Source organism: Pseudomonas sp. 2835 (genome assembly GCF_050435905.1).
In the GTDB taxonomy this organism is placed as follows: Bacteria; Pseudomonadota; Gammaproteobacteria; order Pseudomonadales; family Pseudomonadaceae; genus Aquipseudomonas.
On the sequence record NZ_JBNDLE010000018.1, the window covers coordinates 57288 to 112686 of the forward strand.

Consider the following 55399-nt stretch of genomic DNA (forward strand, 5'->3'; position numbering starts at 1 on the left):
AGTTCTCGCTGAGCCTGCGCTGCGACCTGCAGGGCACTGGCGTACGAGTGAGCAATATCGAGCCGGGCCTGTGCGAGAGCGAGTTCTCGCTGGTACGTTTCGGTGGTGACCAGGCGCGTTACGACGCCACTTATGCCGGGGCTGAGCCGATCCAGCCGCAGGATATCGCCGAGACCATCTTCTGGATCATGAACCAGCCGGCGCACATCAACATCAACAGCCTCGAGCTGATGCCGGTGAGCCAGGCGTGGGCAGGGTTCTCGATCGATCGTTCAGGCAAGGCTTGACCCACGACAGCGTCAAACCTGACGCTGCAGTCCTTCCAGGCAAGTCGCCAGATGGTAAGGCGTAGTCGACGGCATATCGAAGCGGCTGACCTTGCCATTGGCATCCCGGCACTCATGCCAGCCACCGGCATGCAGGAAGTTCTGTTGCAGCGCCTTGAGCTGGGCCAGCACCGTGGCGGCGCTGGCCGGGCGCAAGGTCAGGGCGCGCAGGTATTCGGCCTGGGCCCAGATGCGCTGGGTGGCGTCGCGCACCTGGCCATCGGTGCTGAGCATGGCCAGCACTGCGCTGTCCTTCACACCGCACTGTTCGGCATAGGCAAATGCGCGGCTGAGCGAGGCATGCAGCTCGCTACCGCGTAGCAGCGGCGAAGACTCCAGCAAGTAGAACCATTCGAACTGGTGGCCCGGTTCGAACCAGTTATCCACAGCCCCGCGCGGTTTTTCCAGCATCACCCCGTGTTCGGGGTCGATGAAGTGTGTCTGCATGGCCGCTGCGAGGGTTTGCAGCGCTTGCTCGACGGCTTCGTCGTCACGCACCGAGAGGGTGGCGAGGAAGGCTTCGGCCAGATGCATCAGCGGGTTCTGCAGCGGGCCGCTGGCCAGGTCCGACCAGTCTTCGCCAAGGCTCGCCTCGTACAGGCCGTCATCACGGGCGAACTGCTTGGCTACCACTTCCAGCGCGGCATTGAGGGTCGATTCGACTAGTTGCTCGCGAACCTTGCCCCAGTAATGTGCGCAGGCAAAGACGATGAAGGCATGGGTGTAGAGGTCTTTGCGCCGGTCCAGCGGCTTGCCCTGGGCGTCGATGCTGTAGAACCAGCCGCCGTACTCGGCATCGTGGAAGTGCCGCTGCAAGGAACGGAACAGGGCAGCGGCACGTTCGCTGGCGCCGGGTTGCTCGATACGGCTGCTGAACAGGTACAGCTGGCGCGCGCAGGCCATGGCCCGGTAGCGTTGCACCGGCATGGGTTGCTGCTGCGGGTCGAGGGCTTCGAAGGGCAGGGCCATGTCTTTATTCCAGCCCGGGCCTTGCCACAGCGGCATGATGCGCTGGTCAAAGTGCGCCTGGACCTCGGCGAGCAGGGCGGGCAGATCAGGCTGGGCAGTATCAAAGTCGGGCATGGAAAAAGTTCGTCGCGGTCGGTGCGTTTGCGCGCAATGGTAGCAGGAAACGGCGCTGACTTTGCCGGCCTCATCGCTGGCAAGGCCAGGACTTCGGTAGGATCAGATCTCTCTGTGGGAGCCGGCCTTGCCGGCGATGGGCTGCGACGCAGCCCCAGAACAGACTGCCTACAGCGTACTGAGCCCCTGCCAGTGCTTGGCACCAACAAAGATGAAGCGCAGCTGCTGGGTGATCTTCTCCTGGGCGCTGATCGGTTCCCCGGCAGGCTCGCTCGGCTCGTCGATCAGCTCCGGCAAGGTGGCAAACACGGTTTTCACCACCAGGTCGGCCATCACCGCCAGGGCGGCGGCGTCCAGGTGTTGCCAGCGCGGCATGCGCGCAAGGTCGGTGGCCAGGTCCGAGCTGATGCCCTGGCGCAGGGTGCCGATGGCCTGGCGCACCGGCTGCGAACCGCCGTATTGCTCGCGGGCGAGGAACAGGAACTGGGCGCGGTTGGCCGCCACCACGTCGAGAAAGATCCGCACCGAGGCATCGGTGATGCCGCCCAGCTCGAACTCGTTCTGGCGCACCAGGCGGATGGTCTGGCGAAAGGTTTCGCCCACTTCATTGACCAGGGCCAGGCCCAGTTGGTCCATGTCGGAAAAGTGCCGGTAAAAGCCGGTAGGGACGATGCCTGCGGTTTTTGCCACTTCGCGCAGGCTGATGCTGCCGAAGCCTCGACCGCTTTCCATCAGGTGGCGGGCAGCATCCAGCAGGGCGTGGCGGGTCTGTTGCTTTTGTTCGGCGCGCGGCAGCATGGCAAGTATCGGCAGGCAGTGAAACAGCCCTGCACTCTAATAGCCTGGCGCCGGAAAAACAAAGCCCGGTCAATGGACCGGGCTGGGAGGGGAGCTGCTACAGCGCTGGTGTGTCTTGTTGTCTGGCATAGGCTTCAGCTCGCGCGTTGGTTTTCGATCAGGCGATCAGAGCCACCTTCTGCGACCTCGAAGCGTGCTTTCAAACGGTCAGAACCACCTTCGGCTACTTTGTAATACTGCTTCAGGCGATCAGCACCGCCTTCGGCAACGCGGTTGTTGCGTTCCAGCAGGCGATCGGAGCCACCTTCGGCAACGCGGTTGTTACGGTCGATCAGGCGATCCGAGCCACCTTCGGCCAGCGGGTTCAGCGGCTGCGAGATGACCGTCGAGCTCGAACGCGATTCGGCGGTCAGGGCCTGGTCGGCGGCAGGAACGGCAAAGGCGTTGGCGGCCAGGATGGACAGGGACAGGCTTAGCAGTAATTGGCGTTTCATGATTCGGTGCTCCTCGACGGGGCTGGAAAGTGGGTACGGAGCCAATGCTACGCCGGGAAACGCCAGATAAAAGTTCATAAAGATAATGGTAACAATCAACGCAATTGATGCTTTGCAGCAGCCGCTCTAGACCGTAGCTTACGGCGCGGTCAACTACGGCGTCGAGAGCGTTACCGCAGCCTTTGGGTAAGGTAACGATCGACAAAAGTTGAGAAAAAGGTCAGAAAAAACCTGGTTATCATGGCCAATCGATTAAACCCCTCGGCGTTTCATCAGTCCGAACAGATAAGTGCCATCAACGCGCCCGCTTTTTGCCATGCAGTCATCAGGAGAATCGTGCAATGACGCGCCCCGCCAAAATCATCACCTGGACCCTCGCCAGCCTGCTGCTGGTGCTGGCGATCCTGGTGATCGTCATCGCTACCTTCGACTGGAACCGGGTCAAGCCCACCCTTAATGCCAAGGTCTCCGAAGCGCTGCACCGGCCCTTCGCCATCAACGGCAACCTGGCGGTGCGCTGGCAGCGCGAGCCTGAGCAGGGCGGCTGGCGCGCCTGGCTGCCGTGGCCGCACTTCATCGCCGAAGACCTGACCCTGGGCAACCCGGACTGGCTCAAGGAGCCGCAGATGGTCGGCCTCAAGCGCGTCGAGTTCCGCCTGGCGCCGCTGCCGTTGCTGCTGCAGCAAATTGTCATTCCGCGCATCGACCTCAACCAGCCGACCGCCAGCCTCAAGCGCCTGGCCGATGGCCGCGCCAACTGGACTTTCGACTTCGGCCCCAAGGACGAGCAGGCAGAACCGTCGAAGTGGGTGTTGGACATCGGCGCCATCGGCTTCGACAAGGGCCAGGTCAGTCTTGATGACCAGACCCTGAAAACCCGTCTGGACGTGCTCATCGACCCGCTGGGCAAGCCGATCCCGTTCAGCGACATCGTCGGCAAGGCTTCAGCGCAGAAGGCCGGTGCCGCCCAGGACTACGCCTTCGGCCTCAAGGTCAAGGGCCGCTACAAAGGCCAGGCGCTGACCGGTACCGGCAAGATCGGCGGTTTGCTGGCCTTGCAGGATGCTTCGCAACCGTTCCCGCTACAGGCAGACATGGTCATTGGCGATACCCGCATCGCCGTGGCCGGCACCCTCACCGACCCACGCAACCTCGGTGCCCTCGACCTGCGCCTGCGCCTGTCGGGCGCGAGCCTCGCTAACCTGTATCCGCTGACCGACGTGACCCTGCCTGATTCGCCGCCCTACGCCACCGACGGTCATCTGACCGCCAAGCTGCATGAACCCGGCGGCGCGGTGTTTCGCTACGAAGGCTTCAACGGCAAGATCGGCGACAGCGATATCCACGGTGACCTGGCGTTCGTCGCCAGCCAGCCACGGCCGAAGCTGACCGGCAAGCTGGTTTCCAACCAGTTGCTGTTCAAGGACCTGGCGCCGCTGATCGGCGCCGACTCCAATGCCCAGCAGAAAGCCCGCGGCGGTGCCAGCAAGCAACCGGCAGGCAAGGTGCTGCCGGTCGAGGAGTTTCGCACCGAACGCTGGCGGACCATGGACGCCGACGTGACCTTCAGCGGCAAGCGCATCGTGCACAGTGCCGAGCTGCCGTTCACTGACCTGTCCAGCCACTTTGTCCTTGATGACGGTGTGCTACGCCTGGAGCCGCTGCGCTTTGGCATCGCCGGCGGCAAGCTCGACGCCCAGGTACGCCTCGATGGCCGTAGCGTGCCGCTGCAGGGACGGGCGCAACTGAGTGCGCGCAACTTCAAGCTCAAGCAACTGTTCCCGACCTTCGAGCCGATGAAAACCAGCTTCGGCGAGCTCAATGGCGACGCCGACCTCAGCGGGCGCGGCAACTCGGTCGCAGCCCTGCTGGCCACCGCCAATGGCGACCTGAAGATGCTCATCAATGACGGGGCTATCAGCCGTGGCTTGATGGAAATCGCCGGGCTCAACGTCGGCAACTATGTGGTCGGCAAGCTGTTTGGCGACAAGGAAGTGAAGATCAACTGCGCGGCCGCCGATTTCGGCATCAAGGACGGTTTGGCCACGACCCGGGTGTTCGTCTTCGATACCGAGAACGCGATCATCTACATCGATGGCACAGCCAACTTTGCCAGCGAGCAGTTGGACCTGAAGATCAATCCGGAGTCCAAAGGCGTGCGTCTGTTCTCGCTGCGTTCGCCGCTGTATGTGCGCGGACCGTTTGCCAAACCCAGTGCCGGCGTGCAGGCGCTGCCGCTGGCGCTACGGGGCGCGGGGATGGTGGCGTTGGGCGTGGTTGCCGGCCCGGCAGCCGGCTTGCTGGCGTTGATTGCACCGAGTGGCGATGTGCCCAATCAATGCACACCGTTGCTGGAGCAGATGAAGGCTGGCAAGGCACCGCGGGCGGTGAAGGCGGGGTAAATGTGTGGGGCGGGGCCGCTTTGCGGCCCATCGCTGGCAAGGCCAGCTCCCACAGGTCAGCGATGGGCCGCGGCGCGGCCCTTTGGCAGGAGGGGATCAGAGGCCTTGGAGCAAATCCGCCATGTCGTCGGCGTGCTCTTCTTCCTGGGCCAGGATATCTTCGAAAATGCGCCGGGTGGTCGGGTCGCTTTCGCCGATGTACTGGATGATCTCGCGATAGCTGTCGATGGCGATCCGCTCGGCGATCAGGTCTTCCAGGACCATTTCCTTGAGGTTGTTGCCGGCGACGTACTGGGCATGGGAGTTCTTGCTCAGGTTATCCGGGTTCAGGTCCGGCTCGCCGCCCAGCTGGACAATGCGCTCGGCCAGTTTGTCGGCATGCTCCAGCTCCTGGGTGGCGTGCTCGAGGAACTCGTCAGCGGCGACACTGGCCTTGATCCCGCTGGCCATGTAGTAGTGGCGCTTGTAGCGCAGGGCGCAGACCCACTCGGTGGCCAGCGACTCGTTGAGCAGGCGCAGGATTTTCTCCCGGTCGGCGCTGTAGCCTTCGGTCACCGCACCCTGCTCGACATGCTGGCGGGCGCGTTCGCGCAAGGTTTTAACATCGGTCAGTTCAACGTTGCTCATCATCATCTCCAGGCTGAAAACGGATAGATCTTCACGCTCTGTCGGCGCGCTGGTTACTTAAGCTGTGAGTCCCAGGCACGCGGAAAAGTTTTATAGCTTGGCCTTGGCCTTCTCGACGGCATCGTCATCGACCTGGCGTTGTTCGCAGGTCTTGAAACCCTTGGCGTCGACATGGCCGGTGGCGTCGAAGCGCACGTAGTAGGCCTGCTGCTTGCCGTCACGGTTGAGGATGTAGTTGTTGCAGGTTCCGCCATGCGGCAGGTCGATCACTGTCGATGGGCTGCCGCCAATGGCAATCACCCGCTGCATGGTCATGCCGTTCTCGACCTGCTTGACCAGCGGTTCTTCGTGGTAAGTGACGTAGTCCACCGGGTTCTCCGGACGGCTGCCGCAGGCGGCCAGGGTGGCGGTGGTCAGCAGAATGGCCAGGGTCTGTTTGTACATGGTTGAGCTCCTTGCTGAGGGTCTATTGGCTTGGAACCCCAGCGAGCGGCGGGAGTTCGATTGCGATTGCCATCGAATTGCCTGTAGGGTTGGCCGACTGTCCACGGAACGGGGAATGCAGCCATGGCCCAAGGGCTCGCCACGCGTTATCCACTGGTGCTGGTGCCGGGTATGCTCGGGTTTGTCCGCTTGCTGCTGTATCCCTACTGGTTCGGGATCGTTTCGGCGTTGCGCCGGGGCGGGGCCCAGGTGTTTGCCGTGCAGGTGTCGCCGCTGAACTCCTGCGAGGTGCGCGGCGAGCAGTTGCTGCTGATCATTGCCGATATCCGCCAGCGTACCGGCGCCGACAAGGTCAACCTGCTCGGCCACAGCCAGGGCGCTCTGACCGCGCGTTATGCGGCGGCCAAACGACCGGAATGGGTGGCGTCGGTCACCTCGATTGCCGGGCCCAATCACGGCTCGGAGCTGGCCGATCACCTGCATGACTATTACCCCGCTCACTCCGCTCGTGGCCGTGTGCTCAAAGCCATGCTGCATGGGTTGGCGGTGTTGATGGGCTGGCTGGAAACCGGCTGGCGCGGGCCGAAACTGCCGATCGACGTGCACGCCTCGCACCAGTCGCTCACCAGTGCCGGTGTGGCGCGCTTCAACCAGGCTTATCCACAGGGCCTGCCGACGACCTGGGGCGGGGAGGGGCCGGCCCAGGTCAATGGTGTGCGTTACTACTCCTGGTCCGGCACCTTGCAGCCGGGCGTTACCGATCGAGGCCTCAACCGCCTGGATGGCAGCAACCGCTTTTGCCGCCTGTTCGCCCGCACCTTTGTGCGGGAAAAGGGCCAGTGCGACGGCATGGTCGGGCGCTTCAGTTCGCACTTGGGCCAGGTGATCGGCGATGACTATCCGCTCGATCACCTGGACATCGTCAATCAGTCGCTAGGGGCGGTGGGCAAGGGCGCGGAGCCGGTGCGGCTGTTCACCGAGCACGCTGCCAGGCTCAAGGCTGCGGGGCTGTAACGCGGCGGCGCAGGGGTGTTTTCCAGCGTTCGGCGAGGATCACCCCGACCAGGGTCAGCACCCCGCCGACCAGGTGATAGAGGGCCAGTTGCTCGCCCAGCACCATGGCGGCAATCACCGCCGTGACTGCCGGCAGCAGGTTGAAGAACAGCGTCGTGCGGCTCGGGCCGAGGCGGCTGACCGCCTGCATCCAGGCCAGCGGCGCAATCATCGAGGCCAGAACGCAGGCATAGATCACCAGGCCGATATTGCCTGCGCCCAGGCCGGTCTTGGGCGAGAGCACGAACAGTGGAAACAGCACGATGATCGCCACCAGCACCTGCAGGTACAGCAGTTGCAGCGGCGGGATGCGCAGCTGCCACTTTTTCAGCAGGGTGCTGTACACCGCATAGGCCAGGGTGGCGATCAGCATCAGTGCATCGCCGCCATTCACCCCGTGTTGGACCAGCACCGCCAGATCACCGGCCGAGACCACCACCAGCACACCCACGAACGACACCACGGCGCCAATCAGGGCGCCGATGGTCAGGCGCTGGCCGAGGCTGATGATCGCCAGGGCCAGGGACATCAACGGCATCAGCGAAAGGATGATGCCCATGTTGGTGGCGCTGGTGATGGCGGCGGCGAAGTAGGCCAGGCTCTGGTACACGGCCATGCCGAGCACGCCAAGGATGAAGATCTTGCCCAGGTTCGGGCTGATGGCCGCCCAGTTACGTAGCACCGGCCGCAGCAGGAAAGGTGTAAACAGCAGGCCGGCCAGCAACCAGCGATAGAAACCGATCTCGGCCGGGAAGATTGCCCCGGCGGACATCTTGGTGACCACGGTATTGCCGGCCCAGATGAAGATTGCCAGCAACGGAAACGCATAATTCATGAAACGGGAACTCTTGAGGATACAGGCGGCTATTATCCACCTGTCTGTCCCGTTGCTTATACTTGTATCCAGACAACCTGCGCATAGATCCAGACAGCATGGCGATAAAGTACCTGAACATCCCGCAATTGGAGGCCTTGCCGGCCCCGGTGTACTTTCGCTACGACGAATTCGGCGCCGACACCCACAGCGCCGCCCACCGGCATGCCTGGGGCCAGCTCAACTATGCGGCCCACGGCATCATGCACCTGGAGATCGACGACCAGCGCTTCATCTCGCCGCCGCACTATGCGGTGTGGGTGCCGCCCGACACCGAGCACAGTTGCTACAACCCCCAGGCCATCGTCTATCGCTCGGTGTATCTGGATCGCGAGGTGTGCGAAGGGCTGCCAGGCGAGCCTTGCACCTTGGTGATCAGCGACATACTCAAAGCCATACTCGGAGATTTTGCCGCCCGTGACGTCAAGGTGCCGCAAGACCCAGCCGACCAGCGCCTGGCCCAGGTGCTGGTCGACCAACTGCGCCGAGCCCCGGCCCAGACCTGTTACCTGCCGTACGCGCGCAGCGCCGGTTTGAGTGAGGTGTTGCAGGCGCTGCACGCCGAGCCTGGCGACAATCGCCCGCTCGGCTATTGGGCTGCCAGTGTGCATGTCAGCGAACGCACCCTGGCCCGGCAGTTCATTCGCGAGCTGGGCATGAGCTTTGGCGAATGGCGCCTGCGTTTGCGCTTTCTGCGTGCTATCGAAGCACTGGAGCAAAATCTGCCGACCCAACAGATTGCCTTCGACCTGGGCTACAGCAGCGCCTCGGCGTTCATCGCCATGTTCCAGCGCCAGGCCCATTGCACCCCGGAGCAATACCGGCGGCAGGCTCGCGCTGGAGGTTTGTAAGAATATTTGTCTACACTTCGGCCAAGGCTGCGCGTGGTGCGCAGCGACCAGGAGAAAACGCCATGAAGATGGTGCGTGTGCCGTTGCTGTTGCTCGGTTTGCTGATGTGTTCCCAAGGATTTGCCGCCACGGCGCAACAGGAGAAAATGAAAACCTGTAACGCCGATGCCACCACCAAGGCGCTCAAGGGCGACGAGCGCAAGGCGTTCATGAGCACCTGCCTGAAAGCCAAGCCTGCGACCCAGCAGGACAAAATGAAAACCTGCAACGCCGACGCCACCACCAAGGCGCTCAAGGGTGATGAGCGCAAGGCGTACATGAGCGACTGCCTGAAGAAAAAGTAACCTGCGTCAGTTGGCGTAAGTCACCGACTCGAGCCGGTCCAGGCCCTGGCCGATAAACAGCGAGAACGGCCGGCCGGGGTGGTCGGCCAGCTCCCGGCAGTCGCTCTGGAGCATGCTGATGCGCTGGTCGGTGCCTGAGTAAAGGTTAACGCTCTGCTTGCCCAGTGAGCCGATTTCGAAGGCCATCTCGAACGGGCCGTACGGATTGCGCTGCAGCGTCCGTTCGGCTTGCCAGGCCTTGATCTGACCGTTGCGGATTCGCTCCTTCAGGACCGGGTCCTTGAAATCGAACTGTGCAGGCACCGTGGCGTAACGCATCTGACCGTACTCGATGACCACCTGCGCACGTTCCGACGGGCCTTCCTCGAGCTGCACGATCGACCTGAGCTTGAATGGCCCGCGCGAGACTTCGGCCAGCACGTGGCAGGTGATGATGCTCGACACTTCGCTCTTGTTCTCGGCGGCCTGGATGCTGTCCATGAGGGTGGCGGTGGAAAGCGCTTCGATACGGCTGCCAAGCTTGATCTCGAGGGTGACCGGACCCTTGATCTTTTCCAGCGCCTCGCGCCAGACCTGGTACTGGGGCTCCAGTGACTGCGGTTCAAGGGTGACGTCGACTTCCCAGGACGTGGCCGCTCGGGCCCGGGGGATTTCGTCGAACAACTCGCGCAGGGCCTGACGCTTACCGGCATCGAGCGAGCGCGAGACGCTGATGAGCAAGTCCTGGTGGTGGTCATTGTCGAGTTCGACCTCGATGTCCTTCGGGTCGATACCAAGCCTCAGAATGGCCTGGTACAGGTCATCGCCGTATTGCTGTCTGAGGTCGCCATAGTAGGCGCTGACCGGCTGCGCGAAATGCAGGGTGGCGAAGTCTTCCGAACAGCCGCCAAGCAGCAACAGGGGAAGCAGGACAAGCAGTTTGCGCATGGTTTTGAACTCTGTGCCTGGAAGATGGGAAGGCACAGAGGGATTCCTGTTTCGCCTGCCTGCGAATGCGCCAGCGCGGCGCCGCCATTCCATTGGGGGCGGCAATCATAGAAACATCAGGGCGGCATTACCAGCCGCAACGCCGCTGCGTGCCACTATGCCTGCCGGGCGAAGGCTGGCAGACTGCCGGTTTTCCATGCCGTCGCCTTTCGAGGTTGTATGACCTTTACTCAGCGCCAGATCACCCTGGCCAGTTGGATCATCGTCTTCACCGGCCTGTTGCTGGTGTTGCCGCTCAAGTTGTTGCCGAGCCTGCTGGCCGGGCTGCTGGTGTTCGAACTGGTCAACATGCTCACGCCCAAGCTGCAGCACCTGATATCCGGCCAACGGGCACGCTGGCTGGCGGTGGCGTTGCTGGGTACCCTGGTGGTCAGCACCTTGACCCTGCTGTTTGCCGGCGCCATCAGTTTCCTTCTGCACGAAGCGGAGAACCCCGGGGCATCGCTGGACAAGTTCATGCTCCTGGTCGACCAGGCGCGCGGGCAACTGCCGCCGTTCATCGACGCCTACCTGCCGGCCAGTGCCTCGGAGTTCAAGGTGGCCATCGGCGAATGGCTCAAGACCCACCTGGGCGAATTGCAACTGGTGGGCAAGGGCGCGGCGCACATGTTCGTCACCTTGCTGATCGGCATGATCCTCGGTGCCATCGTCGCCCTGCAGCGCATCCCCGATATCTCCAAGCGCAAGCCCCTGGCGGCGGCGCTGTTTAACCGCCTGGCGCTGCTGGTACAGGCGTTTCGCAACATCGTCTTTGCGCAGATCAAGATTTCCCTGCTCAACACCTTCTTCACCGGCATCTTTCTCGCCGTGGTGCTGCCACTGTTCGGCGTGCACCTGCCGCTGACCAAGACCCTGATCGTGCTGACCTTCCTGCTTGGCCTGCTGCCGGTGATCGGCAACCTGATGTCCAACACCCTGATCACCATCGTCGGCTTGTCGTTATCGATCTGGGTGGCGATGGCGGCGTTGGGTTACCTGATCGTTATCCACAAGGTCGAGTACTTCCTCAACGCGCGGATCGTTGGCGGGCAGATCAGTGCCAAGTCGTGGGAATTGCTGCTGGCGATGCTGGTGTGCGAGGCGGCGTTCGGGCTGCCGGGGGTGGTGGCCGGGCCGATCTATTACGCCTATTTGAAGAGTGAGTTGCGCCAGCAAGAGCTGGTGTGATCTGAAGGCTATCGCCGGCAACGCCGGCTCCCACAGGGATAGTGTGCAGCAATACTTTGTGGGAGCCGGCGTTGCCGGCGAAAGGGCCGCAACGCGGCCCCGGCTATCTCAACCGTAACGCTTGCGCGCCTCGATCGCCAAGCCGCTGCCAATGCTGCCAAAGATGTTGCCTTCGACATGCCGGGCATTGGGCAGCATCGCCGCCACGCTCTGGCGCAACGCCGGGATGCCGCTGGAGCCGCCGGTGAAGAACACTGTATCGACCTGTGCCACACCCACGCCAGCCTTGGCCAGCAACTCGCTGACGCTGCCGCGCACGCGCTCGAGCAGGTTGTCGATCGACTCTTCGAACAGCGCCCGGGTCAGTTCGACGCTGAGCCCCGGCTGGACCCGCTTGAGGTCGACCAGGCGGCGGTCGTTGTGGGTCAGTTCGATCTTGGTTTCTTCCACTTCCATTGCCAGCCAGTGCCCGGCGCGCTGTTCGATCAGCTTGAACAGGCGGTCGATGCCGTCGGTGTCTTCGATGTCGTAGCGCATGCTGCCCAGGGCCAGCTGGGATTTTTGCGAGTACACCGAGTTGATGGTGTGCCAGGTGGCCAGGTTCATGTGGTGGCTGGTGGGCATGAAGGCACCGCTTTTCATCCGGCTGCCGTAGCCGAACAGCGGCATCACGCCCTGCAGGCTCAGTTGCTTGTCGAAGTCGGTACCGCCGATGTGCACGCCGCCGGTGGCGAGGATGTCCTGCTGGCGGTCATCGAGCATGTGCCGTTCAGGGGCCAGGCGCACCAGGGAGAAGTCCGAGGTACCACCGCCGATGTCGACGATCAGCACCAGTTCTTCGCCCTGGATGTTCGACTCGTAGTCGAACGCGGCGGCAATCGGTTCGTACTGGAACGAGACTTCCTTGAAGCCGATCTTCTTCGCGACTTCGGCCAGGGTGTCCTCGGCTTCCTGGTCGGCGGCCTGGTCGTCATCGACGAAATGCACCGGGCGGCCCAGCACCACTTCGTCGAAGGCGCGGCCGGCATTGGCCTCGGCGCGCTTTTTCAGCTCGCCGATGAACATCCCCAGCAGGTCCTTGAACGGCAGTGCGGTGCCCAGCACGCTGGTGTCGTGCTTGATCAGCTTGGAACCCAGCAGGCTCTTGAGCGAGCGCATCAGGCGGCCTTCATAGCCTTCGAGGTATTCGTGCAGGGCCAGGCGGCCATACACCGGGCGGCGCTCCTCGATGTTGAAGAACACCACCGACGGCAGGGTGATCTTGCCGTCTTCCAGGGCGATCAACGACTCCACGCCCGGGCGGTGCCAGCCGACGGTGGAGTTGGAGGTGCCAAAGTCGATGCCGCAGGCACGGGCCGGGGATGCGTCACTCATGGGTTGTACTTCCGGGGGAAAAACGGCCGCGCAGTTTATGCCAGCCGTCAGCAGAATCAAGACCGATTATCTGCTTTGCGGCAAACCCATGGGCACCTTGAAAGGCTATGCTTGACCCCAATCTACACAAGCATTCGATTAACCCATGGTGATTCCTTAGATGGACTTCAAAGACTATTACAAGATTCTTGGCGTTGAGCCCACTGCGGATGACAAGGCGATCAAGACCGCCTACCGCAAGCTTGCGCGCAAGTATCACCCGGACGTCAGCAAAGAGCGTGACGCCGAGGAGAAATTCAAGGAGGCCAACGAGGCCTATGAAGCCCTGAGCAGCCCGGAAAAACGCGCCGAGTACGACGAGCTGCGCAAGTACGGCCAGCATGGCCGGCCGTTCCAGGGCCCGCCAGGCTGGCAAAGCCGTGGTTCGGCAGGTGCCGAGGGTTTCGGCGACGGTGGCGATTTTTCCGATTTCTTCAGCTCGATCTTCGGTTCGCGCGGTGGCAACGGCAATCCTTTTGGCCGCGGCCAGCAACGCAGTGCCGGACGGCGGGGGCAGGACGTGGAAATGGAACTGGCGATTTTCCTTGAGGAAACCCTGTCCAGCGAGTCCAAGCAGATCAGCTTTCAGGTGCCGCAGCACAACGCCAGCGGCCAGCGCACGGGCTTTACCACCAAGACCCTGAACGTGAAGATCCCGGCCGGCGTCAGCGACGGCGAGAAAATCCGCCTCAAGGGCCAGGGCGCCCCGGGCGTCGGTGGCGGCGCCAATGGCGACCTGTTCCTGACCATTCGCATGGCACCGCACCCGCTGTTCGATGTCGAAGGTCATGACCTGATCATCACCGTGCCCCTGGCACCGTGGGAGGCCGCGCTGGGCACCAAGGTAGAAATGCCGACCCTGACCGGCAAGGTCAACCTGACCATCCGTCCGGACAGCCAGAACGGTCAGCGCCTGCGGATCAAGGGCATGGGCCTGAGCAACAAGCAGGGCCAGCGTGGCGACCTGTATGCGCAATTGAAAGTGGTGATGCCGAGCCAGTCCGATGCCGCTGCCCGTGAGCTGTGGACCAAGCTGTCGGAGAAGGCCGCGTTCAACCCGAGGACACAATGGAGTAGCTGATCATGAGCAGTACCCTGATCGTTCAACTGGACATGCAGACCCTCTGTCAGGAAGCCGATCTGCCGGCGGCCTACGTGATCGAAATCGTCGAACACGGCATTGTCGAGCCTTCCGGGCGAACGCCGGAAGACTGGCTGTTTGACGATCAGGCGCCGGTGCTGGCCAAGCGCGCGGCCAAGCTGCATCACGATCTTGAGCTTGAGTGGGAAGGGGTGGCACTGGCGCTGGAGCTGCTGGAGGAAGTGCAGCAACTGCGCAGCGAGAACAGCATGCTCAGGCAACGCCTGGGGCGGTTTGTGCAGGGCTGATTTCATTGCGTACGCTGCGCGGCCGATCGCCGGCAAGGCCGGCTCCCACACTGGCCCTGTGCATGCAGTACCCTGTGGCCGGCCTTGCCGGCGATTGGCCCTGAAGACCTAGAGCAATTTGTAGTACAACGCCGTCGCCCGATAGACCCTATCCGGGCCACAGGCGTAATCCGGAATCTCGCCCGCCTTGCTGTAGCCCAGCGATCGATAAAAAACCTCGGCCCCCGAGCCGGCCTCGGTATCCAGATAGAGCATGCCGCGCTGCTTTTGCCGCGCCGCCAGTTCCAGGGCCTGCATCAGTTGCTGGCCAAGGCCGCGGCGCCGTGCCGCGCTGTGCACCAGCAGCTTTTGCACTTCGGCGCGGTTCAAACCGTTGGGTTTCAGGCATAGCCCCAACTGCACGCTGCCCAGCACTTCCTTGTCCTTGCCCACCACCCACAGCAACAGCTCACCGCTGACCAGGCGCTGACGCACCTCTTCGAAGTAGCGCTCGGCCTGCTGCACATCGATATCCGCCAGAAACCCCACCGAGGCGCCGTGTTGCACGGCGTCGAGCAGCAACGCCACCAGGCCGTCGTGGTAATAGGCAAAGCTTTCATGGGTCACACGGTTGAGCTGCGCAGCATTCACAGGTGTCACTCCTTTGTCGGGGGCGGGGCATCGGGGTTGAGGATCAACTGCATGAAGGTCAGGTCCAGCCAGCGGCCAAACTTCACCCCGACCTGGGGCATCTGCCCGTTGAGGGTGAAGCCCAGGCGCTGGTGCAGGCGAATAGAGGCGGCGTTGCCGCTTTCGATGGCGGCGACCATCACGTGCTTGTTGCAGGCGCGGGCCCGTTCGATCAACGCTTGCATCAGCCCGGGGCCCAGGCCGTTGCCGCGCTGGTCGCTGCGGATGTACACCGAGTGCTCGACGGTATGGCGAAAGCCTTCGAACGGTCGCCAGTCGCCAAACGAAGCATAGCCCAGTACCTGCTCGCCGGCGTCCACCGCCACCAGGATAGGGTAGCCCTGGGCCTGGCGGGTGTCGAACCAGGCCTGGCGGTTGGCGAGGTCCACCGCTTGCTCGTTCCAGATCGCCGTAGTGTTGAGCACGGCATCGTTGTAAATATCGCGAATGCCTGGCAGGTCGGCAGGCACAGCATCGCGCAGCAGGTAAGTCATGGCAGGATCTCGAACAGGGACACGGTGATCGGCTCAGGTTAAATGGTTACCAGGCCGCGCACACCCTCGGCCTCCATATTTTCGCCACGCCCGGCCTGGACGATTTCGCCGCGCGACATCACCAGGTACTGGTCGGCAAGCTCGGCGGCAAAGTCGTAGAACTGCTCGACCAGCAGGATTGCCATGTCGCCACGGGCAGCCAGCGTGCCGATCACCGCGCCGATTTCCTTGATTACCGAAGGCTGGATGCCCTCGGTGGGCTCGTCGAGGATCAGCAGCCGCGGCTGGCTGGCCAGGGCCCGGCCGATGGCCAGCTGTTGTTGCTGACCACCGGAGAGGTCGCCGCCACGGCGCTGCTTCATCTGCTCCAGCACCGGGAACAGCTCGTAGATGAACGACGGCACGCTCCTGGCCTGGCTGGCGCCGAAACGCGACAGGCCCATCAGCAGGTTCTCCTCGACGGTCAGGCGCGGGAAGATCTCCCGGCCCTGGGGCACGTAGGCGATGCCGGCGTGCACCCGCTGGTGGGGCTTGAGCGCGGTGATCGCCTGGCCTTCCCAGTGCACGCTGCCTTCGCGGATGGGCAGCAGACCCATCAGGCAGCGCAGCAGGGTAGTCTTGCCGACGCCGTTGCGCCCGAGCAGGCAGGTCACCTCGCCGACCTTGGCCTCGAACGACAGGCCGCGCAGGATGTGGCTGCCGCCGTAGTATTGGTGCAGGGAGTCGATTTTCAGCATGTTGTTGTCCTTTGTTGGCCTCATCGCCCCAGATAAACCTCGATCACCCGCTCATCCGTCTGCACCTGCTCCAGTGAGCCCTCGGCCAGCACGCTGCCCTGGTGCAGCACGGTGACGTGGTCGGCGATGCTGCCGACAAAGCCCATGTCGTGCTCGACTACCATCAGCGAATGTTTGCCAGCCAGGCGCTTGAACAACTCGGCAGTGAATTCGGTTTCGGCGTCGGTCATGCCCGCCACCGGTTCATCGAGCAGCAGCAATTGCGGGTCCTGCATCAGCAGCATGCCGATCTCAAGGAACTGCTTCTGGCCATGGGAGAGCAACCCGGCCTGGCGTTGGGCCGAGCCGCTCAGGCGAATGGTCTGCAGAATCTCGTCGATACGGTCGCGCTGCTCGCCGCTCAAGCGTGCAACCAGGCTGGCCAGCACCGACTTGTCGGCCTTTTGCGCCAGTTCCAGGTTCTCGAACACGCTCAGGGCCTCGAACACTGTCGGCTTCTGGAACTTGCGGCCGATTCCGGCCTGGGCAATTTGCACTTCGCTCATGCGCGTCAGGTCCAGGGTGTCGCCGAACCAGGCCTTGCCGCTGGTGGGCCGGGTCTTGCCGGTGATCACGTCCATCAGCGTAGTCTTGCCGGCGCCGTTGGGGCCGATGATGCAGCGCAGTTCACCGACGCCGATGTACAGGTTGAGGCTGTTGAGCGCCTTGAAGCCGTCGAAGCTGACGTTGATGTCTTCCAGGGTCAGCACCGTGCCGTGACGCACGTCCAGGCCCTCACCGCGGCGCTGGCCAAGGCCGATGGCATCGCGGCCGCTGCCGGCGTCGAGGATCGGTTCAAGCATGAATTCCGGGTGCACCGGCGCTAGCGGGATGGCTCTCATTGTTCGCCCCTTTTCTTCAGCAGACCGACCACGCCCCGTGGCAGGTACAGGGTCACCAGGATGAATAGCGCACCGAGGCAGAACAGCCAGTACTCGGGGAAAGCCACGGTGAACCAGCTCTTCATGCCGTTGACCAGCCCGGCGCCCAGCAGCGGCCCGATCAGCGTGCCGCGCCCGCCCAGGGCTACCCAGACCGCGGCTTCGATGGAGTTGGTCGGCGACATCTCGCTGGGGTTGATGATGCCCACTTGCGGCACGTACAAGGCCCCGGCCAGGCCGCACAGCACCGCGCTCAAGACCCAGACGAACAGCTTGAAGCCGCGCGGGTCGTAACCGCAGAACATCAGGCGGTTCTCGGCATCGCGCAGGGCGGTCAGGACCCGGCCGAACTTGCTTCGGGCCAGGCGCCAGCCCAGGTACAGGCTGGCAACCAGCAAGGCGACGGTAAGCAGGAACAACACCGCGCGGGTGCTTTGCGCGGTGATTTCAAAGCCGAGGATGCGGCGAAAATTGGTGAAGCCGTTGTTGCCGCCAAAGCCGGTTTCGTTGCGAAAAAACAACAGCATGCCGGCGAAGGTCAGGGCCTGGGTCATGATCGAGAAGTACACGCCCTTGATCCGCGAGCGGAAGGCGAAGAAGCCGAACACCAGCGCCAGCAACCCCGGCGCCAGCACCACCAGGCACAGGGCCCAGGCGAAGTGCTGGGTGCCGGCCCAGTACCAGGGCAGTTCGCTCCACGACAGGAAGGTCATGAACGCCGGCAAGCCGTCACCGGCCGCTTCGCGCATCAGGTACATGCCCATGGCATAGCCGCCGAGGGCGAAGAACAGGCCGTGGCCCAGCGACAACAGGCCGGCGTAGCCCCAGACCAGGTCCAGGGCCAGGGCGACGATGGCGTAGCAGAGGATCTTGCCGACCAGGGTCAGGGTGTAGGCCGAGACCTGCAGGCTGTGCCCGGCGGGCAGCAGCGACAGCACCGGCAGGGCCAGCAGCACCAGCAGCACAACGGCGCCGATGGCCAGGGTCCAGCGCGGGCCGGCCTTCTGGCTGGCGGTTACAAGCAGAGGCTGGTTCATCAGTCGATTACCCGTCCCTTGAGCGCGAAGAGGCCTTGCGGGCGTTTCTGGATGAACAGAATGATCAGCGCAAGGATGAGGATCTTGCCGAGCACCGCACCAATCTGCGGCTCCAGCAGCTTGTTGGCGATGCCCAGGCCGAAGGCCGCCCAGAGGCTGCCGGCCAGTTGGCCGACACCGCCGAGCACCACCACCAGGAATGAGTCGATGATGTAGCTCTGGCCCAGGTCCGGGCCGACGTTGCCGATCTGGCTCAGGGCCACGCCGCCAAGCCCGGCGATACCCGAGCCGAGGCCAAAGGCGAGCATGTCCACACGTCCGGTCGGCACCCCGCAGCAGGCGGCCATGTTGCGGTTCTGGGTGACCGCGCGCACGTTCAGGCCCAGGCGCGTGCGGTTGAGCAGCAACCAGGTCAGCAGCACCACGAACAGGGCGAAGGCGATGATCACCAGGCGGCTGTAGGGCAGCACCAGGTTGGGCAGCACCTGGAGGCCACCGGAAAGCCAGGCCGGGTTGGCCACTTCGACGTTCTGCGCGCCGAACAGCAGGCGGATGGCCTGGATCAGGATCAGGCTGATGCCCCAGGTCGCCAGCAGGGTTTCCAGCGGCCGCCCGTACAGGTGGCGGATCACCGTGCGCTCCAGAAGCATGCCGACCCCGGCGCTGATGGCGAAGGCCACCGGCAGGGCGATCAGCGGGTAGAACTCGATGGCCCCGGGGGCGTAGCGCTGCACCAGGATCTGCACTACGTACGTGGCATAGGCGCCGAGCATGAGCATCTCGCCGTGGGCCATGTTGATCACCCCGAGCAGGCCGAAGGTGATTGCCAGGCCAAGGGCTGCAAGCAACAGGATCGAGCCCAGCGACAGGCCGCTGAAGGCCTGGCCCAGCAGCTCGCCGAACAGCAGCTTGCGCTTGACCTGGGCCAGGCTGGTTTCAGCGGCGGTGCGCACGCCGCCGTTGCTTTCGACACCGGGTTCGAGCAGGGCCTCCAGGCGCGTGCGGGCCATGGGGTCGCCGGTTTCGCCGAGCAGGCGTACGGCGGCCAGGCGTACCGCCGGGTCGCTGTCGACCAGTTGCAGGTTAGCTAGCGCCAGGCCGAGGGCGGCATGCACGGCGGCATCCGCTTCTGTGGCGAAGCGCCGGTCGAGGAAGGCGACCTGGGCCGGCTGCGCGCTTTTTTGCAGTTGCTGGGCCGCCGGCAGGCGCACGCTGCTGTCGGTGCTGAGCAACTGGTGGCTGGCCAGGGCGTTGTCCACCAGCCCGCGCAGGCGGTTGTTCAGGCGCAGCTTGCGGCTGTCGCCGGCGGCGATGCGGCCCTGTTGCAGGGCGCTCAGCAGCTCAAGGCGGGCCGGGTCCGGTTGCGCCGCCCAGTCCTGCAGCAGGCGCGCCTGCTCATTGGCCTTGGCGGCGATGAAGTAGTCTGCGTCGCTGGCCTGGGCAGTCAGGGGCAACAGCAGGAGGCTGAGGAAAAGGCACAGGAGGGCCTTGGACATGACGGTTTCCTTGTGGTGTGCGGTGCGACGCCTCGACTTGACCCGCGATGGGCTCAGTTGCCCTTCACCGCATAATCCGGCCGCTTGTCGTTACCCGGAATGAACGGGCTCCACGGCTGCGCCCGCAGCGGTTGCTCGGTTTCCCAGACCACGCTGAACTGGCCGTCATCCTGGATCTCGCCGATCATCACCGGCTTGTGCAGGTGGTGGTTGCTCTTGTCCATGGTCAAGGTGTAGCCCGATGGCGCCTTGAAGGTCTGCCCGGCCAGGGCTTCGCGGACTTTGTCGACATCGGTGGACTTGGCTTTTTCCACCGCCTGGGCCCACATGTGGATGCCAACGTAGGTGGCCTCCATCGGGTCGTTGGTCACTGCCTTGTCGGCGCCCGGCAGGTTCTTGGCCTTGGCGTAGGCTTTCCAGTCGGCGACGAACTGGCTGTTGACCGGGTTATCCACCGACTCGAAGTAGTTCCACGCCGCCAGGTGCCCGACCAGCGGCTTGGTGTCAATGCCGCGCAGCTCTTCCTCGCCCACCGAGAAGGCCACCACCGGCACGTCGGTGGCTTTCAGGCCCTGGTTGGCCAGCTCTTTGTAGAACGGTACGTTGGAGTCGCCGTTGACCGTGGAGATGACCGCAGTCTTGCCGCCTGCGGAGAACTTCTTGATGTTGGCGACGATGGTCTGGTAATCGCTGTGGCCGAACGGCGTGTACACCTCTTCGATGTCCTTGTCGGCCACGCCCTTGCTGTGCAGGAAGGCGCGCAAAATCTTGTTGGTGGTGCGCGGGTAGACGTAGTCGGTACCGAGCAGGAAATAGCGCTTGGCCGCGCCGCCGTCTTCGCTCATCAGGTACTCCACTGCCGGGATCGCCTGCTGGTTGGGCGCGGCACCGGTGTAGAAGACGTTCGGCGACATCTCTTCGCCTTCGTACTGCACCGGGTAGAACAGCAGGCCGTTGAGCTCTTCGAACACCGGCAGCACCGACTTGCGCGACACCGAGGTCCAGCAGCCGAACACCACCGCGACCTTGTCCTGGGTCAGCAGCTGGCGGCCCTTCTCGGCGAACAGCGGCCAGTTCGAGGCCGGGTCGACCACCACCGGTTCCAGCAGCTTGCCGTTGACCCCGCCCTTGGCGTTGATCTGTTCGATGGTCATCAGGGCCATGTCCTTGAGCGAAGTCTCGGAAATCGCCATGGTCCCCGACAGCGAATGCAGGATGCCGACCTTGATGGTCTCGGCGGCCTGGATGCTCCAGCTCAGGCCCATTGCCGCGATGGACGCGCTGAGGGTAAAGGCCTTGATCAGACTGCGACGCTTCATAGTGCTCTCTCCATGGAATCGGATGTTCTGTTGGGCAGATGGCGACTTCGCCCAAGAGCGTTAGCAAGGGCTGTGCCGAGTGGTGCGAGGCGCTCTGGGGCGGGGTTTGCACGATGAATCGCGGCTGCTGGCAGGCAGGCTTGCACCGTGATGGCGCTGTGCCCGGTGCGCGGCAAACGAGTCTGCACAGCTTTGGTTCGCGCAGGTATCATCGCCGCCTTTAAATGCAGTTCAGGGACGACGACAGTGAACAGATTCGCTTGTGCAGAGATGGTGATGGCCGGTATGTGGGCCGCGATGGGGCAGGTACAGGCCAGCGAGCCGTCCTCGCTGTATTTTCGTTGCAGCATGACCAAGGCGCAGTACGCCACGGTGATGGCCGCCCGGCCGGGGGAGGCGGCGGCATTCACTGACTGGCAGCAGTGGTTCGACAGCAAGGAAATGTACGGTGGCGGCAAGGTCGATACAGACGACCTGCGGCCGATGCCGGCCGAAACCCTTAGCCAGATCGCCGGCGGCGGCCGTTACGGCTCGCTCTCCGAGTACGACGAAAAAGCCGGCGTATGGCGCTTCGCCCTGCTGCAGTTCAGCGAAAACTACGGGGCGATGATCTCCATGCTGGCGCCACTGCGTAGTGTCGCGCCGTACTGCGCCGCCGACTCCGACAGCTTCATGCTGGTCTACTCGTACATCTGGGGTGACGGCGACAACGCCTACCTGACCCTCAACGGCCGCAGCCAGTTCGCCCAGGCACCGACCCCAGCGCAACGCGCCGAGGCCGATGCCGTGCTGGCCGAACTGCTCAAGGCAGCAGAAGGCTGAGCCTCTCTGAGCTCGGTTTGATCAGTATTCACCCACGGAACAAGGAAAGACCCGATGGAAGCTTCGTCGCTGTACATTCGCTGTAACCTCAACCCCGCTGCCTATCAGGCCGCGATGAGCGCGCCGGTGGCCAACCCGCGGCAGTTCGACGACTGGCAATGCTGGTATGACAGCAAAGACGCGTACGGCCCGGGCGAACTCCCCGCCGAGGACCTGGATCGTACCGCCTCCTGCAGCCTGGGCGATCTGATCGAAGGCTGGGTTGAGTTTTCTGCGGGCAACAGCAGTCATTACGATGAGCAGACCGGGGTGTGGACGTTCGCCGTGCTGGAGTTCACCGACAATTATGGCGAGATGCTGCAACTGCTGGCGCCGCTGCGGCAACTGGCGCACTACGCCGAAGTCGAATCGGACAGTTTTCTAGTTATCCTTCCTTACATCTGGGGGGGTGACATCAATGCCTGCCTGAGCCTTGGCCAGGGCCGCAGTGTGTTCATCGACGGCCCGAGCGAGGCGCAACGAGCCGAAGCCGACGCCGCACTGGAACAGCAGTGGGACCGTGCGGCGTCGGCGTACGAACAAGAAGGCTTGAAGTTCGACTGATCAGTTGTCGGCGTTGGCGGTCAGCAGCGCGCGATTGCGCCGCACGAACTGGTAAGTCACGGTCAGCAGCACGAACCACAACGGCGTGACGATCAGCGCCTGGCGGGTGTCGTGCTCAAGGCTCAGCAGCACCAGGATGAAGGCGAAGAACGCCAGGCACACCCAGCACATCAAGCGCCCGCCAGGCATCTTGTACTTCGAGGCCTGGTGCAGCGCGGCGCGCTGTTTGCGGTAGTTCAGGTACGACAGCAGAATCAGCGACCAGACGAACATGAACAGGATCGCCGACACCGTGGTCACCAGGGTGAAGGCTTCGACCAGGTCCGGAATCACGTACATCAGCAGCGCCCCGGCCAACAGGCAGGTGCACGAGAACAGCAGGCCGCTGGCCGGTACGCTGCGCTTGGACAACTGCTCGAAACGCTTGGGCGCATCCCCCTGCTGGGCCAGGCCGAAGAGCATGCGGCTGGTGGAAAACACGCCGCTGTTGGCCGACGAGGCCGCCGAGGTCAGTACCACGAAGTTGATGATGCTGGCCGCCGCCGGCAAGCCGGCGAGCACGAACAGCTCCACGAACGGGCTCTTGCCCGGCACCACGTCACGCCACGGCGTCACCGCCATGATAGTGATCAGCGCCAGCACGTAGAAGACGATGATGCGGATCGGGATCGAGTTGATTGCCCGTGGCAGGTTGCGCTCCGGATTCTTCGCTTCGGCGGCGGTGGTGCCCACCAGTTCGATGCCGACGAAGGCGAACACGGCAATCTGGAAACCGGCAAAGAAGCCCATCAGGCCATGGGGGAACATGCCCTGGTCGTTCCACAGGTTGGCAAGGTCCGCGGTGCGTCCGGCCGGCGACTGGAAGCCGGCCATGACCATGTACAGGCCGGTGCCGACCAGGGCGACGATGGCGATGATCTTGATCATGGCGAACCAGAATTCGATCTCGCCGAACATCTTCACCGTGATCAGGTTCAGCGACAGCAACAGGCCGACACAGGCAATCGCCGGCGCCCACTGCGGCAGGTCGGGGAACCAGAACTGCGAATAGGCCGAGATTGCGATGACGTCGGCGATGCCGGTGATGATCCAGCAGAACCAGTAGGTCCAGCCGGTGAAGTAGCCGGCCCAGGGCCCGAGCAGGTCGGCGGAAAAATCGATGAACGACTTGTAGTTGAGGTTCGACAGCAGCAACTCGCCCATGGCGCGCATGACGAAGAACAGCATGAAGCCGATGATCATGTAGACGAAGATGATCGACGGGCCGGCCAGGCTGATGGTCTTGCCTGAGCCCATGAACAGCCCGGTACCGATGGCGCCACCGATGGCGATCAGCTGGATATGGCGGTTGGACAGGCTGCGTTGCAGGTGGTCATGGTTTTCCGGCGTGGGGTGTTGCGGGGGCAGGTTCGCGGTCATAGGCAGGCATTCCGTTGAGTTCAGTCTTGTTGTGCGCCGCTAGGCTAACACGCGCCTTCCTGGCGCTAGCGCGACAATACGTCTCAAGGCGCGGGCGGTGTTGACCGTGGTCAACGTCGGCGCATCAGGCCGATAAAGAACAGGCCGCCAATGGCGGCGGTGGCGATGCCGATCGGCAGGTCCTCGGGCGAAATCAGCGTGCGTGCGGCGACGTCGACCCAGATCAGGAACAGGCTGCCCAGCAGCAGGCACACCGGCAGCAAGCGGCTGTGCTCGGCGCCGACCAGGCTCCGGGCAATGTGCGGCACCATCAGGCCGACAAAACCGATCGAGCCGCTGATCGCCACCAGCACGCCGGTCAGCAGTGAGCAGATCAGAAACGCCAGCAGGCGCACCTTGCGCGCGTTCAGGCCGAGGGTCACGGCGGTCTGCTCGCCGGCCATCAGCGCATTCAGCGAGCGGGCCATGCCCAGCAGCAGGGCCAGGCCGAGCAACACGCTGATCGCCGGGATCAGCAGCAGCTCCCAGCGCGCCAGGCCCAGGCCGCCGAGCATCCAGAACATCACCGCCGAGCTTGCCCGGTGGTCACCGAGAAACAGCAGCAGGTTGGCCGCCGCCATCATCACAAAAGCCACGGCCACGCCGCACAGCAGCAGGCGGTCGCTGTCCAGGCGGCCGTGGCGGCTGGCAATGGCCAGCACCAGCAGCATGCTGCACAGCGCGCCGATAAAAGCGGCCAGGGGCAAGGTCAGCACGCCGAGCAATTCGCCGATATGCAGCACCACCAGCACCGCACCCAGGGTTGCCCCGGAAGTGACGCCGAGCAGGTGCGGGTCAGCCAGCGGGTTGCGCGTTACCGCCTGCAGCACTGCGCCGATCATCGCCAGGCCGCCGCCCACCAGCGCCGCCAGGAGCATGCGCGGCACGCGGATCAACCAGACGATATGTTCCTGGCCCGTGGTCCACGCCGGTGCCTCGGGGGTAACGCCGAACAGCTTGTACAACAGCACGCGCCAGACCACCTCGACCGGCACCGGCGCCGAGCCGAAGCCCAGGGACACCACGCAGGACACCAGCAGCAGGGCCAACAGCGCGAGCAGCAACAGCCGCTGCCGGGAGCTTGCCGACCTCATGCGCCGTGCAGGCTCTTGGCGATGGTCTCGATGGCTTCGACGTTCTCAAGGCTCGGCGTGGCTGCCACGTAGGGAATGACCACGAAGCGCTTGTTGCGGATCGCATCCACCGATTGCAGGGCCGGATGCTGTTCGAGGAACGCCTGCTTCTGCGCGGCGCTGACTTCGCCATAGTCGACGATGACGATCACCTCGGGGTTGCGCTCGACCACGCTCTCCCAGTTGACCCGGGTCCAGCTGGCTTCGATGTCATTGAGCACGTTGCGCCCGCCGGCGGCGGTGATCAGCGCCTCGGGCATGCCCAGACGTCCGGAAGTCATGGCCCGGTCTTCGCCGCTGTCATAGAGGAACACCCGAGGACGCTCGCCCGGCAGTTGCTGCTGGACCACGGCAACGCGCGCTTGCATGTCGCCGATCAACTGCTCGGCGCGCGCCTGCACGTCGAAGATCCTGCCCAGGTTGCGCAGGTCGGTGTAGGTGTCGTCGAGGCTGGCAGCCGGGCGCTTCATGACAAAGGCGCAGGATTCGGTCAGCTCGTACACCGGGATGCCCAGCGGCGCCAGGCTTTGCGGGGTGAGGTCGCCGCCGACGCGCATGCCGTAGTCCCAGCCGGCGAACAGGAAGTCGACACTGGCGTTGAGCAGGGTTTCCACCGACGGGTACTTTGCCGCCAGTTCCGGCAGGCCGTCGAGTTGCTTGCGCAGCTGCGGCGTTACTGCCTTCCAGCCGCTGACACCGCTGTAGCCGACCATGCGCGAACGCAGGCCGAGGGCGAGCATCATCTGGGTCATGTTGATGTCGTGGCTCAGGGCATGCTCCGGGGCCTTGGTGAAGGTCACCTGGCGGTTGCAGCTCTGCACGGTCAATGGGTAGTGGGTGGCCTCGGCGAAAGCACCGGGGCTGGCCAGCAGCAAGGCCAGGCCGAGCAGCAGGGTCGATCGAATCATCGCTGGGTTATCCAGGTAAGGCGTGGGTGGTCAGCCAGAGGGTGGCGGTCGATCAGCGCTTGTACGCCGAAAACCTCGTGCAGCAACTCGGTGGTCAGCACCTGATCAGGCGTGCCGCTGGCGACGATGCGGCCGTGGTCGAGCACGTACAGGCGATCGCAAAAGGCCGCCGCCAGGTTCAGGTCATGGATGCTCGCCAGGGTGCCGATGCCCAGGCGCCGCACCTGCTGCAGCAGCTCCAGCTGGTAACGCGGGTCGAGGTGATTGGTCGGCTCGTCGAGGATCAGCACCTGCGGCTGCTGGACCAGGGCCCGGGCGAGGATCACCCGCTGCTTCTCGCCACCGGACAGGCTGGCGAAGGTGTGATCGTCAAAGCCTTGCAGGCCGACTGCCTGCAAGGCCTGTTGCACCAACTGGCGATCCTCGTGGCTGTCGCCGTCGAACAGGCCTTTGTGCGGCGTGCGGCCCATCGCCACGACTTCCTCGACATTCAGGCCGAAGGCATCGGGGAACTCCTGCAGCACCACGGCGATACGCTGGGCGCACCAGCGCGCTGACTGCTGCCACAGGTCATGCTCGCCCAGGCGCACCCGGCCGCGTTCCGGTTTATTGAAACGGTAGGCGCAGCGCAGCAGGCTGGTTTTGCCGCTGCCGTTGGGGCCAATCAGACCGACGAATTCGCCGGCGCCGACCTGCAGCTCAACGTCGCGCAGCTGGAACTGGTGGTGGCAGTGGCCGTGGCCCAGGGGCGACCAGTGCAGGTCGCTGATACTCAGGGTGCTCATCAAGGTCCTGCGGGCCTGCGGGCGATGTCGCCGAAAACAGGCCCGTATCGAAAACGGGCGCTCATGTTAGCGGATTTGTCCGCGCCAGCGGTTGTGCATAACGATCCACCAGCCACACCAGCAGCATCGAGCCGCCCACTAGCGGGAAGGCAGCCCCCAGAATCAGCATGATCACGGTCGCGGTCTTCCAGCGCGGCAGGTCATGGCGCAGCGGCGGTACACCGAGGCCACCTTCGGGGCGGCGTTTCCACCACATCACCAGGCCGCTGACCGAGCCGAGCAGGATCATCAGGCAGATCAGCAGGACAATAAGCTGGTTCAGCGTGCCGAACATCTTGCCTTCGTGGAGCATCACCCCAAGCTCGGTGGCGCGGGCGACGTTGCTGTAATCCTGCCAGCGTACGTCCACCAGCACCTGACCGGTGTACTGGTCGACATGCAAGGTGGCGTCGTTGCGCGGGTCGTCGGCGAACACGGCAATGGTGTACACGCCTTCGGCACTGGTTGGCAGGGTAATGCTGTAGCCAGGTTCGACGCGGCGGGTAGTGGCCAGTTCTTCGATCTGTTGCAGGCTGACCTGCGGCGCTGCCGGGGCGCCGGAGCCCATGCTGTGCCCGGCATGTTCGGCGTGGGCGGCAGATTGCGGCATCGGCGTGTTTTCCATGGCCCAGGGCACGGTCTGGCGGTTGGCGCTGTTGAGCGCCCGGGCTTGCTGGTCGGACTTCGGCACGTCGTTCCACATTGCCGCCGGAAAGCGATTCCACAGGTCGGCGTACTGCTTGCCCCAGAAGCCGGTCCAGGTCATGCCGCTGAGCAGCATCAACAGCAACAGCGCCGCGCCCCAGAAGCCTGTGACCGCATGCAGGTCGCGCCACAGCAGGCGGCCACGGGCGTTCAGGCGCGGCCACAGCACACCGGCGCTGCGCTTGCCGCGCGGCCACCACAGGTACAGGCCCGAGACCACCAGCACCACGCCCCAGCCGGCGGCCAGTTCCACCAGGCGATCGCCAGTGGTGCCGATCATCAGCTCACCGTGCAGGGCGCGGGCAATGGCCTGAAGGTTGTTTTTCGCGTCTTGTTCGCCGAGCAGCTGGCCGCTGTAAGGATCGATGAACACATTCAATTCACGGCCGGCGTTGTGCACCACGAACTGCGCACTGCGGTCGCTGGCAACCGCAGGCAGGTACTGGCTGACCTGGCCCTTGGGGTAAGTCTGCTGCACCTGTTGCAGCAGGCTGTCGGCGTTGTGTCGGTGATGCCCGGCCTCGACCACCATCAAGTCGCGATACAGCAATGGGTCGAGCTGCGGCTTGAACAGGTAGATGATCCCGGTGATCGCCAGCAGGATCATGAACGGCGCGACGAACAACCCGGCGTAAAAGTGCCAGCGCCACGCCAGGTTGTAGAAGGATATGTGCGGTTTGCTCATTGAGCGCTCCCGTGTTGCCTGGGTAAGGCGCGATCAGTGATCGCGCCCGGGTTGGATCAGAAACTCAGGTCGACCTTGGTCCAGAACGTACGCCCCGGCTCGTTGATCGGTTGCGGGTCAGTGGCCGGGTAGCCAAAGCCGGCGTTGCCCGCCAGGTTCAGGTGCTCGGCGTAAGCCTTGTCGAACAGGTTGTCGACCCCGGCACTGAGCTTGAGGTTGTTGCTGACCTTGTAGGCGCCGTTCAGCGAGAACACGCCGAAACCACCGCTTTTTTCGTAGTCTTTGCCCACCACGTTGCCGGAGTTCTCGGCGATGCGGTTCTGCGCCGCGACCAGGCGCCACAAGGCCCCGGCGCTCCACACATCACGGCTGTAGGTCAGGCCCAGGCGGCTTTCCAGCGGTGGCATCTGCGGCAGTGCCTTGCCGTCGCTGCTGTTCTTGCCCCAAGCGTAGGCCAGGGTAGCGTCGGCTTTCCAGTTGCTGGTCAATTTGTGCGCGGCACCCAGTTCGCCGCCCATGATCCGCGCATCGATGTTCTGCGCCTGAGAGCTTGGCATACCCATCATCCCCGGCCGGTAGTCGAAGAGAATGTAGTCGCGGATCTGCCCGACATAGCCCGAGGCCCAGGCGTCAATGGTGTCGGTCTGGTACTGGATACCGAAGTCGAGCTGGGTGGTTTTCTCCGGCTTGATGCTGTCGAAGGCATTGACCGAACCTGCCGGGCCGGACTTGGGCGAGAACAGCTCCCAGTAGTCGGGGAAGCGCTGGGCGTGACCGAGGCCGACGTAAGTGGTGGCGGGGATATCCACCAGGTCATGCTCGTAGCGAATAAAGCCGCTGGGCAAGGTATCGGCGCGAGTGTCGCCATTGGTGGCGCTGGTGGCGCGGTAGTCCTTGGCCGAGGCACGGTCCAGGCGCGCGCCGGTAATCAGCCTGTCCTGTTCGGCGGCGTACCAGGTCAGTTCGCCGAACACCCCGTAGTTGTGGAAGTCGGCGTCCTTGGTCCAGGCCATGTGCTTGTGCGCATCAACGCCCATGCCGCCGCGCTGGCGGTGTTCGTTGGTCTGCGCATCGATGCCGCTGATCAGTTGCAGGTCATCCCAGCGCCAGGTGCCCTTGATGCGCCCGCCGAGGGTGCGGCGATCGACGTTGCTGACCATCGGCATGCCCATCATGCCCATGCCCGAGGGGGTGCGCAGGCTGTAGTTGTCCATCACGTGGTCGGCGTAGTTGTAGTAGACCTGGGCTTCGAGCTTGTCGAAGATCTCGCCGATGTTGGACTTCTCGAAGCGCAGGCCGAGGCTCTCGCGCTTGAACTGCGAGCCGTCCATGCCGCGCCCGGCATAGCGCGCTTCACCGTCGCCCTTGCCGGCGGTCAGTTCCACCAGGGTGTCGGCGTCCGGGGTCCAGCCCAGGGCGACGTCACCATTCCATTTGTCCCAGCGCGACGGCACGGTGTCGCCATTGCCGTCTTCATAATCGTCGGAGCGCGACTGGTTGCCGACGAAGCGGGCATAGCCATAGCGGTTACCGGCGGCGGCATCCAGGACCTTGTCGAAGCGTCCGTTGGAGCCGCCCAGCAGGCTGGCGTTGACGCGGCTGCCAAGCTCGCCGAATTTTTCCGGCTCGCGATCGAAGAGGATGGTCCCGGCCGATGCGCCGGGGCCCCAGATCACACTTTGCGGGCCCTTGATCACGGTCAGGCGGTCGTAGGTTTCCGGCGAGATGTACGAGGTCGGGGCGTCCATGCGGTTGGGGCAGGCGCCGAGCATCACGCCGCCGTTGGTGAGGATGTTCAGGCGCGAGCCGAACATGCCGCGCAGCACCGGGTCACCGTTGGTGCCGCCGGCGCGGATGGCCGAGAAGCCGGGGATGGTTTTCAGGTAATCGGCGCCATCGCTGGCCGGTACTGGCTGGCGTGGGTCCTTGGGGTTGGTGACGATGGTCAGCGGCGAGCTCGGGGCCACGGCGGTGATTACCGTCGGGCTCAGCTCGGCCTGGTCAGAAACGTGCGCGTCCTCGGCCTGGCTTGTGGCCAGGGCCAGAGGGCTGAGCAGGGTGCCGCAGATCACGGCGATGGTCCCTTGCAGGGACAGACGAAAAACAGCGGTGCAGCCAGACATAGTGATTCCAACATCGATCAGTCATAAGGGTGCGCGCAGTCGACGGCAGGTGCCGGACTTCGGGCGCAGGTAGTGGACTCAGACGACGATGGGGGCAGGCGGCGCGCGGCTGCGGGCGCCGGGGAATACCGTCTGCCGGGCGTGGCCCTGGCGCGGGTAGACGATCAGCCGGTTGCTGGCGGGGACGGCTTCGGTGTTGAGCAGGCTCAGGGCCTGGGGCAGTGCCGGGCAATGGAAGAACAGGCTGCAATAGCCGCACTTCTCCCAGATAACCTTCAGCGCCGGGCTGCTGCCGTGATGGCTGTCGGCATGGCAATCGGCGGCGCTGTCCATGGCCATGCTCATGTTCATGCCTGGCGGCATGGCACGGTGATCCATCGGCATCGACTGGGAAACCAGTGGGCCGATAAAGATCATCAACATGGCAAACAGGCTCAGCCAGCTGCCGCGAAGCGTCCTGGAACCAGGACGCGCGGGGCGGGTGAACCTGCTGCAGGCGCTAGTCACGCCGGGCAGCTTTGTTCAGCACTCAGTGGCTGTGAGCGGCTTCCTCGGGTGGATTTTTTTGCACCGCGACTTCGACAGTGATGTCACCGGCATGCTTGAAGTGCAGGGTCAGCGGGAAGCGCTTGCCGTCAGTCAGCAGGCTGCGGTCCTTGGGCTGCATCAGCATCACATGGTAAGCGCCGGGGGCGAATTTCAGCTCGCCGCCCGCAGGCACTTCGACGCTCATTACCTGCTGCATTTTCATCAGGCCATCTTTGTGCACATGCTCGTGCAACTGGGCGTCGTCGCTGATCGGGCTGTCGACGCTCATCAGGGTGTCGGCGGTCTTGCCGTTGTTGTGCACGATGAAATAGGCCGCGACGTTGGGCGCGTTCGGCGGCAGTTCCTGCGACCACGGGTGTGCGATCTGCAGCTCGCCGGCGGTGTATTCATGGGCAGTGGCAAAGGTTGCCGGCAGCATCAGTGCGGCCAGCAGCAGGGCGTTCTTGAACATGGTGATTCTCCAGTCGATTCAGGTTCGCAGCAGGTAGCGTAGTGAACTCAGACCAGAGGGGAGGCGCGGGGGTTGAGGGCCGGCCACTGTTGGCGTGGCGTGGGTTGATAGGCGGTGAGCAGCGGTTCGAGCCCGATCGACAGGGCCAGCGGTTTGCTCAGTTGCGGCGCATGCCCGGGGAGCGCCAGCAACGGCGCAGCGCCAGAGCAGCACCAGCAGTGCTGCATGTTCGAATGGTCATCGCCTTGCTGGCCGAGGTCGATCTTGCCCAGGGCCATGATTTCGGGATTGGCCTTGGCCCCGACACTCGAACAGAAGGCGCCCCACAGTAGTTGTTCGGCCGGCCCCTTGGGGGCTGCGGACGCCAACGGCATGGCCAGCAGATTGAACAGCACTGCGAAGCAGGCGATCCAGGCGATGGCGGGCCGATATGGGGACATGGAAAGATCCGGTCAGGAATCAGAGGTGGCTATTGTAGCGCCCAGTATAGGAAAAATTACCGGGGGTGCGGTGAAGTGCCGCACTCCCGGTTCGCATCAGGCCTGTTTGTTACGGCCCATCAGCCCGCGTACGGTTTCCTGCAGGTCGGCTGGCAGCACCACAACCTTGGCGTTGTCGCTGCTGGCAAGGCTTTCCATGGCGCCGATGTAGCGCTCGCCGAGCAGGTACATGGCCGGGGTGATCTCGGTACCGATCGCGTCCCTGACCAGGGTGATCGAACGCGCCGAAGCTTCGGCGAGGTTGATCTGTGCTTCAGCGTCGAGCTTGGCGGCTTGCTGGCGCGCTTCAGCTTCGAGGATGGCGGCCTGCTTGGCGCCTTCGGCGCGGGTGACGTCGGCTTTGCGCTCGCGCTCGGCGGCGGCCTGGCGCTCCATTGCCGCCTGCATGTTCTGCGACGGCTTGATGTCCTGGATCTCTACCGAGCGCACGGTCACGCCCCAGTCTTCGGTCTGCTCGGACATCGCTTCGCGCAGGCGCGCCTTGATCTGCTCGCGGCTCGACAGCGCTTCGTCGAGGTCCATGGCACCGACGATGGCGCGCAGCGAGGTCATGGTCAGGCTGGTGACTGCGAAGGAAAAGTCCTGCACGCCGTAGGCGGCTTTTTGCGGGTCGACGACCTTGGCGAAGCACAGGGCATTGGCGACGATCACCGCGTTGTCACGGGTGATGATTTCCTGCTGCTGCACGTCGAGGATGATGTCCTTGGTCGGCAGGCGGTAGGCGACCACGTCCATGTACGGGATCAGCAGGTTCAGGCCCGGCTTGAGGGTGCTGTGGTAGCGGCCCAGGCGCTCGACGATCCACTCCTCGCCCTGGGGCACGATGCGCACGCCCTTGAACAAGGTGATGAGGGCGAATGCGGCGATGGTGCCGACGACGATAAGGCTGGTCATGAGTCAATGCTTCCTTTTACTGATCAGGCCCGGGCAACCCGGGCGGTATTGCCTTCGATGGCAGTGAGGCGCACGCGCTCGCCGGCCGGGATCTCGGCATCGGCGACGCACACCCATTCTTCATTGCCGAGGATGGGCTTTTGAAAGCGCACGCGGCCCTTGTGGAACTCCGAGACTGTGGCGGTGAGCAGGCCGACTTCGCCGATCACGCTATCGGCAGTCCAGCGGGTGTCCGGCTGCTTCCTGCGAAACACCTTGAACCACAGCAGCGTGGTGATCGACGAGAACACCACCCACAGCAGCACCTGCATGTCGAGTTGCAGACTTGGCGCCAAAAAGGCAATGAGCGAAACCAGCACGGCACCGATGCCGAACCAGAGGATGAAGAAGGTTGGCAGGACCAGTTCGAGCACTACGAGGCCGAAACCGAATACCAGCCAGATCCACCATTGCATTTCCATATGGGTGAGGTCTTCCGGGGGGAGGAGGGGCGTAGTGTAAGGCAGTGGGGTAAAGTTGGGGCAAATCAAGCCAGTAAGAAACTTCCTAAAAGCTTTTTTGTATGGCTATGACCCTCAGGTCTTGATGCAAGCAAATTTATCTAGGCAGTTCAGCCAGCATCTCTGAAGGGCTGAAGAACTCCCTGTCAACTTCTGGCAGCACTGGTCGCTTGAGGATCAACACCGGCACTCGCCGTTGCCTGGCGATTTCAAGTTTGGGCTCGGTCGCCCCGCTGCCGCTGTTCTTGCTGATCAGCACATCGATCTGCCGGCGCTCGAACAGCGCGCGTTCGTCGTCCAGGTGAAACGGCCCGCGTGCGCCGATCACTTCGCAGCGCTCATTGCCCGGGCAGGCTTCAAGGGCGCGCAAGGTCCAGAACTGATGGGCGGGAATCTCGTGCAGATGCTGCAGCGGCTCACGGCCGAGGGTGAACAGCGGGCGCTGGAACGGGCGCAAGGCGTCGATCAGTTCGGTCCAGTCGCTCACCTCGCGCCAGTCATCGCCGGCCTGGGCTTGCCAGGCCGGGCGGCGCAACGCCCAGCACGGCACGCCGGTGAGCTGCGCAGCGTGGGCGGCGTTGGCGCTGATGCGGGCGGCATAGGGGTGGGTGGCGTCGATCAGCAGGTCGATGCGTTCTGCGCGCAGGTAAGCGGCCAGGCCCTCGGCGCCGCCAAACCCGCCGACCCGTACCTGACAGGTCAGGTCAGTAGGCACCCGGCCAATCCCGGCCAGGCTGTAGACGTGCTGCGGGCCCAGGGTGCGGGCGATGGCCAGCGCCTCGGTGACGCCGCCGAGCAACAGGATGCGCTTCATGCAAAGCCCCCTGCATGGCCAACGATGCCGCCTTGGCGATCGATGGCGAACACCTCCACCTGTACCTGCGCCGGCACCACGCTGCGGGCAAAGGCCAGGGCGTGGGCGCAGACCGCATCACCCAGGGCAATGCCGGCGGCGCTGGCCAGGGCCAGGGCCTGCTGGCTGGTGTTGGCCTGGCGAATCGAGTCTTGCAAGGCGTCATCGGCACCAATGGCCGCGGCCCATTCGGCCAATTGCGGCAGGTCGATGCTCGAATGACGGCTGTGCAGGTCCATGTGTCCGGCGGCCAGCTTGCTGATCTTGCCGAAGCCGCCGCACAGGCTGAGTTTATCCACAGGCACCTTGCGCAGGTGCTTGAGCACCGCGCCGACAAAATCGCCCATTTCGATCAAGGCGATTTCCGGCAGGTTGTAGACCCGGCGCATGGTGTCTTCGCTGGCGTTGCCGGTGCAGGCGGCGATGTGCGGGTAGCCGTTGGTACTGGCCACGTCGATGCCCTGGTGGATCGAGGCGATGTAGGCCGAGCAGGAGAACGGCCGGACAATGCCGCTGGTGCCGAGGATCGACAGGCCGCCAAGAATGCCCAGGCGCGGGTTCATGGTCTTCAGCGCCAGGCTCTCACCGTCCTGCACGTTTACCGTGACCTCGAAGCCGCCGCTGTAGGCGAATTCGGCCGCCAGGCGCAGCAGGTGCTCGGTCATCATCTTGCGGGGTACCGGATTGATCGCAGGCTCACCCACGCCGAGCACCAGGCCCGGGCGGGTCACTGTGCCGACGCCGTGGCCGGCGATAAAGCGCACGCCGGGTTCGGCCTGCAGGCGCACGCGGCTGTAGAGCAGGGCGCCGTGGGTCACATCCGGGTCGTCACCGGCATCCTTGAGGGTACCGGCTTCGGCGCCGTCCTCCAGCAAGCGGCAGAACTCCAGGCGCATTTGCACCACCATGCCCTTGGGCAAGGTGATTTCCACCGCATCGTTGCTCTGGCCGCCCAGCAGCAGGCGCGCCGCCGCCAGGCTAGTGGCGGTGGCGCAGCTACCGGTAGTCAGGCCGCTGCGCAGCGGTGCGGGTTGTTCGCGGGTTTCGTCACGCATCGGCAGGCTTGAGCGCCTCTAGCAGGGTAATCGGCAGGGCCTGGCGCCAGGTGTCGAACTCGCCCAGGGGCTGGGCCTGGGCGATGTGGATGCGGGTCAGTTCGCCGCCATGCTGCTCGCGCCAGCTGACCAGCGCCAGCTCGCTTTGCAGAGTCACGGCGTTGGCTACCAGGCGGCCGCCCGGGCGCAATTGCTGCCAGCAGTGTTGCAGCACGCCTTCGCGGGTCACGCCGCCACCGATGAAGATCGCATCCGGGCGTTCCAGGCCTTCCAGGGCCATCGGTGCACGGCCACGAATCAACTGCAGGCCAGGCACGCCGAGGGCATCGCGGTTGTGTTCGATCAACTGCTGGCGGCCTTCATCGGACTCAATGGCCAGCGCCCGGCAACTGGGGTGCGCGCGCATCCACTCGATGCCGATCGAGCCGCTGCCGGCGCCGACATCCCAGAGCAGTTCGCCCGGCTGCGGCGCCAGGCGCGCCAGGGTGATGGCGCGCACATCGCGCTTGGTCAGTTGGCCGTCGTGCCTGAAGGCGCTGTCGGGCAGCCCGGCAAGCGGCGACAGGCGCGGTGCATCGGGCGCGGCCAGGCATTCGATGGCGACCAGGTTCAGGTCGGCAACTTGCGGGTGCGGCCAGAGCGCGGCGGTGCCCTCGAGGCGACGCTCGGCGCTGCCGCCCAGATGCTCGAAGACCTGCAGGCGGCTCGGCGCGAAACCGCGTTCGCGCAGCAGGGCGGCGATCGCGGCCGGGCTGCTGCCATCGTTGCTCAGCACCAGCAGGCGCACGCCGCTGTACAGGTGGGCGTTGAGTGCAGCGATCGGCCGCGCCACCACCGACAGCGTCAGCACTTCCTGCAGTGGCCAACCCAGGCGGGCGGCGGCCAGGGCGCAAGAGGAGGGCATCGGCAACACGTTCATTTCGCTGACATCGAGCTGGCGCGCAAGGCTTGCGCCTACGCCATAGAACATCGGGTCGCCGCTGGCCAGCACGCACACCGGCTCGCCGCGCAGGGCCAGAACCGGCGCCAGGGAAAACGGGCTGGGCCACAGCAGGCGTTCGCCGCTGATGCAGTGCGGCAACAGATCCAGCTGGCGCTGGCCGCCAAACACCCGTGAAGCGCCCAGCAGCGCGCGCCGGGCTTGCTTGCCCAGGCCACTGAAGCCGTCTTCACCGATACCTACTATTGTCAGCCAGGGCGACATGGATTTCCTCAATTCAACGCAATCCGACCGGCAGGCTTTTCATGCCCTCGGACAAAGCAGGCATAATACCGCGCCTTCTACACTGACGTGCCTTTTCACGATTGCCGGGTGACCTTTTGAACCAGCCTGTATCGGCCCACCAGCCCCAAGCTTCGTTGCGTCCCTCGGCCTGCCCGGGGTTATGGCGCATCGTCCAGGCGCTGGACGGCGGCATCTGCCGGATCAAGCTGGCCGGCGGGGCGCTGACGGCAGACCAGGCCGATGCCGTTGCGGCGGCGGCCGAGCGCTATGCAGGCGGTGAAATTGAAGTCACCAACCGCGGCAACCTGCAGATTCGCGGCATCGGCTGCGACCACGGTGGCCTGATCGAGCTGCTGCTGGCTGCCGGCCTCGGGCCACGCCAGGCCGCCGGCGACGATGTGCGCAACCTGATGCTCAGCCCCACCGCGGGCATCGATCCGCAGATGCTGTTCGACACCCGGCCACTGGCGCAACAGGTGCTGCAGTCGCTGGAAACCACCCCGCGTTTTCATCAGCTCTCGGCCAAGTTCGCCGTGCAGCTGGATGGCGGCGAGGCCCTGGCGATGCTCGCGCACCCCCATGACCTGTGGCTCAGCCCGCTGAAGCTGGACGACGAACTGTGGCTGGCATTCGGCCTGGCGGGCTGCCCGGCCCAGGATGCGCCGCTGGGCGCCGTGCCCCTGACGCGCGGGCACGGACTGGTACTGGCGGTGCTCGAGCGGTTTCTCGATCTGGCCCGGCCTGAGCAGACGCGGATGCGCCAGTTGCTGAGGGAACATACGCCCGAGGTGTTTATCGCCGGGTTGGCTTTGCCGGTGCGGGCTGACGCGGCGGTTTGCCAGTGGCGTCGCCCGTTGGCAACGGCGGGCTATCTAGGGATTTATCCACAGCTGCAACACGGCCTGAGCGCCGTCGGTTCGGCAGCACCCCTGGGGCGTCTGAACCCTACGATGCTGCGCGGTGCGGCCCGGCTGGCACGGGAGCAAGGCGACGGCACCTTGCGCATGACCCCTTGGCAGGGCGTGCTGCTGCCCAACATTGGCCAGCATCATGCCGGGCAGGTGGTCGACGGCCTGGCCCGAATGGGGCTGCTGGTCTCGGGTCATGATCGACTGACGCGCCTAGTCGCCTGCACCGGTTCCGCCGGCTGCGCCAAAGGCCAGGCCGAAACCAAGGGCGATGCGCGCCTGCTGGCCACACTGCTGGGCCCCGGAGCACCTGCCAGCGTGCACTTGAGCGGCTGCCCGCGCTCGTGCGCGATGGCCCACGTGGCGCCCGCCACTTTGCTGGCGCAAAGCCCCGGCCACTACGACTTGTACCTGCGTGACGCAACCGAGCCTGGCTTCGGCCGCCTGCGCGCACGCAACCTCACACTAAAAGAAGCCGGCGCACTGCTAGACGCCTGCTCACGGAGCACCCTTGATGATTGATTACATCCGCGATGGTCAGGAGATCTATCGCAATTCCTTCGCGATCATTCGAGAGGAAGCCCGGCTCGATCGCATCCCGGCCGATCTGGAAAAGCTCGCGGTCCGCGTGATTCATGCCTGCGGCATGGTCGATGCGATCGATGGCCTGCAGTTCTCCCCAGGTGCCGGCAAGGCCGGGCGCGATGCCCTGGCCGCTGGGGCGCCGATCCTTTGCGATGCGCGGATGGTCTCCGAGGGTATTACCCGTGCACGCCTGCCGGCCAACAACCCGGTGATCTGCACCTTGCGCGACGAGCAGGTGCCGGAACTTGCCCGCGAGTTGGGCAACACCCGTTCGGCGGTGGCCCTGGAGCTGTGGCGGCCGCATCTGGAAGGCAGTGTGGTGGTGATCGGCAACGCACCGACCGCGCTGTTCTACCTGCTGGAAATGCTCGACGCCGGCGCGCCCAAGCCCGCGCTGATCCTTGGTTTTCCGGTGGGCTTTGTCGGCGCCGCCGAGTCCAAGGCGATGCTCGCTGCCGACAGCCGAGGCGTGCCGTTCGTGATCATGCAGGGGCGCCTGGGCGGCAGCGCCATGGCCGCCGCGGCGGTCAATGCGCTGGCCACGGAGGTCGAATGATGCAGGCTCGTGGACGTTTGCTGGGCCTGGGCGTCGGCCCCGGCGACCCGGAACTGATCACCGTCAAGGCGCTGCGTCTGCTGCGCGAATCGCCGGTGGTGGCCTACTTTGTCGCCAAGGGCAAGCGCGGCAACGCCTTCGGCATCATCGAAAGTCATCTGCAAGAAGCCCAGACCTTGCTGCCGCTGGTGTACCCGGTGACCACCGAAGTGCTACCGGCGCCGTTGTCCTATGAACAGGTCATCAGCGACTTTTATGATGCCGCCAGCCTCGAAGTTGCCGCGCACCTGGATGCCGGCCGCGATGTTGCGGTGATCTGCGAAGGCGATCCGTTCTTCTACGGCTCCTACATGTACCTGCATGACCGTCTCGCCGAACGCTACGAAGCCCAGGTGATCCCGGGGGTCTGCTCGATGCTCGGCGGCGCCTCGGTGCTCGGTGCGCCGCTGGTGTATCGCAACCAGAGCCTGTCGGTGCTCTCCGGCGTGCTGCCCCATGATGAACTCAAGCGCCGCCTGGCCGATGCTGATGCCGCGGTGATCATGAAACTCGGGCGCAATTTCCCCAAGGTTCGCGATGTGCTGGCTGAGCTCGGCCTGGCCGAACGGGCCCTGTATGTGGAGCGGGCGACCATGGCCAACCAGAAGATCGTCGCCCTGGACGAGGTCGATCCGCAGTCCTCGCCATACTTCTCGCTGATCATCGTGCCCGGTGAAAGGTGGCAAGGTTGATGACCCGTAAAGCCCCGGCCATCGTCATCCTTGGCAAAGGCAGCCTGGCCACTGCCCGCAAGATCCAGCAGCTGTACCCGGACGCGCTGATCCATGGCCTTGAAGGCCGGGTCGAAGGCGCCGACCACAGTTACCAGGAGTTCGGCGCCACCGTGCGCCAGCTCTATCAGCAAGACACGCCGATCATCGCCCTGTGCGCTGCCGGCATCGTCATCCGCACCCTGGCCGGCCTGTTGCTGGAGAAGGGCGCCGAGCCGCCAGTACTGGCGGTGGCCGAGGATGGCAGTGCCGTGGTGCCGCTGCTCGGCGGGCTTGGCGGGGTCAATCTCATGGCCCGGGAAATCGGTGCCGGCCTGGGTGTGGCGGCGGCGATCACCACCAGTGGCGAGCTGCGTTTCGGCACCTGCCTGCTCAACCCGCCCAGCGGTTATGCCCTGGCCGACCTTGAGCTGGGCAAGCGTTTCGTTTCCGACCTGCTGGCCGGTGAAAGCGTGCGCATTGACGGCGTCGCGCCCTGGCTTGAACAGGCGCAGCTGCCGCAAAGCGAGCAGGCGCAACTGGCGATTCATGTCGGTTGTGATGCCCGTGCAGCCTCGGCCAATGAGCTGGTGATCTATCCGCGCTGTGTGCTGGTGGCAGTCAGCGAGGTGCTGCCGGAGCTGGCCCAGGCCATTCGCACGGCCCTGCAGGCAGCACGGATTGCCGAACCGGCGCTGGCTTGTCTGCTGGCAGCAGAGCAGCACATGGCCAACCCAGACCTGCACGCGGCTGCAGCCGAGCTGGGCGTGGCCCTGCGCTTTGCCCCGGGTGCCGGCGATGCCAGTGCTCTGGCCGCTCAGGCAATGCCGCAATTGCTGCCACCGCAGCCGGTCAACGACGGCCTGGCCCTCGTGGTCTCGAACCAGCCGATCGATCCGCAGCAGATCGGCCGCGCCCGCGGGCGCCTGGCGGTGATCGGCCTCGGGCCTGGCGCTGCCGACCTGATGGTGCCGGCGGTCAAGGCGGAGCTGGCGCGGGCCAACGATGTGCTCGGCTATGAAACCTATGTGCGCATGGCCGGGCCTTTCCGGCCGGATCAGGTACTGCACTGCACCGACAACCGCGAAGAGATGCAGCGTGCCCGGCATGCCTTCGAGCTGGCGGCGCAAGGGCGTTCGGTAGTGGTGGTGTCTTCCGGCGACCCTGGTGTGTTCGCCATGGCTGCGGCGGTGCTCGAAGCATTGCACGAGTCGAGCAATCCACACTGGCACGCAGTGGAGCTGGAAATGCTGCCCGGCGTTTCCGCTTCCCTGGCGACTGCGGCGCAGGCCGGCGCTCCTTTGGGCCATGACTTCTGCGTGCTGTCACTGTCGGACAACCTCAAGCCCTGGTCGATCATCGAGAAGCGCCTGGACCTCGCCTGTCAGGCCGACCTGGCGCTGGCTTTCTACAACCCGATCTCGCGCTCGCGCCCGTGGCAGCTCGGGCGCGCCCTGGAAATCGTCCGCCAGCATCGCACCGCCCTGACCCCTGTAGTCCTTGGCCGCGACATCGGTAGGCCGGGGCAGACGCTGAGGGTGGTCAGTCTCGGTGAGCTGCAAGCGGACATGGTCGATATGCGCACCATGGTGCTGGTCGGATCCTCGACGACCTGCGGCTTTGCCCGGCCAGACGGCGGCCAATGGGTGTACACCCCGCGCTGGTATCCGGCGCAGGGTTGATGCTGGCGTGGAAGGCTTTCGGCCCTGACCGAGGGCTGTGTCTCGAATAGTGTGAAGTGCCCCGCCGATATCGGGCGGGGCTTCATATAAAGGATTATTCGAGATGAACGACGTCGCTAAAACAGAAGAACCCTCCAAAGATATCGCTATCGCTATGCCAGGCGCGCTGTTGGTCGTGGCCGGCAAGGTCGAAGTGCAAGCGCGTGATGATGTACTTAACTCCTTCCAGTTTTCTTTCGAAGTTGCCAAGAAACTCTTCGACCCTAATACCCAGAGTGAAGAGTGGTTCAATAAATTTCTCAGCGTTATGCAGGACTGTGGCTGGGTCGTAGTTCGTCAGACGTACCAAAAAACAGAGTCGGGGTCCCAGTCGCTCAAGGTCGGGGCTATTGCCACCAAAGCCGTTAGCGGAATTGGCGGCGCTGTTCTGGGTGGACCGGCGGGTACTGCCCTGCGCAAGCTGGCTGACGGGGCGCTGAAAAAGCTTGGCCTTAATAAAGAGGCTCAACAAATGGTCAAGCGCAACACTGGCAATGGCAAAACCGGCTCAGTTGGCCTTGCCGCTGGCGAAATGACCGAAAAAGGCGACGTCGTGCTGGTGACAAGTGCAGTGCAGACGACCAAGTCAAATAAAGACGCCGACTGGACCTTGTTCGAATGGACAGGCAGCTCATCGGAAACCTACGAGGCAGCGGCGGCGTTGATGTTGAACCGCACGCTGTATAACAGCGTTCGCGATGCCATCATCGCCAAGCTGCAAAACCACAAGCAGAACCGTGTCCTCATCCACGATATCTGATTGGCCGGTCAGGATGGCTGGAGGCGTTGGCCATCCTGACATTCAAGCTTCTACTGGACCAGGAGGGATCATGGAAGACTATTGTGTATGGGTGAATGGTGGCTCGTTGTTGCTTATCGCCCCCGACGTACTGCCGGATCAACGCCAGGCGGTACTCGACTCTGTGTTGTATGCGCAGCTAGTGGCGAACAAGTTCGCCGGCTCGCGTTTTTCGAATTACCAGAAGTGGTACGAAGGCTATCGCAACACCCTGACTGAACGCGACTGGATCTTCACCAAGTTCCATCATGAGAGCAAATCCGCATCGGATTGCTCGCTACTTTCTGCGATCCAGCCTCTGCAACTCTGGCTGGAAACCCGATACACCGGTGCAAGTGCGATCATCGATCAAGGGATTGCGACGTTGACGCGGGATGTAGACGGCTTGGCGTGTTTTGACGGGTTTACTTTCGAGGTACGTGATACGGGCGCAGTTCTGACCATGGAGATCGGGCTGGTACACCCCGGTCCTGTAATCGACCTGTGCAGTATCTCCATTACCCACGCACAGGTGCCAGAAGTGGCCGGAATCGAGCAGTCGTTGGCCGGCGAAGTGTTGTACAACGAGGTTGTGATTAACGGTGGGGCGGCTGTGCTGTACGGCGAGACGTTCGAAGGTTCGCGCGCCGATCTGCGCAGTTTGATGGCGCGCAAGCAACAGGAACACAACTATGTGATGGCGCTCGACAGTCAACCTGAAGGTGATAATCATGAGTAAGCTAACGGGCGTGGTCGCCGATTCGAGCATCCTGTCTTTTCATCCCGAGGTCAGCGCAGCGCAGCGCGATTCGGTGCTACTGGCCATATCGGCAGCCGAGATGGTTACCCGCGATGCCTACGAGCAGGGCCTGATCGACGACTGGTTCAATTACTACCGGCGGCAATTGATGTTCTATGGTTACGACCCGCTTCAGGCAAGCGAAGTGCACTGGCCTGGCGGTGAACGACCGAACATCGTCGACAAGGCTCTACGCAGCATTGCAGCGGCCAGCGGCGGTAGTGAACTGGCACTATCGATGGGGAGTACCCTGGAGGCCCTCAGGGGCGCACGCGACGCGCTGGCGCATTTTGAGCAGCGGGTGCAAAAAACGGGGGTTTTTCAATTGCTACCCTGTGCTCCAGGCAAGGCCGGGCAGGTAGACATGGTGCTGTATCACGAATCGATGGCGCTTTCGCAGACGCGTGCCGGCTTTCTGTTTCGCGACCGCCAGACGCGGCAGGTCAAGGCCGAGCTGGTGCGCTTCAACGTCGCGCTGTTCGATCAGGAGCTGCGCGCCAAGGTAAAAAAAATGCATCAGGCCGGTCGTATGCGCAACCTGGGCACTTATATGATCTAGGGCACCAGGTAACCCTTGATCCCGGTAAAGATGATCTGCGCCGCCAGGGCGCAGACAAACAACCCCATCAAACGGCTGACAATCTGCAGGCCCTGGTCGCCGAGAATCCGCTCGATACGGTTCGACAGGTACAACACCAGGCCAACGGTGAAACTGGCCAGGGCGATACTGACGATGGCCAGCAGTTTGTCATCCCAGTGCGGCTGGCCAACCCCCATCACCAGCAGCGCACCGATGGTGCCGGGGCCGACGGTTAGCGGTATGGTCAACGGTACGATGGTCACGTCCTGCTGCACATTGTCGGTTTGCACCGCCGATTTTCCCTGGGCCATGCCCAGCGCCGAAATGAACAACACGCTGCCGGCGCCGATGCGAAACGCATCCACCGTGATGCCGAATATGCCGAAGATCACCCGGCCGAACAGGTACAGCAGCACGCTGGCGATCAGCACGGCAATTGCCACACGCCAGGCCAGTTGCTTGCGTTCCTTGCTGGAGTAGCCGCGGGTCAGGCTGATAAAGCACGAGAGCACGAAGAACGGGCTGTAGAGCACGAGCATTTTCAGGTAGACGCTGAACAACTCATGGAGCATGGTCGAGGCCCGTGGCAAGGGTGATGTGGAGCAAGTGTATGCGAATTACGGGGTTGGAATCTGACTTGATTCGGCTTCGCGACGCGCCACCCAGTGCTCGATCAATTCACGCAACTGCGACAGCTCCACCGGCTTGGACATGTGCCCGTCCATGCCGGCCAGGCGCGCACGCTCCTTGTGCTCGGCGAGGATGTGCGCGGTCAGGGCGACAACCGGCGTACGCCGGCGCTGGTTGCTGACTTCCCAGATGCGCAGTTGCTGGGTGGCCGAGAAGCCATCGAGCACTGGCATTTCGCAGTCCATCAACACCAGGTCGTAATGGTTGGCCTTCATCGCCTGCAAGGCTTCTTCGCCGTTGCTGGCGGTGTCCGGTTCCAGGCTCAGCTTGCCGAGCATGCCGCGAATTACCTTGGTCGAGATGTTGTTGTCTTCGGCCACCAGGATGCGGAAATCGCTGGGCAGGTTCAGTGGCGCCGACAGCCCGGCCTGCACCGGGATGTTCGGCTGACCCTTGCTGCGCTGGGACAGCTCTTCGGCCAGGGTAGTCTTGAGGGTATAGCCGGCCACCGGTTTGGCCAGGATGCGTTTGACCCCGGCATTGCGGGCGATGACCTTGCTTGGCGCGTTGCTGATACCGGTGAGCATCACCAGCAGGATGTCGTGGTTCAGGCTCGGATCTTCCTTGATCTTCGCCGCCAGTTGCATGCCGGTCATGCCAGGCATGTTCTGGTCGAGCAATACCGCGTCGAAGTAGTCGCGCAGGTGCGCCTTGGTACGCAGCAAGGCCAGGGCCTCCTTGCCCGACGGCACGGCACTGACGTTCATGCCCCAGGCGCTGCATTGCTGGACCAGAACCTTGCGGCAGGTGTCGTTGTCGTCCACCACCAGCACCCGGGCACCGCGCAGCGGGCCGTCGAGATCGGTGGGCGGCTGTTCGAGACGGTGGGGGTCGAGCGGCAAGGTCATCCACAAGGTATTGCCCATGGTGTGGCTGGTCTTGATGCCGAACTCGCCCTGCATCAGGGTGATCAGTTGCTTGGCGATCACCAGCCCCAGGTGGCCGCCGAGCTTGTTGCTGGAAAGGAAATGCTTGCTGTGCAGCTCTGCCTGCAGCAGCGCTTCGCGTTCGCCTGGCGGGATCGGTTCGCCGCTGTCCTGCACGGCAATGCGCAGGCGCGGGCTGTCGCCGCGTTGATCGAGGGCGATCACCAGCAGGATCTCGCCCTGATCGGTTTTTTTCAGGGCGTTTTCCAGCAGGCTCAGCAGGGCCTGGCGCAGGCGCGTCGGGTCGCCACTGATGACTCGCGGCACCTGTGGCTGGGTGAAGCTGATCAGCTCGATGTTCTGCTGCTCGGCCTTGGCCCGGAAAATACTCAGGCAATCTTCGATCAGTGCATTGAGGTCGAACTGCACGTCATCCAGTTCGATCTGCCCGGACTCGAGCTTGGAAATGTCGAGAATCTCGTTGATCAGGGTCAGCAACTCGTTGCCGGCGCTGTGGATGGTCTGCACGTAGTCGCGTTGCTTGACTGACAGCGGGGTGCCGAGCAGCAGCTCGGTCATCCCCAGTACGCCGTTCATGGGCGTGCGGATCTCGTGGCTGATCTTGGCCAGGAACTCGGCCTTGGCGTTGATCTCGGCGTTGCTGGCGGCCAGTTCACGGCTGGCGCTGAAGCGCTCTTCGCTGATGCGCCGCAAGCGCTCGCTGACCGCCAGGTTGAGCAGCAGGCCGCTGACGCTGGTCAGCCCGAGGAGAATGAACAGCAGCCATTGAGTCGGCGTGCGGGTCAGGCCGAGCAGGGCCGGCAACACTACCAGGCAGCCGATATTGAACGCCAGCATGGCCAAGGCGAACAGCCGCGCCGGAGCGTAGCCCTTGTACCAGTGGTAGCTGGCAACCAGCAGCATGGTCAGGCTACCCAGGGCCATCAATGCATAAGTCATCAGGTTCAAGGGTAGGGTGTCAACGAACAACAGCAGCAGGCCGCAGAGTGCGATCACCAGCATCTCGCCCTGCAGCAGGCGGCTCAACCGCGGTTGTTCGCAAGGCGTGAAGAAGCGCAGGGTAAAGGTCAGGCCGGCCAGCGACGCCAGCAGGGCAGTAAGGTAGGCCGCCGGTGTTTGTGCCGAGTGCCAGAGGCTCCACCAGGGGCCGCTCAGGTTGAGCAGAATCAGTGCGCTGAGCAGCATCAGCGCGTGGTAGACCGCCAAGGCCAGGCTGGTACTTGAGCGTGAGTAAGCGAAGCGGATCAGGTTGTGCAGCATCAGCATCAGCAGGCAGCCGAACAACAGGCCGAAGAACAGTGGCTGGCGCTGGTCGGCAGCGGCCTGGGCGGCAGGCTCCAGGCTGATGGCCGGGCGCAACTGGTGCTCTGACACCAGGCGCAGGTAGACGTCCAGCGGTTGCGCGCTGTTGGGCAGGGCCAGGACATGGTCGCTGCTGCGCAGGTAAGGATCGCCATTGTCGCTCTGGCGACCGTTGTGGATCTGCTTGATCAGCCGGTCGCCTTGCAGGGCGTAGAGGTCCAGGCGCGACAGGTCGGGGGCGAAGACCCGCAGCAGTTTTTCCTGCTGTCCGGGTTCCAGACGGTAGTGCAGCCACAACGCCTGGTCGGGCGTGGCGGCATTGAGTTCGTTGAGTTCGAGGGGGCTGAACTGGTTGCGGTAGCGTTCAGAACGTACATCGCTCAATTGCAGGCTGGCCTGATCGTCAAGCAATACCGCCCAGCCACTGCCCTGTTCGGCCACGGCCGGGAACAGGCAGAGCAGGGTCAGCAAGCTGACAGTGAGACCAATGGCAATCCTGAGCCAACGCACGACGAAATCCCTTCTTAGCCAAATGCCGGATGGTAACTATGCGCGGCGCGCCAAGCCGAAGGCAAGGCCCATGGCGGGCCCTGTCGACGAGCCGGGGGCAGGGCGGCTGTTGCGCCGCTGCCACCAGGCACCGGTTTACTCCTGGTGTTCACCGCGTTCGCGGGCAATGGCACGGTAGCCGATGTCCTTGCGGTAGAAGCTGCCGTCCCAGTTGATCTCGGCAGCCAGGCGGTAGGCTTGCTGCTGGGCCGACTCGACGCTCTTGCCCAGGGCAGTGGCGCAGAGCACGCGGCCGCCGGTGGCAACTACCTTGCCGTCCTTGAGCGCGGTACCGGCGTGGAACACTTTGCCTTCGATCTTCGCCGCAGCGTCCAGGCCGTTGATTGCCGCGCCCTTGCTGTAGTCGCCAGGGTAGCCACCGGCAGCCAGCACCACGCCCAGGCTCGGACGTGGGTCCCATTGTGCTTCGACCTTGTCCAGGGCCTCGGCGAAAGCAGCTTCGATCAGCAGCACCAGGCTCGATTCCAGGCGCAGCATGACTGGCTGGGTTTCCGGGTCGCCGAAGCGGCAGTTGAACTCGATGACTTTCGGGTTGCCGGCTTTGTCGATCATCAGACCGGCATAGAGGAAGCCGGTGTAGACGTTGCCTTCCTCGGCCATGCCGCGAACGGTCGGCCAGATCACCTGGTCCATGACGCGCTGGTGCACGTCGGCGGTAACCACTGGCGCTGGCGAGTAGGCGCCCATGCCGCCGGTGTTGGGGCCGGTGTCGCCGTCGCCGACGCGCTTGTGGTCCTGGCTGGTGGCCATCGGCAGCACGTTGTGGCCGTCGACCATGACGATGAAGCTGGCTTCCTCGCCGTCGAGGAACTCTTCGATCACCACGCGCGAACCTGCGTCGCCAAAGGCGTTGCCGGCGAGCATGTCGCGTACGGCGTCTTCGGCTTCGCCCAGGGTCATGGCGACGATCACGCCTTTACCGGCGGCCAGGCCGTCGGCCTTGATCACGATCGGTGCGCCTTTTTCACGCAGATAGGCCAGGGCCGGCTCGATCTCGGTGAAGTTCTGGTAGTCGGCAGTCGGGATCTTGTGGCGCGCCAGGAAGTCCTTGGTGAAAGCCTTGGAGCCTTCCAGCTGGGCCGCACCCTTAGTTGGGCCAAAGCAGTCCAGGCCGCGGCTGCGGAACAGGTCGACGACACCGGCGACCAGCGGGCCTTCAGGGCCGACGATGGTCAGGGCGACATTCTTTTCGGCGAAATCGGCCAGTTGCTCCAGGGCGCTGACGTCGATGTCGACGTTCTCGCACTTGGCTTCAGTGGCGGTGCCAGCGTTGCCCGGGGCAACGAAGACTTTCTCGACCCGTGGGTCCTGAGCGACTTTCCAGGCCAGGGCGTGTTCACGACCGCCGCTACCGATAATCAAAATTTTCATGAAGGCTCCTTCGGAGAAGCTGCAAGCTGCAAGCTACAAGAAAAAGCAGCCAGTGCTGCCCTTTGCGTAGCTTGCAACTCTGAAATTTAAGGGGCTGCAACTGCAAGAGGATGCGACTCGATGCGCTTTTTCTTGCAGCTTGCAGCTTGGAGCTTGTCGCTGCTTCACTCAGTGACGGAAGTGACGCATGCCGGTGAAGACCATGGCAATGCCGGCTTCGTCAGCAGCGGCGATGACTTCGGCATCACGCATCGAGCCACCTGGCTGGATCACTGCAGTGATGCCGACCTTGGCAGCGTTGTCGATGCCATCACGGAACGGGAAGAACGCATCCGATGCCATGACCGCGCCCTGAACCTGCAGGCCGGCGTGTTCAGCCTTGATCGCGGCGATGCGGGCGGAGTTGACGCGGCTCATCTGGCCGGCGCCGACACCGATGGTCTGGCGGTTCTTGGCGTAGACGATGGCGTTGGACTTGACGTACTTGGCCACTTTCCAGGCGAAGATCAGGTCGTGGATTTCTTGCTCGCTCGGCGCACGCTTGGTGACCACTTTCAGGTCGCCCTCGGTGATCATGCCGATGTCGCGGCTCTGTACCAGCAGGCCGCCGGTGACGCGCTTGAAGTCCCAGGCAGCGGCACGTTCAGCCGACCACTCGCCGCAGGCCAGCAGGCGTACGTTGGCCTTGGCGGCCACCACGGCGCGGGCTTCGTCGCTGACGCTCGGGGCAATGATCACTTCGACGAACTGACGCTCGACGATGGCTTTGGCGGTTTCGGCGTCCAGCTCGCGGTTGAAGGCGATGATGCCGCCGAACGCCGACTCGGTGTCGGTGGCGTAAGCCAGCTCGTAAGCCTGGCGGATACCGCCTTCGGCGTCCGGGCTGACGGCCACGCCGCACGGGTTGGCGTGCTTGACGATGACGCAGGCCGGCTTGACGAAGCTCTTGACGCATTCGAGTGCGGCGTCGGTGTCGGCCACGTTGTTGTACGACAGCTCTTTGCCCTGCAGTTGCACCGCGGTGGCGATGCCGGCTTCGGCAGGCTTGGCCTCGACATAGAACGCCGCGCTCTGGTGCGGGTTCTCGCCGTAGCGCATTTCCTGGGCCTTGATGAACTGGCTGTTGAAGGTCCGCGGGAACTCGCTGCGGCCTTCGGTGCCGAGGGTTTCAGCGGCCTGGTTCACGGTGCCCATGTAGTTGGCGATCATGCCGTCGTAGGCGGCGGTGTGCTCGAACGCCTTGAGCATCAGGTCAAAGCGCTGGGCGTAGGTCAGGCCACCGGCCTTGAGGTTTTCCAGGACCTGGCCGTAGTCGCTGGCGTTGACCACGATGGCGACGTCCTTGTGGTTCTTGGCCGCCGAGCGAACCATGGTCGGGCCGCCGATGTCGATGTTCTCGATGGCGGTCGGCAGGTCACAGCCCGGCTTGGAGATGGTGGCTTCGAACGGGTAGAGGTTGACCGCGACCAGATCGATCGGCTTGATTCCGTGCTCGGCCATGATGGCGTCGTCGGTGCCGCGCCGGCCGAGGATGCCGCCGTGGATTTTCGGGTGCAGGGTCTTGACCCGGCCGTCCATCATTTCGGCGAAGCCGGTGTAATCGGCAACTTCCACCGCGGCAACGCCATTGTCCTGGAGCAACTTGAAGGTGCCGCCGGTGGACAGGATCTCGACGCCGAGCTGTTGCAGCTCACGGGCGAATTCAAGGATCCCGGTCTTGTCGGAGACGCTGATCAAGGCGCGGCGGATCGGCAGGCGGGTAGTCTGGTCGGTCATTTCAGATTCCATAACGCGGTGGAGTCAGCAAAAAAGGCGACCTCATCGAATGGGAGCCGCCTTTTCTGGTTTGGATGCTTGCTTACAACAAATCGTACTGCTTGAGTTTCTTGCGCAAGGTGCCGCGGTTGAGCCCGAGCAGCTCGCTGGCCTTGGTCTGGTTGCCCTTGACGTAGTTCATTACGCTTTCGAGCAACGGCGCTTCGACTTCCGAGAGCACCAGGTTGTACACGTCCGTGACGGCCGCGCCCTCAAGATGGGCGAAATAGTTGTGCAGCGCCTTTTCCACACTGCCGCGAAGGGTCTGACCCTCTTCGCTCGGCGTATTCAGGTGCTGTTTCAAGTTGACGTTGTCGCTCACGGGCGTTGTTCCACTCACTAAAGTCTCGGTCATCATCGTCATGCGGCCACCCCTTGTCCGTCCTCTGTCTCAAGGCTCTGTTCACGTTCGCTGAAGAAACCGCGAACGTTGGCGCACTGCGCTTGCGTGTCTTCCAAACGGTTGAACTGGGCGCGAAACTCCTTGGCGCCCGGTAGCGTTGCCAGGTACCAACCCACGTGCTTTCGGGCGATACGTACGCCCATCACATCGCCATAGAAGGCGTGCAACGCGGTCAGGTGCTCCAGCAGAATTCGTTCCACTTCGTCCAGCTGCGGCGCCGGCAGTTTTTCGCCGGTGCGCAGGTAATGCTCGATCTCGCGAAAGATCCAAGGCCGCCCCTGGGCAGCCCGGCCAATCAGCAGACCGTCGGCACCGGTGGCATCCAGCACCGCCCGGGCCTTTTCTGGCGAAGTGATATCGCCATTGGCGAAAACCGGGATCGACACCGCCTGCTTGATCGCCGCGATGGTGTCGTATTCGGCTTCACCGGTGTAGAGGTCGGCGCGTGTGCGTCCATGTACCGCCAGTGCCTGGATACCGGCCTGCTCGGCGATCCTCGCCACCGTCAGGCCGTTCTTGTTGGCCCTGTCCCAGCCGGTGCGGATCTTCAGCGTGACCGGCACGTCCACGGCGGCAACCACCGCGTGGAGGATTTCGCTGACCAGGGCTTCATCTTTCAATAAAGCAGAGCCTGCGGCCTTGTTGCAGACTTTTTTTGCCGGGCAGCCCATGTTGATGTCGATAATCTGCGCGCCAGCCTCGACGTTGGCCCGGGCCGCCGCTGCGAGCATCTGCGCGTCACCGCCGGCGATCTGTACCGAGCGCGGCTCGGGATCACCTTCGTGAATCATGCGCAGGCGCGACTTGCGGCTGTTCCACAGGCTCATGTCGCTGCTGACCATCTCCGACACCACCAGGCCTGCACCCATTCGTCGGCACAGCTGACGAAAGGGCTGGTCCGTGACCCCGGCCATCGGCGCGAGGATCAGGGCGTTCTGCAGTGTGTATGGGCCGATGCGTACCGCCGACATAGGAGTTCCCTGTTGTGGGGGCCGATCTTAGAGTTCGAAAAAGGGTGGGCATGATACCCGCTCTCGGTGACCGGATAAAGATCGATTTGGATAAAATCTGAACAGTTGGCTTTGAGCTTCAAGCTGCAAGCTTCAAGCCGCAAGCAAAAACGGATCAGCGCATGGGGCTGCTTTTCCTTGTGGCTTGAAGCTTGCAGCTTGCCGCTCGCCGGTTATTCCGGCGAGCGGAAGCTCAGGCTGTAGTTGACCGCCTTGGGGCCCGGATCGAGGATGTCCAGGGCGATGTGGATCGGCGTCTGGCTGGGCATTTCGCCCTTGCCGGCCAGCTCACCGCTGAGGTACTCGGTGGGCTTGAAGCGGCGGCTGGCGATCAACTGGCCATTGAGGTCGGCAAAGCGCAGTTCCAGTAGCGGGAACGGCTGGGAGAAGGGCGCACGGTTGTAGATGATCGCATCGACGATCAATGCACCGTTGAAGTCCGGGTGGCTGCGCACCACCAGGTTGCTGCTCTTGATCCGGGCGATGTCGACCCGCGACGGCACCTGGCAACCGACGGTCGGGCAGACCGCCTGGAACCACGGGCGGTAACGGTCCTGGCGGGCCAGTTCGTCGAACTGGTACCAGAGGTACTGGCCAGCCAGCGCTGCGGCAGCCAGCAGGATCAGCAGGATCCACAGCAGGCGCTTGGCCCAGTTGACTTTGGGCTTTTGCCAGCCGAGCTGGATCGGATCGTCGACCAGGTCGAGCAGCGGCTCCTTGCGCGCCGGACGGTTGCTGGCCGGGCCCAGGCCCGGTTCGCGGCGCTCGTCGAGCTCAGGATCGGGGCTGTCGAGGTCGTCGTCAGGCTCGCGCGCCGACAGGCGCTCGCCGGGCAGCTCGTCATCATCGGCGCGCAGCGCAGCGGCAGGTGCCACCGGGGCATCGAGGTCGTCATCGAGAACATCCAGCGACAACGAAGGCTCGGTGCGCTCGCCGGGTGCCGGAGCGAGGTCCAGGGCTTCCTGCTCGATCAGCGGCGGTTGTGGCTCGTCGAGCTCGGCGCTGAGCTGCTCGCGCTCAGACGCCGGGCTGCTGAACAAGCTGTCGGGCCAGTGTTGGTCGTCCTGCCCGGGGCTGTCGCGGTGTGCGCTGAGGCTGTCTTCGCGTGGTGCGGCGGCCTTGAACTCGGTGGTCGGCTGGATTTCGCGCTGTTCAAGGCGCGCCAGTTCCTGGTCCAGGTCGAGTTGGTCGAGGTCAAGCTCGGCGGCGCTCCACTCGTGCTGGCTGGGCGCTTGCGCAGGTTCCGCCACAGGTTCGACCGGCGCCGGCGGTGCAGGCGGGTTCTGCGCCGCGCTTTGTTCCAGCAGTTGCCGGGCGGCGTTGAACACTTGCAGGCAGGCGCCGCAACGCACCACACCGCGGGCCACGCTCAACTGATTGTGGCTGACGCGAAAGCTGGTCTGGCAATGCGGGCACTGGGTGACGAAACTGTCGGTCATGCGGCGGTCCGGGTTATGCAGAAGGTTATTCTAGGCGCACTTAGCGGCGGCGACCACTGATGCGTACCCAGCCATCGCGAACGGCGATCGGGTCGAGGTCGAAATCCTTGGCGTAGGCCGCGGCGACTTCATCACCCTGTTCGGCGAGAATCCCCGACAGCGCCAGCAGGCCGCCCGGGCGCACCAGCGAAGACAGTTGCGGGGCCAGCGACACCAGCGGGCCGGCGAGAATGTTGGCGACCAGCACGTCGGCCTGCATGGCCGGCATGTGCTCGGGCAGGTACAGGGCGAATTTTTCCTCGGCGATGCCGTTGCGCCCGGCGTTGTCGCGCGAGGCTTCCAGGGCCTGCACGTCGATGTCGGTACCAATCGCTTCACGGGCGCCCAGCAGCAGCGCGGCGATGGCGAGGATGCCCGAGCCGCAACCGAAGTCGAGCACTTGGGTGTCTTTGAGGTCCTGGCCGTCGAGCCATTCCAGGCACAACGCGGTGGTCGGGTGGGTGCCGGTGCCGAAGGCCAGGCCCGGATCGAGCAGCAGGTTGACCGCCTCAGGCTCCGGTGCCGCGTGCCAGCTTGGTACGATCCACAGGCGCTGGCCGAAACGCATCGGCTGGAAGTTGTCCATCCAGCTGCGTTCCCAGTCCTGGTCTTCGATGACTTCGGCCTGATGCTCCGGCAACTCGGCGCCGGTCAGCAACTGCAGATGGGCGAACACCGCGCTTGCGTCGGTATCGGCTTCGAACAACGCCAGCAGGTGGGTATGCGACCACAGGGGAGTGGTGTTGAGGTCCGGTTCGAAGATCGGCTGATCTTCGGCATCCATGAAGGTGACCGAAACAGCGCCTACTTCGAGCAGGGCATCTTCATAGGTTTCGGCTTGTTCCGGGCTGATGGCCAGACGTACTTGCAGCCAAGGCATGGCGGGCACCTTTGGAAAAATCTACAGGGGCAGCCCGAGGCTGCGAGAAGCCCGCCAGTTTACTTGAGTACGAGGGGTTTGTGGGATCCCTGTAGGGCCTAGAGCCTGGCCGGCGAGACGATGATCTTCACATTCTCCTCCTTGTTGTTCACCAGCTCCTCGAAGCCCTGGCCAACAATCGCCTCAAGGCCGATGCGGCCGGTCACCAGCGGGCTGATATCCAGCCGGCCATCGGCAATGAAGGCAATCACGTCGGCAAACTCGCCGTTGTAGGCCAGGGCGCCGAGCACCTGCTTTTCGGTAGACACCAGATCGAAGAAGTTGAATTCGCTGGGCTCTTCGAAAATCCCCACCAGTACGCATTTGCCGGCCTTGCGGATGACATCGATGGCCAGCTTGGCGGTGTGCTTGTTGCCGATGCATTCAAAGCTGATGTCGGCGCCCAGGCCGGCCGTCAGGGCGCGAATTTCGGCGAGCACGTCGCACTGCTTGGGATCGAGCACCGCCGTGGCGCCGACTTCCAGGGCCTTGGCCTTGCGCGCGCTGGACATTTCCAGGGCGATCACCTGCGCAGCACCGGCGGCTTTAGCGCACATGATGGTGCACAGACCGATGGTCCCGGCACCGACCACAACGACGTTCTGGCCCAGCAGGTTGCCGGCCTTTTTCACTGCATGCATACCGACCGCCAGCGGTTCGATCAGTGCCCCGGCTTCGCGCGGGAAACCTTCGGGCAAGCGGTACAGCAGGTTGGCCGGGACGTTGACCCGCTCGGCGAAGGCGCCGTTGTTCATCAGCCCGGTAAAGGCCAGGCGCTCGCAGATGTTGTACAGGCCGTGGGTGCAGTAATAGCAGGTGCCGCAGTGCTGGCAGGCGTCGGCGGCCACCGGGTCGCCCACGGCGTAACCTTGCACACCTTCGCCGATCTTGAGGATTTCGCCGCAGAATTCATGGCCAAGAATGCACTGCCCCTGAATGCCGGTGAGCGGATGGGGTGCCTCCACTGGAATGAACACGGGGCCGGCGACGTACTCGTGCAGGTCAGAGCCGCAGATACCGCACCAGTCGACCTTGATCTGCACCCAGCCAGGCGGCGGGTCGGCGGGCAAGGGCACATCTTCGACGCGAATATCCTGGCGGCCATGCCAGACCGCTGCACGCATGCTGGCGGCGGGATTGCTCAGATCATTCATTGTTGTTATCTCCCAGGCGTACACGAAAGCGCCGCCGTGCTGGCGGCGCGGGTTGACTCAATGGCTGGCGAGGAAGGCCGCCAGCCGCTGGTTGATCCGCTCGGCGGCCTCCATTTGCAACATATGGCCCTGGCCCGGCAGGATCTCGACCTCTGCCTGCAGGCCTTCGGCATGGCTGGCCGGGATGATCGCGTCGGCGGCGCCCCAGATCACCAGGCTCGGCTGCTGGGCGACCACCGCTCGCAGGTCATGGCGCTGCACACTGCCGTCGGCGATGGCCGCAGCGAGTTGGCGCAGGGCGCTGTCGACACCTTCCAGGCGCTTGAACTTGAGCATGTCTTCGAGCATCTGCCGGGTCACCAGGCCGGGGTCGGAGAATAGCTGCATCAGTTGTGGCTTGAGTGCGTTGCGGTTGCTGGCGTCGACGAAGCCTTGCAGGTAGTCGCCGTTGATCTCGCGGCCGAGGCCGGCGCTGGCGATCAGGGTCAGGCTGCGCACCCGTTGCGGCGCCAGGCGCGCCAGGTTCAGCGCCACCGCGCCGCCCATGGAATGGCCGGCCAGGTGGGCGTGCTGGATATCCAGGTGATCGAGCAGGGCGAGTACGCTCTGGCTCAGTTCATCCAGGTCGCCGCGTTGCAGGGCTTTGCCCGACTCGCCGTGCCCCGGCAAGTCGAGGGCGATGACCCGGCGCTCGGCGGCCAGGGCCTGATGGTTGAACAGCCAGTTGTTCAGGTCGCCGCCGAAGCCGTGCACCAGCAGCAGCGGCGTACCGCCCTCGCCGAGGTCGAAATAGCGCAGCGTGCGTCCGCCCAGCTCGATTTTCTGCGGCGCCGGGCCGCTGTCCTGTTCACCGGCGCCGCCTTGGACGAACTCGGCCTGAAAGCGTTGCACCACTGCATCGATCTCGGCCTC

The 55399-nt window shown here is 63.9% G+C and carries 56 protein-coding genes (2 of these 56 only partly in view); 17 read left to right on the forward strand and 39 right to left on the reverse strand.

Annotated features, from left to right (window positions below):
- Positions 1-287: the end of an SDR family oxidoreductase gene (locus ABIE20_RS21670; RefSeq protein WP_429507220.1), read on the forward strand. 481 nt of this gene lie to the left of the window's left edge; the window shows 287 of its 768 coding nt (coding positions 482-768); its start codon lies off the left edge, out of view; the stop codon is at positions 285-287.
- A gap of 12 nt (positions 288-299) precedes the next feature.
- On the opposite strand, the gene ABIE20_RS21675 is transcribed toward ABIE20_RS21670, so the two are convergent.
- The 3 genes from ABIE20_RS21675 to ABIE20_RS21685 all read right to left on the reverse strand — a co-directional run bounded on the left by ABIE20_RS21675 (position 300) and on the right by ABIE20_RS21685 (position 2701).
- Positions 300-1409, reverse strand: a complete 1110-nt coding sequence (locus ABIE20_RS21675; protein ID WP_429507221.1) for an AGE family epimerase/isomerase — start codon at positions 1407-1409, stop codon at positions 300-302.
- A gap of 168 nt (positions 1410-1577) precedes the next feature.
- On the reverse strand, positions 1578-2207 hold the full coding sequence (locus tag ABIE20_RS21680; protein ID WP_038997422.1) for a TetR family transcriptional regulator: 630 nt from the start codon (positions 2205-2207) through the stop codon (positions 1578-1580).
- Positions 2208-2341: 134 nt separating this feature from the next.
- Positions 2342-2701: a hypothetical protein gene (locus ABIE20_RS21685; RefSeq protein ID WP_429507223.1), complete on the reverse strand. Its 360-nt coding sequence runs from the start codon at positions 2699-2701 to the stop codon at positions 2342-2344.
- Between the two features lie 341 nt (positions 2702-3042).
- Here ABIE20_RS21685 and ABIE20_RS21690 point away from each other — a divergent pair, with 341 nt between their 5' ends.
- Positions 3043-5103 (forward strand): AsmA family protein, encoded by a 2061-nt coding sequence (locus ABIE20_RS21690; protein WP_429507224.1) that lies wholly within the window; start codon positions 3043-3045, stop codon positions 5101-5103.
- A 96-nt stretch (positions 5104-5199) separates the two neighbouring features.
- On the opposite strand, the gene ABIE20_RS21695 is transcribed toward ABIE20_RS21690, so the two are convergent.
- Both ABIE20_RS21695 and osmE read right to left on the reverse strand, forming a co-directional pair.
- Positions 5200-5730, reverse strand: coding sequence for a ferritin-like domain-containing protein (locus tag ABIE20_RS21695; RefSeq protein WP_123564970.1), 531 nt, complete (start codon positions 5728-5730; stop codon positions 5200-5202).
- 90 nt (positions 5731-5820) lie between these two features.
- Complete coding sequence (gene osmE / locus ABIE20_RS21700) at positions 5821-6174, reverse strand: osmotically-inducible lipoprotein OsmE (protein WP_429507227.1); 354 nt, start codon at positions 6172-6174, stop codon at positions 5821-5823.
- Between the two features lie 123 nt (positions 6175-6297).
- Here osmE and ABIE20_RS21705 point away from each other — a divergent pair, with 123 nt between their 5' ends.
- The gene (locus ABIE20_RS21705; RefSeq protein WP_429507229.1) at positions 6298-7188 is read left to right on the forward strand and encodes an alpha/beta fold hydrolase; all 891 of its coding nucleotides are present in this window, start codon (positions 6298-6300) and stop codon (positions 7186-7188) included.
- Here the strand turns inward: ABIE20_RS21705 and ABIE20_RS21710 are convergent.
- Positions 7169-8062 (reverse strand): DMT family transporter, encoded by an 894-nt coding sequence (locus ABIE20_RS21710; RefSeq protein WP_429507230.1) that lies wholly within the window; start codon positions 8060-8062, stop codon positions 7169-7171. The genes ABIE20_RS21705 and ABIE20_RS21710 overlap by 20 nt on opposite strands.
- 98 nt (positions 8063-8160) lie before the next feature.
- On the opposite strand from ABIE20_RS21710, the gene ABIE20_RS21715 reads away from it, so the two are divergent.
- Complete coding sequence (locus ABIE20_RS21715) at positions 8161-8952, forward strand: AraC family transcriptional regulator (protein ID WP_429507231.1); 792 nt, start codon at positions 8161-8163, stop codon at positions 8950-8952.
- Between the two features lie 62 nt (positions 8953-9014).
- Positions 9015-9296: a PsiF family protein gene (locus ABIE20_RS21720; RefSeq protein WP_045196923.1), complete on the forward strand. Its 282-nt coding sequence runs from the start codon at positions 9015-9017 to the stop codon at positions 9294-9296.
- 6 nt (positions 9297-9302) lie between these two features.
- On the opposite strand, the gene ABIE20_RS21725 is transcribed toward ABIE20_RS21720, so the two are convergent.
- The gene (locus tag ABIE20_RS21725; RefSeq protein WP_429507233.1) at positions 9303-10223 is read right to left on the reverse strand and encodes a hypothetical protein; all 921 of its coding nucleotides are present in this window, start codon (positions 10221-10223) and stop codon (positions 9303-9305) included.
- A 219-nt stretch (positions 10224-10442) separates the two neighbouring features.
- Here ABIE20_RS21725 and ABIE20_RS21730 point away from each other — a divergent pair, with 219 nt between their 5' ends.
- Entirely contained in the window at positions 10443-11450 is a 1008-nt protein-coding gene (locus ABIE20_RS21730) for an AI-2E family transporter (RefSeq protein WP_038997412.1), read from the forward strand.
- A gap of 108 nt (positions 11451-11558) precedes the next feature.
- On the opposite strand, the gene ABIE20_RS21735 is transcribed toward ABIE20_RS21730, so the two are convergent.
- The gene (locus tag ABIE20_RS21735; RefSeq protein WP_429507235.1) at positions 11559-12824 is read right to left on the reverse strand and encodes an Hsp70 family protein; all 1266 of its coding nucleotides are present in this window, start codon (positions 12822-12824) and stop codon (positions 11559-11561) included.
- Between the two features lie 160 nt (positions 12825-12984).
- Here ABIE20_RS21735 and cbpA point away from each other — a divergent pair, with 160 nt between their 5' ends.
- Both cbpA and ABIE20_RS21745 read left to right on the forward strand, forming a co-directional pair.
- Positions 12985-13944, forward strand: a complete 960-nt coding sequence (cbpA, locus tag ABIE20_RS21740; RefSeq protein WP_429507237.1) for a curved DNA-binding protein — start codon at positions 12985-12987, stop codon at positions 13942-13944.
- Between the two features lie 2 nt (positions 13945-13946).
- Entirely contained in the window at positions 13947-14252 is a 306-nt protein-coding gene (locus ABIE20_RS21745) for a chaperone modulator CbpM (protein ID WP_038997409.1), read from the forward strand.
- Positions 14253-14360: 108 nt separating this feature from the next.
- Here the strand turns inward: ABIE20_RS21745 and ABIE20_RS21750 are convergent, their stop codons facing one another.
- The 7 genes from ABIE20_RS21750 to urtA are packed head-to-tail and all read right to left on the reverse strand — an operon-like array spanning position 14361 to position 20924.
- Positions 14361-14882 (reverse strand): N-acetyltransferase family protein, encoded by a 522-nt coding sequence (locus ABIE20_RS21750; protein WP_429507239.1) that lies wholly within the window; start codon positions 14880-14882, stop codon positions 14361-14363.
- A 5-nt stretch (positions 14883-14887) separates the two neighbouring features.
- On the reverse strand, positions 14888-15415 hold the full coding sequence (locus ABIE20_RS21755; RefSeq protein ID WP_429507241.1) for an N-acetyltransferase family protein: 528 nt from the start codon (positions 15413-15415) through the stop codon (positions 14888-14890).
- Between the two features lie 38 nt (positions 15416-15453).
- Positions 15454-16152 carry an urea ABC transporter ATP-binding subunit UrtE gene (urtE, locus tag ABIE20_RS21760; RefSeq protein WP_429507242.1) on the reverse strand — a complete coding sequence of 233 codons (699 nt, stop codon included), beginning with the start codon at positions 16150-16152 and terminating at the stop codon, positions 15454-15456.
- Between the two features lie 20 nt (positions 16153-16172).
- Positions 16173-17033, reverse strand: a complete 861-nt coding sequence (gene urtD, locus ABIE20_RS21765; RefSeq protein WP_429507244.1) for an urea ABC transporter ATP-binding protein UrtD — start codon at positions 17031-17033, stop codon at positions 16173-16175.
- The gene (gene urtC, locus ABIE20_RS21770) at positions 17030-18109 is read right to left on the reverse strand and encodes an urea ABC transporter permease subunit UrtC (protein ID WP_429507245.1); all 1080 of its coding nucleotides are present in this window, start codon (positions 18107-18109) and stop codon (positions 17030-17032) included. Before urtC ends, urtD begins: the two co-directional genes overlap by 4 nt.
- Positions 18109-19605: an urea ABC transporter permease subunit UrtB gene (urtB, locus tag ABIE20_RS21775; RefSeq protein WP_429507246.1), complete on the reverse strand. Its 1497-nt coding sequence runs from the start codon at positions 19603-19605 to the stop codon at positions 18109-18111. Before urtB ends, urtC begins: the two co-directional genes overlap by 1 nt.
- Positions 19606-19658: 53 nt before the next feature.
- On the reverse strand, positions 19659-20924 hold the full coding sequence (urtA, locus tag ABIE20_RS21780) for an urea ABC transporter substrate-binding protein (protein ID WP_195885576.1): 1266 nt from the start codon (positions 20922-20924) through the stop codon (positions 19659-19661).
- A gap of 246 nt (positions 20925-21170) precedes the next feature.
- Here urtA and ABIE20_RS21785 point away from each other — a divergent pair, with 246 nt between their 5' ends.
- Both ABIE20_RS21785 and ABIE20_RS21790 read left to right on the forward strand, forming a co-directional pair.
- Positions 21171-21746 carry a hypothetical protein gene (locus ABIE20_RS21785; RefSeq protein WP_429507248.1) on the forward strand — a complete coding sequence of 192 codons (576 nt, stop codon included), beginning with the start codon at positions 21171-21173 and terminating at the stop codon, positions 21744-21746.
- Between the two features lie 54 nt (positions 21747-21800).
- The gene (locus ABIE20_RS21790) at positions 21801-22349 is read left to right on the forward strand and encodes a hypothetical protein (protein WP_429507249.1); all 549 of its coding nucleotides are present in this window, start codon (positions 21801-21803) and stop codon (positions 22347-22349) included.
- Here the strand turns inward: ABIE20_RS21790 and cycA are convergent, their stop codons facing one another.
- The 14 genes from cycA to cbiE form a co-directional block, all read right to left on the reverse strand.
- Positions 22350-23768 carry a D-serine/D-alanine/glycine transporter gene (gene cycA / locus ABIE20_RS21795; RefSeq protein WP_045196950.1) on the reverse strand — a complete coding sequence of 473 codons (1419 nt, stop codon included), beginning with the start codon at positions 23766-23768 and terminating at the stop codon, positions 22350-22352. It abuts the gene before it with no gap.
- Positions 23769-23878: 110 nt separating this feature from the next.
- Positions 23879-24901, reverse strand: coding sequence for a FecCD family ABC transporter permease (locus ABIE20_RS21800; protein WP_429507250.1), 1023 nt, complete (start codon positions 24899-24901; stop codon positions 23879-23881).
- On the reverse strand, positions 24898-25848 hold the full coding sequence (locus ABIE20_RS21805; protein ID WP_429507252.1) for an ABC transporter substrate-binding protein: 951 nt from the start codon (positions 25846-25848) through the stop codon (positions 24898-24900). The genes ABIE20_RS21800 and ABIE20_RS21805 overlap by 4 nt, the downstream gene beginning before the upstream one ends.
- Positions 25845-26633 (reverse strand): ABC transporter ATP-binding protein, encoded by a 789-nt coding sequence (locus ABIE20_RS21810; RefSeq protein ID WP_429507253.1) that lies wholly within the window; start codon positions 26631-26633, stop codon positions 25845-25847. The genes ABIE20_RS21805 and ABIE20_RS21810 overlap by 4 nt, the downstream gene beginning before the upstream one ends.
- A gap of 61 nt (positions 26634-26694) precedes the next feature.
- A complete protein-coding gene (locus ABIE20_RS21815) occupies positions 26695-28062 on the reverse strand; it encodes a PepSY-associated TM helix domain-containing protein (protein WP_429507255.1) in 1368 nt (455 codons plus the stop codon).
- A 56-nt stretch (positions 28063-28118) separates the two neighbouring features.
- Positions 28119-30185, reverse strand: coding sequence for a TonB-dependent copper receptor (locus ABIE20_RS21820; protein WP_429507257.1), 2067 nt, complete (start codon positions 30183-30185; stop codon positions 28119-28121).
- Positions 30186-30263: 78 nt separating this feature from the next.
- Positions 30264-30692, reverse strand: a complete 429-nt coding sequence (locus ABIE20_RS21825) for a DUF2946 domain-containing protein (protein WP_429507259.1) — start codon at positions 30690-30692, stop codon at positions 30264-30266.
- A 22-nt stretch (positions 30693-30714) separates the two neighbouring features.
- A complete protein-coding gene (locus ABIE20_RS21830) occupies positions 30715-31185 on the reverse strand; it encodes a copper chaperone PCu(A)C (protein ID WP_429507260.1) in 471 nt (156 codons plus the stop codon).
- Positions 31186-31232: 47 nt separating this feature from the next.
- Positions 31233-31625 (reverse strand): DUF2946 domain-containing protein, encoded by a 393-nt coding sequence (locus ABIE20_RS21835; protein ID WP_429507261.1) that lies wholly within the window; start codon positions 31623-31625, stop codon positions 31233-31235.
- Positions 31626-31721: 96 nt separating this feature from the next.
- The gene (locus ABIE20_RS21840; RefSeq protein WP_429507263.1) at positions 31722-32579 is read right to left on the reverse strand and encodes an SPFH domain-containing protein; all 858 of its coding nucleotides are present in this window, start codon (positions 32577-32579) and stop codon (positions 31722-31724) included.
- A gap of 23 nt (positions 32580-32602) precedes the next feature.
- Complete coding sequence (locus ABIE20_RS21845) at positions 32603-33040, reverse strand: NfeD family protein (RefSeq protein WP_429507265.1); 438 nt, start codon at positions 33038-33040, stop codon at positions 32603-32605.
- 136 nt (positions 33041-33176) lie between these two features.
- Positions 33177-33893 carry a cobalt-precorrin-6A reductase gene (locus ABIE20_RS21850; RefSeq protein WP_429507266.1) on the reverse strand — a complete coding sequence of 239 codons (717 nt, stop codon included), beginning with the start codon at positions 33891-33893 and terminating at the stop codon, positions 33177-33179.
- Positions 33890-34987, reverse strand: a complete 1098-nt coding sequence (locus tag ABIE20_RS21855; protein WP_429507268.1) for a cobalt-precorrin-5B (C(1))-methyltransferase — start codon at positions 34985-34987, stop codon at positions 33890-33892. The genes ABIE20_RS21850 and ABIE20_RS21855 overlap by 4 nt, the downstream gene beginning before the upstream one ends.
- Entirely contained in the window at positions 34980-36191 is a 1212-nt protein-coding gene (gene cbiE, locus ABIE20_RS21860) for a precorrin-6y C5,15-methyltransferase (decarboxylating) subunit CbiE (RefSeq protein WP_429507269.1), read from the reverse strand. The genes ABIE20_RS21855 and cbiE overlap by 8 nt, the downstream gene beginning before the upstream one ends.
- Before the next feature lie 116 nt (positions 36192-36307).
- Between cbiE and cobG the strand changes: the two genes are divergently transcribed.
- The 7 genes from cobG to ABIE20_RS21895 all read left to right on the forward strand — a co-directional run bounded on the left by cobG (position 36308) and on the right by ABIE20_RS21895 (position 42867).
- The gene (gene cobG / locus ABIE20_RS21865) at positions 36308-37642 is read left to right on the forward strand and encodes a precorrin-3B synthase (RefSeq protein ID WP_429507271.1); all 1335 of its coding nucleotides are present in this window, start codon (positions 36308-36310) and stop codon (positions 37640-37642) included.
- Positions 37635-38261 (forward strand): precorrin-8X methylmutase, encoded by a 627-nt coding sequence (locus ABIE20_RS21870; RefSeq protein ID WP_123565000.1) that lies wholly within the window; start codon positions 37635-37637, stop codon positions 38259-38261. Before cobG ends, ABIE20_RS21870 begins: the two co-directional genes overlap by 8 nt.
- On the forward strand, positions 38258-38992 hold the full coding sequence (locus tag ABIE20_RS21875) for a precorrin-2 C(20)-methyltransferase (RefSeq protein ID WP_374045236.1): 735 nt from the start codon (positions 38258-38260) through the stop codon (positions 38990-38992). Before ABIE20_RS21870 ends, ABIE20_RS21875 begins: the two co-directional genes overlap by 4 nt.
- A complete protein-coding gene (gene cobJ / locus ABIE20_RS21880; protein WP_429507273.1) occupies positions 38992-40692 on the forward strand; it encodes a precorrin-3B C(17)-methyltransferase in 1701 nt (566 codons plus the stop codon). Before ABIE20_RS21875 ends, cobJ begins: the two co-directional genes overlap by 1 nt.
- A gap of 103 nt (positions 40693-40795) precedes the next feature.
- Entirely contained in the window at positions 40796-41491 is a 696-nt protein-coding gene (locus ABIE20_RS21885; RefSeq protein ID WP_429507275.1) for a hypothetical protein, read from the forward strand.
- Between the two features lie 70 nt (positions 41492-41561).
- Positions 41562-42248: a hypothetical protein gene (locus tag ABIE20_RS21890; RefSeq protein WP_429507276.1), complete on the forward strand. Its 687-nt coding sequence runs from the start codon at positions 41562-41564 to the stop codon at positions 42246-42248.
- Between the two features lie 10 nt (positions 42249-42258).
- The gene (locus ABIE20_RS21895; protein WP_429507278.1) at positions 42259-42867 is read left to right on the forward strand and encodes a hypothetical protein; all 609 of its coding nucleotides are present in this window, start codon (positions 42259-42261) and stop codon (positions 42865-42867) included.
- Here ABIE20_RS21895 and ABIE20_RS21900 read toward each other — a convergent pair.
- The 10 genes from ABIE20_RS21900 to ABIE20_RS21945 form a co-directional block, all read right to left on the reverse strand.
- Positions 42864-43460 carry a MarC family protein gene (locus tag ABIE20_RS21900; protein ID WP_010221679.1) on the reverse strand — a complete coding sequence of 199 codons (597 nt, stop codon included), beginning with the start codon at positions 43458-43460 and terminating at the stop codon, positions 42864-42866. The genes ABIE20_RS21895 and ABIE20_RS21900 overlap by 4 nt on opposite strands.
- A 45-nt stretch (positions 43461-43505) precedes the next feature.
- On the reverse strand, positions 43506-46277 hold the full coding sequence (locus ABIE20_RS21905; RefSeq protein WP_429507279.1) for a response regulator: 2772 nt from the start codon (positions 46275-46277) through the stop codon (positions 43506-43508).
- Between the two features lie 135 nt (positions 46278-46412).
- Positions 46413-47708 (reverse strand): phosphoribosylamine--glycine ligase, encoded by a 1296-nt coding sequence (gene purD, locus ABIE20_RS21910; protein WP_429507281.1) that lies wholly within the window; start codon positions 47706-47708, stop codon positions 46413-46415.
- 168 nt (positions 47709-47876) lie between these two features.
- Positions 47877-49484: a bifunctional phosphoribosylaminoimidazolecarboxamide formyltransferase/IMP cyclohydrolase gene (purH, locus tag ABIE20_RS21915; protein WP_429507282.1), complete on the reverse strand. Its 1608-nt coding sequence runs from the start codon at positions 49482-49484 to the stop codon at positions 47877-47879.
- Positions 49485-49566: 82 nt separating this feature from the next.
- The gene (gene fis, locus ABIE20_RS21920) at positions 49567-49887 is read right to left on the reverse strand and encodes a DNA-binding transcriptional regulator Fis (RefSeq protein ID WP_003186237.1); all 321 of its coding nucleotides are present in this window, start codon (positions 49885-49887) and stop codon (positions 49567-49569) included.
- Positions 49884-50897, reverse strand: coding sequence for a tRNA dihydrouridine synthase DusB (gene dusB / locus ABIE20_RS21925; protein ID WP_045197001.1), 1014 nt, complete (start codon positions 50895-50897; stop codon positions 49884-49886). Before dusB ends, fis begins: the two co-directional genes overlap by 4 nt.
- Before the next feature lie 212 nt (positions 50898-51109).
- Positions 51110-52375: a DUF3426 domain-containing protein gene (locus tag ABIE20_RS21930; RefSeq protein ID WP_429507285.1), complete on the reverse strand. Its 1266-nt coding sequence runs from the start codon at positions 52373-52375 to the stop codon at positions 51110-51112.
- 40 nt (positions 52376-52415) lie between these two features.
- Positions 52416-53294, reverse strand: a complete 879-nt coding sequence (gene prmA, locus ABIE20_RS21935; RefSeq protein ID WP_429507286.1) for a 50S ribosomal protein L11 methyltransferase — start codon at positions 53292-53294, stop codon at positions 52416-52418.
- A 98-nt stretch (positions 53295-53392) separates the two neighbouring features.
- A complete protein-coding gene (locus ABIE20_RS21940; protein ID WP_429507295.1) occupies positions 53393-54457 on the reverse strand; it encodes a 2,3-butanediol dehydrogenase in 1065 nt (354 codons plus the stop codon).
- 87 nt (positions 54458-54544) lie between these two features.
- On the reverse strand, positions 54545-55399 hold the 3' portion of the coding sequence (locus ABIE20_RS21945) for an acetoin dehydrogenase dihydrolipoyllysine-residue acetyltransferase subunit (protein WP_429507288.1). 252 nt of this gene lie beyond the right edge of the window; only the last 855 of its 1107 coding nucleotides appear in the window; the start codon falls outside the window, past its right edge; its stop codon occupies positions 54545-54547.

Coding starts and splice junctions, on each gene's coding strand:
- ABIE20_RS21675 (WP_429507221.1), bottom strand. CDS start 1,409: ATGCCCGACTTTGATACTGCCCAGCCTGATCTGCCCGCCCTGCTCGCC.
- ABIE20_RS21680 (WP_038997422.1), bottom strand. CDS start 2,207: ATGCTGCCGCGCGCCGAACAAAAGCAACAGACCCGCCACGCCCTGCTG.
- ABIE20_RS21685 (WP_429507223.1), bottom strand. CDS start 2,701: ATGAAACGCCAATTACTGCTAAGCCTGTCCCTGTCCATCCTGGCCGCC.
- ABIE20_RS21690 (WP_429507224.1), top strand. CDS start 3,043: ATGACGCGCCCCGCCAAAATCATCACCTGGACCCTCGCCAGCCTGCTG.
- ABIE20_RS21695 (WP_123564970.1), bottom strand. CDS start 5,730: ATGAGCAACGTTGAACTGACCGATGTTAAAACCTTGCGCGAACGCGCC.
- osmE (WP_429507227.1), bottom strand. CDS start 6,174: ATGTACAAACAGACCCTGGCCATTCTGCTGACCACCGCCACCCTGGCC.
- ABIE20_RS21705 (WP_429507229.1), top strand. CDS start 6,298: ATGGCCCAAGGGCTCGCCACGCGTTATCCACTGGTGCTGGTGCCGGGT.
- ABIE20_RS21710 (WP_429507230.1), bottom strand. CDS start 8,062: ATGAATTATGCGTTTCCGTTGCTGGCAATCTTCATCTGGGCCGGCAAT.
- ABIE20_RS21715 (WP_429507231.1), top strand. CDS start 8,161: ATGGCGATAAAGTACCTGAACATCCCGCAATTGGAGGCCTTGCCGGCC.
- ABIE20_RS21720 (WP_045196923.1), top strand. CDS start 9,015: ATGAAGATGGTGCGTGTGCCGTTGCTGTTGCTCGGTTTGCTGATGTGT.
- ABIE20_RS21725 (WP_429507233.1), bottom strand. CDS start 10,223: ATGCGCAAACTGCTTGTCCTGCTTCCCCTGTTGCTGCTTGGCGGCTGT.
- ABIE20_RS21730 (WP_038997412.1), top strand. CDS start 10,443: ATGACCTTTACTCAGCGCCAGATCACCCTGGCCAGTTGGATCATCGTC.
- ABIE20_RS21735 (WP_429507235.1), bottom strand. CDS start 12,824: ATGAGTGACGCATCCCCGGCCCGTGCCTGCGGCATCGACTTTGGCACC.
- cbpA (WP_429507237.1), top strand. CDS start 12,985: ATGGACTTCAAAGACTATTACAAGATTCTTGGCGTTGAGCCCACTGCG.
- ABIE20_RS21745 (WP_038997409.1), top strand. CDS start 13,947: ATGAGCAGTACCCTGATCGTTCAACTGGACATGCAGACCCTCTGTCAG.
- ABIE20_RS21755 (WP_429507241.1), bottom strand. CDS start 15,415: ATGACTTACCTGCTGCGCGATGCTGTGCCTGCCGACCTGCCAGGCATT.
- urtE (WP_429507242.1), bottom strand. CDS start 16,152: ATGCTGAAAATCGACTCCCTGCACCAATACTACGGCGGCAGCCACATC.
- urtD (WP_429507244.1), bottom strand. CDS start 17,033: ATGAGAGCCATCCCGCTAGCGCCGGTGCACCCGGAATTCATGCTTGAA.
- urtC (WP_429507245.1), bottom strand. CDS start 18,109: ATGAACCAGCCTCTGCTTGTAACCGCCAGCCAGAAGGCCGGCCCGCGC.
- urtB (WP_429507246.1), bottom strand. CDS start 19,605: ATGTCCAAGGCCCTCCTGTGCCTTTTCCTCAGCCTCCTGCTGTTGCCC.
- urtA (WP_195885576.1), bottom strand. CDS start 20,924: ATGAAGCGTCGCAGTCTGATCAAGGCCTTTACCCTCAGCGCGTCCATC.
- ABIE20_RS21790 (WP_429507249.1), top strand. CDS start 21,801: ATGGAAGCTTCGTCGCTGTACATTCGCTGTAACCTCAACCCCGCTGCC.
- cycA (WP_045196950.1), bottom strand. CDS start 23,768: ATGACCGCGAACCTGCCCCCGCAACACCCCACGCCGGAAAACCATGAC.
- ABIE20_RS21800 (WP_429507250.1), bottom strand. CDS start 24,901: ATGAGGTCGGCAAGCTCCCGGCAGCGGCTGTTGCTGCTCGCGCTGTTG.
- ABIE20_RS21805 (WP_429507252.1), bottom strand. CDS start 25,848: ATGATTCGATCGACCCTGCTGCTCGGCCTGGCCTTGCTGCTGGCCAGC.
- ABIE20_RS21810 (WP_429507253.1), bottom strand. CDS start 26,633: ATGAGCACCCTGAGTATCAGCGACCTGCACTGGTCGCCCCTGGGCCAC.
- ABIE20_RS21815 (WP_429507255.1), bottom strand. CDS start 28,062: ATGAGCAAACCGCACATATCCTTCTACAACCTGGCGTGGCGCTGGCAC.
- ABIE20_RS21820 (WP_429507257.1), bottom strand. CDS start 30,185: ATGTCTGGCTGCACCGCTGTTTTTCGTCTGTCCCTGCAAGGGACCATC.
- ABIE20_RS21830 (WP_429507260.1), bottom strand. CDS start 31,185: ATGTTCAAGAACGCCCTGCTGCTGGCCGCACTGATGCTGCCGGCAACC.
- ABIE20_RS21835 (WP_429507261.1), bottom strand. CDS start 31,625: ATGTCCCCATATCGGCCCGCCATCGCCTGGATCGCCTGCTTCGCAGTG.
- ABIE20_RS21840 (WP_429507263.1), bottom strand. CDS start 32,579: ATGACCAGCCTTATCGTCGTCGGCACCATCGCCGCATTCGCCCTCATC.
- ABIE20_RS21845 (WP_429507265.1), bottom strand. CDS start 33,040: ATGGAAATGCAATGGTGGATCTGGCTGGTATTCGGTTTCGGCCTCGTA.
- ABIE20_RS21850 (WP_429507266.1), bottom strand. CDS start 33,893: ATGAAGCGCATCCTGTTGCTCGGCGGCGTCACCGAGGCGCTGGCCATC.
- ABIE20_RS21855 (WP_429507268.1), bottom strand. CDS start 34,987: ATGCGTGACGAAACCCGCGAACAACCCGCACCGCTGCGCAGCGGCCTG.
- cbiE (WP_429507269.1), bottom strand. CDS start 36,191: ATGTCGCCCTGGCTGACAATAGTAGGTATCGGTGAAGACGGCTTCAGT.
- ABIE20_RS21870 (WP_123565000.1), top strand. CDS start 37,635: ATGATTGATTACATCCGCGATGGTCAGGAGATCTATCGCAATTCCTTC.
- ABIE20_RS21875 (WP_374045236.1), top strand. CDS start 38,258: ATGATGCAGGCTCGTGGACGTTTGCTGGGCCTGGGCGTCGGCCCCGGC.
- cobJ (WP_429507273.1), top strand. CDS start 38,992: ATGACCCGTAAAGCCCCGGCCATCGTCATCCTTGGCAAAGGCAGCCTG.
- ABIE20_RS21885 (WP_429507275.1), top strand. CDS start 40,796: ATGAACGACGTCGCTAAAACAGAAGAACCCTCCAAAGATATCGCTATC.
- ABIE20_RS21890 (WP_429507276.1), top strand. CDS start 41,562: ATGGAAGACTATTGTGTATGGGTGAATGGTGGCTCGTTGTTGCTTATC.
- ABIE20_RS21900 (WP_010221679.1), bottom strand. CDS start 43,460: ATGCTCCATGAGTTGTTCAGCGTCTACCTGAAAATGCTCGTGCTCTAC.
- purD (WP_429507281.1), bottom strand. CDS start 47,708: ATGAAAATTTTGATTATCGGTAGCGGCGGTCGTGAACACGCCCTGGCC.
- purH (WP_429507282.1), bottom strand. CDS start 49,484: ATGACCGACCAGACTACCCGCCTGCCGATCCGCCGCGCCTTGATCAGC.
- fis (WP_003186237.1), bottom strand. CDS start 49,887: ATGACGATGATGACCGAGACTTTAGTGAGTGGAACAACGCCCGTGAGC.
- dusB (WP_045197001.1), bottom strand. CDS start 50,897: ATGTCGGCGGTACGCATCGGCCCATACACACTGCAGAACGCCCTGATC.
- ABIE20_RS21930 (WP_429507285.1), bottom strand. CDS start 52,375: ATGACCGACAGTTTCGTCACCCAGTGCCCGCATTGCCAGACCAGCTTT.
- prmA (WP_429507286.1), bottom strand. CDS start 53,294: ATGCCTTGGCTGCAAGTACGTCTGGCCATCAGCCCGGAACAAGCCGAA.
- ABIE20_RS21940 (WP_429507295.1), bottom strand. CDS start 54,457: ATGCGTGCAGCGGTCTGGCATGGCCGCCAGGATATTCGCGTCGAAGAT.